Annotated in this window: 32 protein-coding genes (2 of these 32 cut by a window edge); 9 read left to right on the top strand and 23 right to left on the bottom strand. The window is 60.6% G+C overall.

Annotated elements, in window-relative coordinates:
- On the bottom strand, positions 1-3,515 hold the 5' portion of the coding sequence (locus ACN9M3_RS19975) for a hemagglutinin repeat-containing protein (protein WP_426323809.1). It extends 889 nt beyond the left edge of the window; only the first 3,515 of its 4,404 coding nucleotides appear in the window; its start codon is at positions 3,513-3,515; the stop codon falls past the left edge of the window.
- Between the two features lie 50 nt (positions 3,516-3,565).
- Between ACN9M3_RS19975 and ACN9M3_RS19980 the strand changes: the two genes are divergently transcribed.
- The 4 genes from ACN9M3_RS19980 (at position 3,566) to ACN9M3_RS19995 (ending at position 6,971) form a co-directional block, all read left to right on the top strand.
- Complete coding sequence (locus tag ACN9M3_RS19980) at positions 3,566-4,813, top strand: AAA family ATPase (protein WP_426318418.1); 1,248 nt, start codon at positions 3,566-3,568, stop codon at positions 4,811-4,813.
- Positions 4,813-5,427, top strand: a complete 615-nt coding sequence (locus ACN9M3_RS19985; RefSeq protein ID WP_426318419.1) for a DUF4276 family protein — start codon at positions 4,813-4,815, stop codon at positions 5,425-5,427. The genes ACN9M3_RS19980 and ACN9M3_RS19985 overlap by 1 nt, the downstream gene beginning before the upstream one ends.
- 203 nt (positions 5,428-5,630) lie before the next feature.
- Positions 5,631-6,362 carry a transposase gene (locus ACN9M3_RS19990; protein ID WP_426318420.1) on the top strand — a complete coding sequence of 244 codons (732 nt, stop codon included), beginning with the start codon at positions 5,631-5,633 and terminating at the stop codon, positions 6,360-6,362.
- Positions 6,363-6,575: 213 nt separating this feature from the next.
- Positions 6,576-6,971, top strand: a complete 396-nt coding sequence (locus ACN9M3_RS19995; protein WP_426318421.1) for an integrase core domain-containing protein — start codon at positions 6,576-6,578, stop codon at positions 6,969-6,971.
- A gap of 148 nt (positions 6,972-7,119) precedes the next feature.
- On the opposite strand, the gene ACN9M3_RS20000 is transcribed toward ACN9M3_RS19995, so the two are convergent.
- From ACN9M3_RS20000 to ACN9M3_RS20010, 3 genes are all read right to left on the bottom strand, one after another.
- Positions 7,120-8,364, bottom strand: a complete 1,245-nt coding sequence (locus ACN9M3_RS20000) for an IS256 family transposase (protein WP_426323811.1) — start codon at positions 8,362-8,364, stop codon at positions 7,120-7,122.
- 306 nt (positions 8,365-8,670) lie between these two features.
- Positions 8,671-9,012, bottom strand: coding sequence for a hypothetical protein (locus ACN9M3_RS20005; RefSeq protein ID WP_426318422.1), 342 nt, complete (start codon positions 9,010-9,012; stop codon positions 8,671-8,673).
- 10 nt (positions 9,013-9,022) lie between these two features.
- Positions 9,023-14,005 carry a hemagglutinin repeat-containing protein gene (locus ACN9M3_RS20010; RefSeq protein WP_426318423.1) on the bottom strand — a complete coding sequence of 1,661 codons (4,983 nt, stop codon included), beginning with the start codon at positions 14,003-14,005 and terminating at the stop codon, positions 9,023-9,025.
- A gap of 47 nt (positions 14,006-14,052) precedes the next feature.
- On the opposite strand from ACN9M3_RS20010, the gene ACN9M3_RS20015 reads away from it, so the two are divergent.
- Positions 14,053-14,976: an integrase core domain-containing protein gene (locus ACN9M3_RS20015; RefSeq protein WP_426318424.1), complete on the top strand. Its 924-nt coding sequence runs from the start codon at positions 14,053-14,055 to the stop codon at positions 14,974-14,976.
- 473 nt (positions 14,977-15,449) lie between these two features.
- Here ACN9M3_RS20015 and ACN9M3_RS20020 read toward each other — a convergent pair whose 3' ends face one another.
- Both ACN9M3_RS20020 and ACN9M3_RS20025 read right to left on the bottom strand, forming a co-directional pair.
- Entirely contained in the window at positions 15,450-15,872 is a 423-nt protein-coding gene (locus ACN9M3_RS20020) for a hypothetical protein (protein WP_426318425.1), read from the bottom strand.
- Positions 15,873-15,874: 2 nt separating this feature from the next.
- A complete protein-coding gene (locus tag ACN9M3_RS20025; protein ID WP_426318426.1) occupies positions 15,875-20,227 on the bottom strand; it encodes a hemagglutinin repeat-containing protein in 4,353 nt (1,450 codons plus the stop codon).
- A gap of 105 nt (positions 20,228-20,332) precedes the next feature.
- Here ACN9M3_RS20025 and ACN9M3_RS20030 point away from each other — a divergent pair, with 105 nt between their 5' ends.
- Positions 20,333-21,088, top strand: coding sequence for an integrase core domain-containing protein (locus ACN9M3_RS20030; RefSeq protein WP_426318427.1), 756 nt, complete (start codon positions 20,333-20,335; stop codon positions 21,086-21,088).
- Between the two features lie 296 nt (positions 21,089-21,384).
- Here ACN9M3_RS20030 and ACN9M3_RS20035 read toward each other — a convergent pair whose 3' ends face one another.
- The 4 genes from ACN9M3_RS20035 to ACN9M3_RS20050 form a co-directional block, all read right to left on the bottom strand.
- Complete coding sequence (locus ACN9M3_RS20035) at positions 21,385-21,786, bottom strand: hypothetical protein (RefSeq protein WP_426318428.1); 402 nt, start codon at positions 21,784-21,786, stop codon at positions 21,385-21,387.
- Complete coding sequence (locus ACN9M3_RS20040; RefSeq protein WP_426318429.1) at positions 21,783-36,848, bottom strand: hemagglutinin repeat-containing protein; 15,066 nt, start codon at positions 36,846-36,848, stop codon at positions 21,783-21,785. The genes ACN9M3_RS20035 and ACN9M3_RS20040 overlap by 4 nt, the downstream gene beginning before the upstream one ends.
- A 5-nt stretch (positions 36,849-36,853) precedes the next feature.
- A complete protein-coding gene (locus ACN9M3_RS20045; RefSeq protein WP_426318430.1) occupies positions 36,854-38,500 on the bottom strand; it encodes a ShlB/FhaC/HecB family hemolysin secretion/activation protein in 1,647 nt (548 codons plus the stop codon).
- A gap of 233 nt (positions 38,501-38,733) precedes the next feature.
- Positions 38,734-39,798, bottom strand: a complete 1,065-nt coding sequence (locus ACN9M3_RS20050; RefSeq protein ID WP_426318431.1) for an alkene reductase — start codon at positions 39,796-39,798, stop codon at positions 38,734-38,736.
- Positions 39,799-39,903: 105 nt separating this feature from the next.
- Between ACN9M3_RS20050 and ACN9M3_RS20055 the strand changes: the two genes are divergently transcribed.
- Positions 39,904-40,782 carry a LysR substrate-binding domain-containing protein gene (locus tag ACN9M3_RS20055; protein ID WP_426318432.1) on the top strand — a complete coding sequence of 293 codons (879 nt, stop codon included), beginning with the start codon at positions 39,904-39,906 and terminating at the stop codon, positions 40,780-40,782.
- Here ACN9M3_RS20055 and ACN9M3_RS20060 read toward each other — a convergent pair.
- The 6 genes from ACN9M3_RS20060 to ACN9M3_RS20085 are packed head-to-tail and all read right to left on the bottom strand — an operon-like array spanning position 40,742 to position 47,943.
- Positions 40,742-43,909, bottom strand: coding sequence for an efflux RND transporter permease subunit (locus ACN9M3_RS20060; protein ID WP_426162283.1), 3,168 nt, complete (start codon positions 43,907-43,909; stop codon positions 40,742-40,744). The two genes, ACN9M3_RS20055 and ACN9M3_RS20060, sit on opposite strands and share 41 nt — an antisense overlap.
- Positions 43,910-43,918: 9 nt before the next feature.
- The gene (locus ACN9M3_RS20065) at positions 43,919-45,097 is read right to left on the bottom strand and encodes an efflux RND transporter periplasmic adaptor subunit (RefSeq protein WP_426318433.1); all 1,179 of its coding nucleotides are present in this window, start codon (positions 45,095-45,097) and stop codon (positions 43,919-43,921) included.
- Positions 45,094-46,323, bottom strand: coding sequence for a TolC family protein (locus ACN9M3_RS20070; protein WP_426162285.1), 1,230 nt, complete (start codon positions 46,321-46,323; stop codon positions 45,094-45,096). Before ACN9M3_RS20070 ends, ACN9M3_RS20065 begins: the two co-directional genes overlap by 4 nt.
- Positions 46,324-46,377: 54 nt before the next feature.
- Positions 46,378-46,698 carry a hypothetical protein gene (locus ACN9M3_RS20075; protein ID WP_426162286.1) on the bottom strand — a complete coding sequence of 107 codons (321 nt, stop codon included), beginning with the start codon at positions 46,696-46,698 and terminating at the stop codon, positions 46,378-46,380.
- A gap of 9 nt (positions 46,699-46,707) precedes the next feature.
- The gene (locus ACN9M3_RS20080) at positions 46,708-47,202 is read right to left on the bottom strand and encodes a DinB family protein (protein WP_426162287.1); all 495 of its coding nucleotides are present in this window, start codon (positions 47,200-47,202) and stop codon (positions 46,708-46,710) included.
- Between the two features lie 15 nt (positions 47,203-47,217).
- Positions 47,218-47,943, bottom strand: coding sequence for a substrate-binding periplasmic protein (locus ACN9M3_RS20085; protein WP_426318434.1), 726 nt, complete (start codon positions 47,941-47,943; stop codon positions 47,218-47,220).
- A gap of 93 nt (positions 47,944-48,036) precedes the next feature.
- Between ACN9M3_RS20085 and ACN9M3_RS20090 the strand changes: the two genes are divergently transcribed.
- Positions 48,037-48,873, top strand: a complete 837-nt coding sequence (locus ACN9M3_RS20090) for a universal stress protein (protein ID WP_426318435.1) — start codon at positions 48,037-48,039, stop codon at positions 48,871-48,873.
- On the opposite strand, the gene hppD is transcribed toward ACN9M3_RS20090, so the two are convergent.
- On the bottom strand, positions 48,874-49,941 hold the full coding sequence (gene hppD / locus ACN9M3_RS20095) for a 4-hydroxyphenylpyruvate dioxygenase (protein WP_426318436.1): 1,068 nt from the start codon (positions 49,939-49,941) through the stop codon (positions 48,874-48,876). It abuts the gene before it with no gap.
- A 122-nt stretch (positions 49,942-50,063) separates the two neighbouring features.
- On the opposite strand from hppD, the gene ACN9M3_RS20100 reads away from it, so the two are divergent.
- Complete coding sequence (locus ACN9M3_RS20100) at positions 50,064-50,582, top strand: Lrp/AsnC family transcriptional regulator (protein ID WP_426318437.1); 519 nt, start codon at positions 50,064-50,066, stop codon at positions 50,580-50,582.
- Between the two features lie 6 nt (positions 50,583-50,588).
- On the opposite strand, the gene ACN9M3_RS20105 is transcribed toward ACN9M3_RS20100, so the two are convergent.
- The 6 genes from ACN9M3_RS20105 to ACN9M3_RS20130 form a co-directional block, all read right to left on the bottom strand.
- Positions 50,589-52,301: an FAD-binding oxidoreductase gene (locus ACN9M3_RS20105; RefSeq protein WP_426318438.1), complete on the bottom strand. Its 1,713-nt coding sequence runs from the start codon at positions 52,299-52,301 to the stop codon at positions 50,589-50,591.
- Positions 52,298-52,990: a PepSY domain-containing protein gene (locus ACN9M3_RS20110; RefSeq protein ID WP_426318439.1), complete on the bottom strand. Its 693-nt coding sequence runs from the start codon at positions 52,988-52,990 to the stop codon at positions 52,298-52,300. The genes ACN9M3_RS20105 and ACN9M3_RS20110 overlap by 4 nt, the downstream gene beginning before the upstream one ends.
- Before the next feature lie 94 nt (positions 52,991-53,084).
- Positions 53,085-53,438 (bottom strand): hypothetical protein, encoded by a 354-nt coding sequence (locus tag ACN9M3_RS20115; protein ID WP_426162294.1) that lies wholly within the window; start codon positions 53,436-53,438, stop codon positions 53,085-53,087.
- Positions 53,439-53,444: 6 nt separating this feature from the next.
- Positions 53,445-53,792 (bottom strand): copper-binding protein, encoded by a 348-nt coding sequence (locus tag ACN9M3_RS20120; protein WP_426162295.1) that lies wholly within the window; start codon positions 53,790-53,792, stop codon positions 53,445-53,447.
- Between the two features lies 1 nt (position 53,793).
- On the bottom strand, positions 53,794-56,928 hold the full coding sequence (locus tag ACN9M3_RS20125; RefSeq protein WP_426318440.1) for an efflux RND transporter permease subunit: 3,135 nt from the start codon (positions 56,926-56,928) through the stop codon (positions 53,794-53,796).
- Positions 56,925-57,671, bottom strand: partial view of an efflux RND transporter periplasmic adaptor subunit gene (locus tag ACN9M3_RS20130; protein ID WP_426318441.1) — the 3' portion only. It continues 735 nt past the right edge of the window; 747 of the gene's 1,482 nt are visible here — the last part of the coding sequence; its start codon lies off the right edge, out of view — the gene reads right to left on this strand; it ends in the stop codon at positions 56,925-56,927. The genes ACN9M3_RS20125 and ACN9M3_RS20130 overlap by 4 nt, the downstream gene beginning before the upstream one ends.

The following is a 57,671-nucleotide window of genomic DNA, read 5'->3' on the forward strand; positions in this document are numbered from 1 at the left end:
GGTACGCCATCTTTGCTGAGTTCAGGGGAGTTAACAAAAGTTTCCGCATGGTTTTCCGGAACGATGATATTGCCCTTGCTATCCTTCAGTCCGGCATAACGCAATGCATCCAGGATTTGCTGCTCCGTATACTTGCCGTCGCTTCTTTTCGCCAGAATTTTGGCAACTTCTCGATCGCCAGAGTGGAGTCGACGATTGAAATCATCCACCGTTCCCGCGGACTGGCCACCTTGCGCAGCAGCCAGCAACGCACTGACGTCGCTGGCGTTGCTCGATATGCTCGCGGCACCTGCGCCTGCGACCATTCCACCGATAACCGCGCCGGTGTTCTGATACGCGTTAATGAAGGCGTCGGCCTTTTCGCCGGTCAGGCCGAGCTTCTTCGCTTCGACACGCCCCAGCTGTTCGCCGAGTTGCTGTCCAAGATTGCCGCCCACGACACCGGCGGCGCTCTCCAGGGCCCCCGCTTGACCGTTGGCCAGCCCGCCCAGCAGCCCTTGCGTTGCAGAGTGCAGACCGACCCGGTAAATGCCGTTGTCGCTCCAGTTTGCTGCAGTCGCATCCGCTTCGGCAGCCTTGGCCGCCAATTCGGCTGCCGCTTTCGGATTTCCGTCGATCATCGCTTGCTTCGACTGCTTCTCTAACTCGCGAGCCTCGAGGAAAGCTTCTGCCTGAAGTGAGCCAGCGATGTCGCCAATCGTTTTGGCAACTGTTGGCGCAATGGCATTAGCTGTGATTTGGCCGCCGCCCTGCCCAGCCATTACCCCGGTCAAGACGCCAACACCGGCATTCAGTGCGCGACTGTAAATACCGCCCGAGCCCCAATCTTTCAGAGTTTTTTGCGCCTCTTCGCTTGCTTTCGTGGCAGCCAACTTCTGTTCGTCCGTGCTTTTCGGATCTTTCAGCGTCTCTTGCGCTGCTTTTTCAGCCTTCGCCGCACTGAGTGCGATGTCGCCGGCAATCTGCTTGCCGGTCGCAATCACGGTACCTGTTGCGGCCGACATAGCTTGCTGATCCTTCAGCAGCTTCTGCAAATCAGGCAGCTTGTCGAGTGCAGTGTTGGCCTTGCTCGCATCGGTGTTGATGCCCAGGTCCTTGACGGAACTGGTCGTCACGCCACCAATGGTGATCTTGCCGTCGGTGACGGTGGCATAGGTGGTGGAGCTGTCGCTGCCCTTCTCTACCATCGGCAGGCCTGGCGCGACGTTGCCGTCCTTGGCCGTGCCGAAGGCCTGCGTCTGCTGGCTTACCGGCAGGATCTTGCCATCTTCACCCCTGAGCAACTTGCTGCCGCCGCCAGTGCCGCCAGCCACGCTGACGTTGCTGGCCGAGTAGGTCATCTTGTTTTCGATGTTCGACGTGGTCAGCTTGTTGGTCGTCAGCTCGGAGGCCGCAGCATTGGTGCTGGCGATTGCGCCGCCTTTCAGGTCGATCGTGTCGGCCTTGACGTGGTAGCCGCCGTCACCTGCGAAAAGGCCCGATTGCTGGCCAACGCCGGCGTAGGTGCCTTTGCCGTTTTGCTGAGACACGTTGCCCGAAGCACTCCACGCGTTGCCGATCGCGACCTGCACGCGTACACCAACGTTGGACTGCTTGCTGTCGAACGCACTGGTGTCCTGCAGGCTTTCCACGGCCAGCTTGCCGCCAACGTCGGTGTTGATCGTGTTGGCCGTTGCCGTTGCGCCTTTCAGCGTGGTGTCGCCCTTGCTGCGAATGTTGATCGTCTCGGCTTTGAGCTCGGTGTTGTTGTTGATCGTGCTGTCGTTCTTGTTGTGGCCCTTGCCCATGTTGGCTGCGGCGTAGATGTACACGCCGGTCTGTGCGCCAACCTGGAAGCCAACACCCGCTTCAACGCCGGAGCTCTTGTTCTTGCCGTCGCTGTGCAGCGTGCTTTGGCTGGCGTCGAGCACGATGTTCTGTGCTGCGTCCAGGCTCAGGGTCTTGCCGGCATTGAGCGTGGCCCCGGTGGCGTGGATGTCGGCGCCGGTGGCCGTCAGGTTGACGTTGCGGCCGCCATTGATGGTGCTGCCCTGCGCTGTGCTGTCGTTGCCGTTGCTGGAATTGCTGCTGCTGGCGAAGCCGATCCCGGCCTCGCCCTTGACCAGGATGCCGCTGCCGGCGCCTCCCCTCAGGCTCTCGATCGCGCTGTAGGCCTGGTAGCCGTTGGCGGCGGCGGCCATGCGCTGCATCTCTTTCAGGCGGCCGTCGGATTTGCGCGCTGCTTCGACGTTGTTGGCCAGGTCAATCAACGGGGAGCTGATGCGGGCGAAGGTGCCGATCTTCAGGTCGCTGTTCGATTCCTGGTGGCTGCCGGTGTTTTGCAGCGCCGTGATGTCGATCGACTTGGCGGTGATGTTGACGTCATTGCCGGCCAGGACGTTGCTCGACGCCTGGGTGTACTTCTGCCCTGCGGTCAGGTTCACGTCGCCGTTCAGGCTGGAGACGTTGGAGGCTACCTGGGTCACCTGGTCGCTGTTGTCCTTGTGCTTTTCGTTGTGGTAGCCGGAGAAGCGCTCGGTGTCGGAAATGGCCACCTTGCCGATGGCCTTGTTGTTGCTCTGGTTAGCGTTGTGCAGCGTGTCCTGCGCGCTGGTGATGGTCAGGTCGCGTGCGGCGTTGATCGACAGCTTGCCGTCCGAGACCACGCTGGCGCCGGTCAGTGCGATGTCGCCGGTCTGCGTGGCCATGGTGGTACTGCCGCCGACCGACAGCTTGGTGCCGGTCACGGTGTCGGTGGCGCCGTTGCCTTTGCCATTGTTGTTGAGCGAGCCAATCACCTGCGTCGAGCGCGTGTCAATACTGAAGCCCGACTTCTTGGTGTCCTGCGACCTGCTTTCCGTGTTGTGGGCCACGTCGAACTTGATGCTGTCCTTGGCCAGGATCAGGGCATTGCCTTCGGCGCTGATCTGGGCGCCCTGGCTGGTAATCGAGCCGTCGGTGGCGAGGATGGTCAGGTCTTTTCCGGCAAGGAGCGTGCTGGTGCGCGCTTCGCTGGTGGCGTGGTTTTGCGTGCTGTTCGTCTTCTTCGTGCCGAACTGGGTGTTGACGACCGCCAGCGCTGCCGCGGCGCCTTCTGCCGCGCCTTCCGCCTTGGCGAATTCCTTGCCGACGAAACTGCCGGACTTGGAGTTTTCGGTGCTGGTCTTGTAGGCGTCCTTGAAGGCAGCCAGTGGGTTGACCGTGAAGCCTACGCCAAAGCCCGAGGATTTGCCCTGGGTATTGGCCTGGCTTTGCATGGTGTTCTGCGCTGCGGCCAGGTCGACGTTCTTGCCGATCAGGGTCAGGTTTTCCTTGGCGGCGATGTCGGAGGCGACCACTTGCAGAGTTTCGCCGGACTTGAGCTTGACGCTGCCGTCCAGCGCGCCGATGCTGGAGGCGTGCTGCGTGACCGTCTCCTGCGCGCTTTGCGAGGAAGTGTTCGACTTGCCATAGCCAGTACTGAGGTTGCCCGACGAGTAGCTGACTGTCTGGCCGATGGCGTCGGTATCTAGAATGCAAGGCCTATCTGTTAAAATCCTCGTCTAAACTGAGCCCGCCTTAGCGGATCATAATTTGAGGGAAAGTGATGAGCGTGCAAGCAAAGCCAGGTCAGAAGCGAGGCATCCCGCGCATTGAATCTTTGCGTGTTGAAAACTACCGCGCGCTGCGTAAAGTCGAATTAGACAATCTGACGCCGATGACAGTTCTGCTTGGGCCTAACGGAAGCGGTAAGTCCACCATTTTCGATGTATTTAATTTCCTCTCCGAATGCTTTCAGTTTGGCTTGCGTCACGCGTGGGACCGACGCGGCCGTGGAAAAGAACTTAAAAGCCGCGGCTCCACGGGCCCTATCGTTTTTGAGCTGAGGTATCGCGAGCAACCGAAGGATCCCGTTATTACGTATCACTTGGCGATTGATGAGGGATCGAAGGGACCGGAAGTTGTCGAAGAATGGTTGCAGTGGCGTCGCGGACAGCATGGCCAGCCGTTTCGCTTTTTGGACTTCCGCCGCGGAGCGGGGCGTGCGGTAAGCGGCGAACTGCCTGACGCTGAAGACCAGCGCAAGGACACCACACTCCGCTCACCGGATTTGATTGCAGTAAACACCTTGGGGCAATTGGCCGAGCACCCACGGGTCGCAGCGTTACGAGAGTTCATCACAGACTGGTATGTCTCGTACCTTTCGATCGACCAGACCCGCAATCAACCCGAAGCTGGTCCGCAAGAGCGGTTGAGTAAGGGCGGCGAGAATCTACCGAATGTAATCCAGTATCTCAAAGAGCAACACGGCGAACGCCTTGAGCACATTTTTTCCGTTTTGCGCCGCCGCATCCCACGTCTGGAACGTGTAGAGGCCGAACCAATGCCGGACGGGCGACTGCTATTGCAAATTAAGGACGCGCCGTTTGAGCAGCCGGTGCTCTCTAAGTTTGCCTCTGACGGAACCATGAAGATGCTGGCCTACCTGACCATTTTGTATGACCCGGAGCCACCGCGTTTTATTGGCATCGAAGAACCGGAAAACTTCCTGCATCCTCGCCTGCTGCCGGAGCTAGCCGAAGAATGCCGCGCCGCAGCCGAACGCTCGCAGTTGCTTATCACCAGCCACTCGCCTTTCCTGCTAAACGCTATGCGCGCCGAGGAGGTTCGAGTTCTGTACAGGGATGAGCAGGGATTTACCCAGGCAGTCAGAGCAAGTGACATCCAGGGTATTTCAGAGTTCGTGAACGCTGGCGCGTCCTTAGGGCACCTGTGGATGGAGGGGCATTTCGGCTTAGGCGATCCTTTGATCAACCAAGGCGCTCCGCGGCCGGCGAAAAAGGGGCGCATCTGATGATGGAAAAGCTGATTGTTTTCGTCGAAGAATTTTCGATGGAAGCAGCACTGGAAAGGCTTTTGCCCAACCTAATTGGCGACTTGGAATATCAGATCATTCGCTTCCAATGCAAAGATGATTTGCTCAAGCAAGCGCCCATTCGCCTGAGAGCATATGCGTCCTGGCTACCGGAAGGCTGGCGTATTCTTGTGTTGGTGGATCGTGACGACGACAACTGTGTGGCGTTGAAAGCGATCCTGGAACAGATGGCGGCAGCGGCAGGCTTACGGACCAAAACCGCGGCAGGCATTGGCCGGCGTTTTCAAGTAGTAAATCGCATCGCCATTGAGGAACTGGAAAGCTGGTTCTTCGGCGATTGGCAAGCAGTGCAAGCCGCCTATCCGAGAGTCCCAGCAACCATCCCCCAAAAAGCCAGCTTCCGTGACCCTGACGCAATTGCCGGGGGTACGTGGGAAGCATTGGAGCGAGTTCTCAAGAAAGCGGGCTATTTCAGCACTGGCATACGCAAGCTGGAGCTGGCTCGCGCCATTGCCAGCGAGATGGTCCCTAACAGGAATAACTCGCGAAGTTTTCAGGCATTTGCCAATGCCATTGCGGCGGCCATGGTGTGACGCCGGCTGGTCATTTGGTTCGCCTCTAGGCCTTTGCCGTCCACGTGTATTACCTCTATTGGCTGTTGCACTTCTTCGACCAATTCTTGGCGTGGCTATTGTTGGCAAGGCTTAGGTCGTATCGTTTCCGACGCGTTTCCCGTGCCAGTCCACAGCGCCACCACCGCCGCAAGCCAACTTGGGTAGTGGCTGAAGTCATCCGCTTGAAAGCCCTGACTGATTTGAGCTGCCAGAAGCTGGCCGACACTTTTAACCGCCTGTATGGCAGCCAACGCGGCGTCACAGTCAGTAAGAGCTGGGTAGCCTTGGCCATCAAAAGGCACCATTACAGCATCGCCGATCTGCGCGAGCAATGGAAGCGACAGCAACCTGCCCATTTGCCCCGCAACAGAATCTGGGGACTGGACTTGACAGGCAAAGCCGATGAAGCGGGCAATATCCACCCGATACTTGGCGTAATCGACCATGGCAGCCGACTTGCGCTCTGCATGCAGGCATTGCCTGACAAACGTTCGGTCACGATCCTACGCTGTCTGTTGCAAGCCATCGGCAGCTATGGACTGCCACGCGTGATCAAAACGGATAACGAAGTGATTTTTCGTTCGTGGATATTCAGGACAACATTGTCCCTACTTGGCATTCGCCAGCAATTTAGTCAGCCGGGCATGCCTTGGCAGAACGGCCGTATTGAACGGCTGTTTGGCACATTGAAGGAAAAGCTGCATCAACTGAGAGTGGAAGATTCCGCGGCACTGCGACTGGCCATCAACGACTTCTGCTTCTGGTACAACGTGGTCAGGCCGCACCATCATTTAGATGGACGCACACCTATGGAAGCTTGGCACGGCATCGATCCGTATCGGCAAAGGCCAAAGCGCGCCTACCTTTTTGAAGCCTGGGACGGCTTATTGAAAGGCGTGTGGTTGCGACATTAGCCGGATGGTAATCTTTGGAAGGAGACGGGAGTGATCGTCCAGGACTTTCCTCGCCCTGGACTTTTTCTTTGCTCATTGATTGAGCAATGATGGTAGATCTGTCGGGTCATAGGGAGAAGATGCCGGGTTTGCACCGTGGAGGTGCCATCAAGCAGCGACTTTCGTTGAAAAATCGCTGCTTTAATTGTTGCCCAATCCTTTGTGGACGTGTGGATGGGGCAACGCTATGGCAAGCCTCTTGCGATTCGCAGCGACAACGAGCGTGTTTTCACTTCGCGCGTGTTTCAGTGGGCGCTGCGCGTTGCCGGCATTCGTCATCAGCGCATTAAGGCTGGCTGTCCTTGGCAGAACGGCCGCATCGAGCGCTTCTTCGGCACACTGAAGCAATCACTCGATTGTTGGCAGGTGGAGAACCAGCGCCAATTGCAAAACGCGCTTGATGTCTTCCGCGATTGGTATTGTTGCATTCGTCCGCATGCACATTTGGACGGTGCGACGCCAGACGAGGTTTGGCAAGGGGTAGATCCGCATCGACGCATGCCAATGCGCGTGGAATGGTTCGCGGCGTGGGATGGCTTGCTGACTGGGTTTCGAATACGCCGACGGTGATGTAGTTCGCAGTTTCTAAGAGTGACGGCGCTGTCCACAGCCGCCAGGGAGGCGATCGTCAATTCATCGCGAACTATGGTGATCTGCTTAAAAAGTGGACAAAAAAATGGGACCTGTCAGGAATTTTGTGTGCCGGGGTCGCGGTTAATTAATTGATCGCGTTGGTAAAGCGTTCCCCAAACAGGATGGCAAATTGATTGGCGGCCATCTTCCAGGTCCGCTGCGGCATCTTCCAATCTTTTTCGATATTGCGCAAGGCCAGGTACAGCAATTTCGTCGCTGCCTCGTCGTTCGGGAAGTGCCCGCGATTCTTGACGATCTTCCGCAAGCGCATGTGCAGGCTCTCAATGGCGTTCGTTGTGTAAATGATTGAGCGTACTTCGGGCGGGTAGGCAAAGAAAGGGATCACCTGCTCCCACTGGCGGCGCCACATGGCCACCACTGTCGGGAAACGCTGGCCCCAAGGGCCTGCTGCAAAGGCGTCTAGCGCCGCCGCAGCCGCGTCAGCGTTGGCAGCCTGGTAGATTGGCTTAAGCGCCGCTGCAAGCTCTTTACGGTCCTTCCACGACGCCAGCGTCATCGAGTTGCGAATCAGGTGCACGATGCAGGTCTGGATATGCGCCTGCGGGAACACTGCCTCAATCGCTTCGGGGAAGCCGCGCAGGCCGTCAACGACGGCAATCAGAATGTCTTCCAGACCACGATTACGCAGCTCGTTAAAGACTTTCAGCCAGAACTTGGCGCCTTCTGTTTGTTCGATCCAAAGGCCCAGCACTTCCTTGCGGCCATCGGCCCGAATGCCCAGCGCCAAGTACACGGCCTTGTTCTTGACGGTGCCCTCATCGCGGATCTTCAGGCGCAGTGCGTCAAAGTAGACGATTGGGTACATCGCTTCCAGTGGGCGTTGCTGCCACTGCGCCACTTCGTCCATGACCTCGTCGGTGATAGTGGAGATCAGGTCAGGCGACACCTCGGTACCATACAGCTCCAGCAGGTGCGCCTGGATTTCGCGAACCGTCATGCCACGGGCATACATGCCGATTACATGGTCGTCAAAACCCGGCATACGGCGTTGGTGCTTGGCGACCAACTTGGGCTCGAAACTGGAAAGACGGTCACGCGGGATCTCTAGTTCCAGCTCGCCGCCTGGTGCCAGCACGGTCTTGCGGCTCTTTCCATTTCGGTGGTTCTTGGCGTCGCCTTCGGTGGCGAGATGGTGGGTCATTTCAGCCGTCAGCATGCGCTCGGCCAGCATTTTCTTCAGCTGGCCGGCAAGGCCCGATTCACCCAGAATGGACTCGGCGTCCTTGTTCTCGACCTGGGCCAGCAACTGGTCGATCAGTTCAACGGGGAGTGGATACTGCTTCTTTGTCTTTGGCTTCTTAGTGGTCATTACGTCGGTCATGGACAATCCCTTTCGGTATTATTTCATGACCCCGGATTCACACTAAAATTCTGACAGGCTCAAAAAATGGCGCGATCCTCGTGGGCGACCGGCTCGTGCCAGCCGGCGTCCACGAGAATCGCGCCTTATTTCTGAGAAAACGGACTATTCCATTGGCCCGCTTCCCTTATTGATCATTTGGACAGGACAGCAAATTGCTGCTTGAATCGGGCGACAACTACCTTGACACGCGCCGCCTTATTGATCGTTTGGACAGGACATGAGAAAACGGGCTAGCCCGTAGGCCCGCCTCCCTTATTGATCATTTGGACAGGACAATAACGGATGGTCGTGTAAGTACCTGTTAAGTTCACTGATGGCAATTCCTGGCGCCCCAACATTAAGCCATTGAGCAAACTCGTCGGGAAATGCGCTCACCCATTTACCATCTTTCATGATCGTATCTACGCGATTACCAAACTCTGAGACAAATCTCAAATGGTATTGGGCAATTGTCCACAGCTTTGCAAGCTCTCGATCCGCTGGCGCACCTTCGAAATCTTCGCTGGTATACGCGGACTCCCCTTCCAAGAGCAAGAGAATGTCCACGGCACGGCCGGCGTTGACAGCTCTCGCAATTAAATCTGATTTGTTCATATCATCAATTCTAAGGCGTAAATTTAACATATTCGGAGCTTGTGAAGATTACATTTTTATATCCCATTGCGTGCATCGATTTCCCAAGAGGAGTCTGCCACACAGCATCCGCAGGGGTAGCCCCCGCATCTCTGGCCGCCCGAAAAGCTTTAAGATTCGTCAACCCGAGTTGTGCCGATACTGAGTTTACGTCATTTATACCGGCAGCTTCAATCGCGTTTGAAATCATCTCGCTCCCCACGCCACGACCAACTATAGAAGTCTCGTACCAATGGATGAATAAATCGCCGTTAGTTGAATTGAAGGTCCCGAGCAAATTGCTTCGTGCCGCAACACTATTCACAACTGCGCCTGTAGTCTTATCAAACTTTTGCCGTGAAGTCAGTTCGATCTCTACGGTAGTGCTCAACGGCTTCACTGAGGTTTCATAATTCAACCCCGTGCGATTCGCTGGAATGAAGCCACTTCCCTCATTTCCTCCAGATTCCGCTGCACCCAGTTTTCGAGTACCAGCGTCTTGCGAGCCTCCTGACGAAAGGCCACCCTCCCCAACGTTATCGTTACTCTGCAAGCCAGAAAGCGATTGCCCTGGCTCTCGCAACGCGACGGAGGGATTGACCGCGTTCTCCGCTGAATCAATAGCCGACGAATTACCTGAATTTGTTGAGGTCGGAACCGGCTCAGCATTTGCCTTAGGTAGTTGCAAGCTCGCTTTGGTAACAAGGTTTCCGCCCTTCGAGTCAGAAACGCCGTTAGCCACTGACCGCGCGTCAAGCTCACCCAGCGGAATAACGCTACGGCCGAAATCATTGAACGTCAGCTCAACAGGGACAACCCTGCTTGCGTTCGAAGCGTCGGCAATGGCTCCAATCGCTGCAGGATTTGCTGTTTGAGCTCGAATCGCGGACGAAGAACTCGTCGGACTCGAAGTCTGCTGCTTTGCTATTGCCGAAGAAGCAGCGGCCCGACCATCGAGAGTCGTTGCTACCTTGGTTACTGCTCCCGTTTGGGACCAACCCCATTTCCCATCCGCCATTTCACCAAGTAGCGATCCGTCTCTCCCCATCAATTGGGTCACACTTCTTGGTAACGCGGCACCATCTTCGGCCATACCTGCTACCAGCCTGGTTCCTGTTCCCAGCCCTCTCGTAAAGACGCCTGCTTCGGCAGCGACCGGAATGAGTGACCATGCGGATGCACCAAGTTGTTCAGGATCTTTTCGGTAAATAGCAAAGATAGTTGAAACGCCAGGCGCCGAGTCAATCATGCCGCCTGCATAGTGACCAGCAGTCGCAAGTGCGCCCTTCGTCACGACAGATCGCAGGAAATCGGACTTCGGAATATAGGGTGTTTCGATACCCATCGCATCGACGTTCGAGCCAAAAATCAGCTCTTTGGAGATGCCCACCACGTCCATGGCTAATTTCCCAGGCCCAGCTAAACTCCCCACCGTCATCTCATAGCCAGCTAATCCGAGGCCCTTTGCTGCCTTCCCAACCGGGTTGAACGTAAAGAAGCCTTCCTCCTCTCCAATGCTCTGCGCTTTTCCAGGAGTCCTGTTCGCCGCTCTTATGAGTTCGGCCACCTTCTCATCGTTTTCCTTCGACAGCGCGAGATATTTCCGATTGATGGCGGTCGCTTCCGTAAACGAACATTTGCCATGATTCCGCTGGGCGCAGAGCGCAAGCTCTTTGTCCTTTTCGTCCATTTGCTTCCGGCTCAAATTGTTGTTCTCGACAGCATTCGTCGCAATCTGACTACCGACTGCGGCATCAAGGAGACTACCGCCTGCGGTACCAGACATCAAAGCGCCAATAGCGCTCGATAAAGTGCTAATGTTATTTGCTTGTTCCGGCGTGAGCTTGTCACGTTGCAGCACTCCGTCGGCATCGAATGCTTGCGGATACAGTTCCTTTGTCAGCACCTGGGCCGCGAGTTCGCCTCCGCCGCCTGCCAGAGCACCACCTCCAACGCTGCCGCCGTTCGCATAGGCCAAGGCGGCGCCCAGCACCGCATGGCTCAAGTCCTGCAGCGTCTGGTTTTCGTTGCCCTCTTTCTTGAAGTAGTCGCCAATTTCAGCGGCAAGATATGGCGCGGCGGCGTTCGCCACGATTTGTGTGCTGCTTTGTCCGGCTACCGAGCCGACCAAAATGCCGGTGACAACGTTCAGCGCACGGCTCTTGTCGCCGCCGATACCCCACTCTGCCTGGACCTGTTTGGCGGCATCAATTGTTTTTTCTGCTTCCGCTCTTTGCTCGGCCGTGATATTCGGTTTTTTCAGCGTATCTTCCGCGTCTTTTTGCGCTTTCGCCGCACCGAGTGCGATGTCACCGGCGATCTGCTTACCGGTCGCAATCACGGTGCCCGTGGCTGCAGACATCGCCTGCTGATCCTTCAGAAGCTTCTGCAAATCAGGCAGTTTGTCGAGCGCAGTGTTGGCTTTGCTCGCATCGGTATTGATGCCCAGGTCCTTGACCGAATTGGTCGTCACGCCACCGATGGTGATCTTGCCATCTGTGACGGTCGCATAGGTGGTGGAGCTGTCGCTGCCCTTCTCCACCATCGGCAGGCCTGGCGCGACGTTGCCGTCCTTGGGCGTACCGAAGGCCTGCGTCTGCTGGCTTACCGGCAGGATGTTGCCATCTTCACCCCTGAGCAACTTGCTGCCGCCGCCAGTGCCGCCAGCCACGCTGACGTTGCTGGCCGAGTAGGTCATCTTGTTTTCGATGTTGGACGTGGTCAGCTTGTTGGTCGTCAGCTCGGAAGCGGCTGCATTGGTGCTGGCGATGGCGCCGCCTTTCAGGTCGATCGTATCGGCCTTGACGTGGTAGCCGCCGTCACCTGCGAAAAGGCCCGATTGCTGGCCAACGCCGGCGTAGGTGCCTTTGCCGTTTTGTTGAGACACGTTGCCCGAAGCACTCCACGCGTTGCCGATCGCGACCTGCACGCGTACACCAACGTTGGTCTGCTTGCTGTCGAACGCACTGGTGTCCTGCAGGCTTTCCACGGCCAGCTTGCCGCCAACGTCGGTGTTGATCGTGCTGGCCGTTGCCGTTGCGCCTTTCAGCGTCGTGTCGCCCTTGCTGCGGATGTTGATCGTGTCGGCTTTAAGCTCGGTGTTGTTGTTGATCGTGCTGTCGTTCTTGTTGTGGCCCTTGCCCATGTTGGCTGCGGCGTAGACGTACACGCCGGTCTGTGCACCGACCTGGAAGCCAACACCCGCCTCAACGCCAGAGCTCTTGTTCTTGCCGTCGCTGTGCAGCGTGCTCTGGCTGGCGTCCAGCACAATGTTCTGTGCTGCGTCCAGGCTCAGGGTCTTGCCGGCATTGAGCGTGGCCCCGGTGGCGTGGATGTCGCCGCCCGTGGCCGTCAGGCTGACGTTGCGGCCGCCATTGATGGTGCTGCCCTGCGCGGTGCTGTCGCTGCCGTTGCTGGAGTTGCTGCTGCTGGCGAAGCCGATCCCGGCCTCGCCCTTGACCAGGATGCCGCTGCCGGCGCCACCGGTCATGCTGTTGATCGCGCTGGCGGCCTGGTAGGCGTTGGCGGTTGCCGCCATGCGCTGCATCTCTTTCAGTCGTCCGTCGGATTTGCGCGCTGCTTCCACGTTGTTGGCCAGGTCAATCAGCGGTGAGCTGATGCGGGCGAAGGTGCCGATCTTCAGGTCGCTGTTCGATTCCTGGTGGCTGCCGGTGTTTTGCAGCGCCGTGATGTCGATCGACTTGGCGGTGATGTTGACGTCATTGCCGGCCAGGACGTTGCTCGACGCCTGGGTGTACTTCTGCCCTGCGGTCAGGTTCACGTCGCCGTTCAGGCTGGAGACGTTGGACGCCACCTGGGTCACCTGGTCGCTGTTGTCCTTGTGCTTTTCGTTGTGGTAGCCGGAGAAGCGCTCGGTGTCGGAAATGGCGACCTTGCCGATGGCCTTGTTGTTGCTCTGGTTGGCGTTGTGCAGCGTGTCCTGCGCGCTGGTGATGGTCAGGTCGCGCGCGGCGTTGATCGACAGGTTGCCTTCCGAGACCACGCTGGCGCCGGTCAGCGCGATGTCGCCGGTCTGCGTGGCCATGGTGGTGCTGCCGCCGACCGACAGCTTGGTGCCGGTCACGGTGTCGGTGGCGCCGTTGCCTTTGCCATTGTTGTTGAGCGAGCCAATCACCTGCGTCGAGCGCGTGTCAATACTGAAGCCCGACTTCTTGGTGTCCTGCGACCTGCTTTCCGTGTTGTGGGCCACGTCGAACTTGATGCTGTCCTTGGCCACCATCAGGGCATTGCCTTCGGCGCTGATCTGGGCGCCCTGGCTGGTGATCGAGCCGTCGGTGGCGAGGATGGTCAGGTCCTTGCCGGCAAGGAGGGTGCTGGTGCGCGCTTCGCTGGTGGCGTGGTTTTGCGTGCTGTTGGTCTTCTTCGTGCCGAACTGGGTGTTGACCACCGCCAGCGCAGCCGCGGCGCCTTCTGCCGCGCCTTCCGCTTTGGCGAACTCATTGCCGACGAAACTGCCGGACTTGGAGTTTTCGGTGCTGGTCTTGTAGGCGTCCTTGAAGGCAGCCAGAGGGTTGACTGTGAAGCCTACGCCAAAGCCGGAGGACTTGCCTTGGGTATTCACCTGGCTTTGCATGGTGTTCTGCGCTGCAGCCAGGTCGACGTTCTTGCCGATCAGGGTCAGGTTTTCATTGGCGGCGATGTCGGAGGCGACCACTTGCAGCGTTTCGCCGGATTTGAGCTTGACGCTGCCGTCCAGGGAGCCGATGCTGGAGGCGTGCTGCGTGACCGTCTCCTGTGCGCTTTGCGAGGAAGTGTTCGACTTGCCATAGCCAGTACTGAGGTTGCCCGACGAGTAGCTGACGCTGAAGCCGGATTTCTTCTCTTCCCTGGTGCTGGCTGACTTGCTGGTTTCTTCGGCACTGACGATGCTCAGGCCACCTTTGGCGTCGATGCTGAGGTCTTTGTCGGCCAGCACGGTGCTGGCCTTGATCAGGGTGTCGCCGCGCCCGGCCAAGCTTTAGCTGTGGCAAGATCGCGCCTTTCCAATCTCGAAGTTCTGCAATGGATTTGCTTCTTGCGATTGCGCTGTCGCTGAACCTGGCACAAATGATTACAGGCCGGCATTTCCTTTGGACTCTGATGCTCGCTGTTCGCCGTCCAAAGAGTGGTGGTCGCCGCCATCGTCGCATCAAACCTGCGCAGACCAATCGACGCAAACCGCAGTGGGTGGTGGATGCCATCATTCGCTTGAAAGCCTTGCAGCCAAAGGCCAGCAACCGCGTGATGGCAGCCCAGTTCAACAGGTTCTATGCGGCATCGCGCCGCATGACCGTTTCCAGCTCCTATGTCCACTACACCGTGCGGGATAACCAGTTGGCCATTCTGCGAAAGCGCCGCGAAATCAAAGCGCAGATCCCATCTAACCAGCCCTGCAATGCGATCTGGGGTATCGACATGAGCGGCAAAGTCGACGCAGCGGGCACGCTTCACATGATGTTCGGCATTCTCGATCACGGCAGCAGAAAAGCACTGTCATTGGTCACCCTCCCTAACAAAACATCGTGGACGCTGCTTGGGTATCTTTGCCTGGCAATTGGACGCTATGGCAAGCCTCTTGCGATTCGCAGCGACAACGAGCGTGTTTTCACTTCGCGCGTGTTTCAGTGGGCGCTGCGCGTTGCCGGCATTCGTCATCAGCGCATCAAGGCTGGCTGTCCTTGGCAGAACGGCCGCATCGAGCGCTTCTTCGGCACACTGAAGCAATCACTCGATTGTTGGCAGGTGGAGAACCAGCGCCAATTGCAAAACGCGCTTGATGTCTTCCGCGATTGGTATTGTTGCATTCGTCCGCATGCACATTTGGACGGTGCGACGCCAGACGAGGTTTGGCAAGGGGTAGATCCGCATCGACGCATGCCAATGCGCGTGGAATGGTTCGCGGCGTGGGATGGCTTGCTGACTGGGTTTCAAATACGCCGACGGTGATGTAGTTCGCAGTTTCTAAGAGTGACGGCGCTGTCCACAGCCGCCAGGGAGGCGATCGTCAATTCATCGCGAACTATGGTGATCTGCTTAAAAAGTGGACAAAAAAATGGCGCGATCCTCGTGGGCGACCGGCTCGTGCCAGCCGGCGTCCACGAGAATCGCGCCTTATTTCTGAGAAAACGGACTATTCCATTGGCCCGCTTCCCTTATTGATCATTTGGACAGGACACGCAGCGGACTTGGAAGATGGCCGCCAACCAGTTTGCCATCCTGTTTGGGGAACGTTTTACCAACGCGATCAATTAACTAAACCGCGACCCCGGCACACAAAATTCCTGACAGGTCCCGTGGGCGACCGGCTCGTGCCAGCCGGCGTCCACGAGAATCGCGCCTTATTTCTGAGAAAACGGACTATTCCATTGGCCCGCTTCCCTTATTGATCATTTGGACAGGACAGGACAGCAAGCATTGAGCTAGCTCACTCCTTTTTCCTTCAAATGCAATTGATACAGAACGTCGGAAAGAAGAATTATGTCTCTTGCAGCGTCACGTTCCAGCGACGGAAGTTCGTTACGAATAATCTCCGTCGCCATTTGAAAATCATCGACCTCTCGCGCTTTCATCTCGAGCTGTGTCGGGTAAATGATAAATCTATTCTGCTGAAGTCGGTCAATTACCCATTTCGTCTCACCTCCATAGCAACGAATGCCTTCTTGCATCAGTAAGAAGATCCGGTCAGCATCCTCGGGGTGCATATGAAATGAGGCATACAACAATGCCATTCCATCATCTGCACTCGGCCCTGCTCCAAACCATCCTCTTCGTCCAACCTCACTAAGAAGATCCATAAAGATCCAAGCCGCCGACGTTCTCGCACTATATGGACGATCTCCCATTGTTAAAATCCTTTCTTTTGCAATTGCGGTACCTTGGGGTTTTCAAGATCTGGATGATAAGTCCTCCACGACACACCTTTCTCATTGAGTGATTTCAGCATTTGCAGGTACTCTGCTTGCGGAACCGGCGAATTAGAGAGCAGTGGATCGTAAAAGTAGCGACCATCAGTGTAGACCGTATGATATGAGAAGTTCAGAGTTCCATTCGCACCAGGTACATTGATTCCGTTACCCATTTGCCAATCGTACTCCTTTGGCCATTTGGCATCGCGGCCTGAGAACACAACGAGTTTTCCTTCTCCTCTGGCGGCCTTGCTTAACTCAAGTGCACAATCTGTGCAGTAATAATCCTTCTTCATAATCAGGCTGTTTGACGCCAATAGCTCGCTTGCACCCGCATTTGGCATTTTTGTAGGGCCGGATAGTTCAGCTAGCAACGAACTTGAGTCAAATGAGTAAGTAATCTCGACAGGAGCTACCCTCTTAGAGTTAGCTGCCGAAGCAATTGCTTCAATTGTTTTCGGAGCCGAGTAGTTAGGGACGGCAGTTGACTTTTGTGTTGCCTTAGCAACAACAGGCTCGCCAGTCGATACTTTCGGACCACTTCCCACCCATACCCCTGCTTTCGCTTCAGAAGTCGCGGCGCCAGTTGGAATTTCCCAGAACTGCGGTGCGGTGCCCAGTTCACGATCTAAGGCCATCCTTGCCATGCGCTGCTCGCCAAGGAATGCTTCTCCGAGGGTACCCAAGTATTTACTCCCACTCGCAGCAAACCTTGCAGGAATTAACACCGATACTTCACTCCCCAATCCGAGCAACAGCCCTTCCGAGGTGCTCTTGGACACCGTGTCGTGGAATGATTCAGGCCGCTGAACGGGCCCGATCACTGACATGTTCAAATCTCGAATCGGCCCTTTATCTGTGCTGATGGCATAGACCACGCCTCCATACGAACCGCTCACCAGATTACCCATTGCACTGGCTTGCCCGGCATAGAAGTTGCACTGCACCTGATTACCCGAAAGGCAAGCCTTCAGCAAGTTGTCATCACGCTGTCGCGAGCGCGAAGTCAGTTCATCGCGCGTCTTGCACGCATTGCTGTCACCCGAATTACAAGCTACAACTGCACGTTCGTAGCGTTCTTTCTCCGACAGAGTTACAAGGTTCGGTTTTTTGTGATCGAGGTAGTTGTTTTCGACAGCGTTTGTCGCAACTCTTCCGCCGACGGCTGCGTCATACATGCTGCCACCGGCGACTCCGGACAGCAACGCGCCGATCGCGCTGGACAGCGCCGTAACGTTGTTTGCTTGCTCCGGCGTGAGCTTGTCACGTTGCAGGACTCCGTTGGCATCGAATGCTTGCGGATACAGTTCCTTTGTCAGCACCTGGGCCGCGAGTTCGCCTCCGCCGCCGGCCAGCGCACCACCTCCAACGCTGCCGCCGTTCGCGTAGGCCAAGGCGGCGCCCAGCACCGCATGGCTCAAGTCCTGCAGCGTCTGGTTTTCGTTGCCCTCTTTCTTGAAATACTCGCCAATTTCAGCGGCAAGATATGGCGCGGCGGCATTCGCAGCGATCTGCGTAACGCTTTGCCCAGCAACCGATCCGACCAGGATGCCGGTGACGACATTCAGTGCGCGGCTCTTGTCGCCCCCGACGCCCCACTCCGCCTGGACCTGTTTAGCGGTATCAATTGTTTTTTCTGCTTCCGCTCTCTGCTCTGCCGTGATATTCGGTTTTTTCAGCGTTTCTTCCGCGTCCTTTTGCGCTTTCGCCGCACCGATTGCGATGTCACCGGCGATCTGCTTGCCGGTCGCAATCACGGTTCCCGTTGCGGCCGACATGGCCTGCTGATCTTTCAGGAGCTTCTGCAAGTCGGGCAGCTTGTCGAGCGCGGTGTTGGCCTTGCTCGCATCGGTGTTGATGCCCAGGTCCTTGACCGAATTGGTCGTCACGCCCCCGATGGTGATCTTGCCGTCGGTGACGGTGGCATACGTGGTGGAGCTGTCGCTGCCCTTCTCCACCATCGGCAATCCTGGCGCGACGTTGCCGTCCTTGGCCGTGCCGAAGGCCTGCGTCTGCTGGCTTACCGGCAGGATGTTGCCATCTTCACCCCTGAGCAACTTGCTGCCGCCGCCAGTGCCGCCAGCCACGCTGACGTTGCTGGCCGAGTAGGTCATCTTGTTTTCGATGTTGGACGTGGTCAGCTTGTTGGTCGTCAGCTCGGAAGCGGCTGCATTGGTGCTGGCGATGGCGCCGCCTTTCAGGTCGATCGTATCGGCCTTGACGTGGTAGCCGCCGTCACCTGCGAAAAGGCCCGATTGCTGGCCAACGCCGGCGTAGGTGCCTTTGCCGTTTTGTTGAGACACGTTGCCCGAAGCACTCCACGCGTTGCCGATCGCGACCTGCACGCGTACACCAACGTTGGTCTGCTTGCTGTCGAACGCACTGGTGTCCTGCAGGCTTTCCACGGCCAGCTTGCCGCCAACGTCGGTGTTGATCGTGCTGGCCGTTGCCGTTGCGCCTTTCAGCGTCGTGTCGCCCTTGCTGCGGATGTTGATCGTGTCGGCTTTGAGCTCGGTATTGTTGTTGATCGTGCTGTCGTTCTTGTTGTGGCCCTTGCCCATGTTGGCCGCGGCGTAGACGTACACGCCGGTCTGTGCGCCAACCTGGAAGCCAACACCCGCCTCAACACCGGAGCTCTTGTTCTTGCCGTCGCTGTGCAGCGTGCTTTGGCTGGCGTCGAGCACGATGTTCTGTGCTGCGTCAAGGCTCAGGGTCTTGCCGGCATTGAGCGTGGCGCCGGTGGCGTGGATGTCGCCGCCGGTGGCCGTCAGGTTGACGTTGCGGCCGCCATTGATGGTGCTGCCCTGCGCAGTGCTGTCGTTGCCGTTGCTGGAATTGCTGCTGCTGGCGAAGCCGATGCCGGCCTCGCCCTTGACCAGGATGCCGCTGCCGGCGCCACCCCTCAGGCTTTCGATCGCGCTGTAGGCCTGGTAGCCGTTGGCGGCGGCCGCCATGCGCTGCATCTCTTTCAGGCGGCCGTCGGATTTGCGCGCTGCTTCCACGTTGTTGGCCAGGTCAATCAACGGGGAGCTGATGCGGGCGAAGGTGCCGATCTTCAGGTCGCTGTTCGATTCCTGGTGGCTGCCGGTGTTTTGCAGCGCCGTGATGTCGATCGACTTGGCGGTGATGTTGACGTCATTGCCGGCCAGGACGTTGCTCGAGGCCTGGGTGTACTTCTTCCCTGCGCTCAGGTTCACGTCGCCGTTCAGGCTGGAGACGTTGGACGCCACCTGGGTCACCTGGTCGCTGTTGTCCTTGTGCTTTTCGTTGTGGTAGCCGGAGAAGCGCTCGGTGTCGGAAATGGCGACCTTGCCGATGGCCTTGTTGTCGCTCTGGTTGGCGTTGTGCAGCGTGTCCTGCGCGCTGGTGATGGTCAGGTCGCGTGCGGCGTTGATCGACAGGTTGCCGTCCGAGACCACGCTGGCGCCGGTCAGCGCGATGTCGCCGGTCTGCGTGGCCATGGTGGTGCTGCCGCCCACCGACAGCTTGGTGCCGGTCACGGTGTCGGTGGCGCCGTTGCCTTTGCCGTTGTTGTTGAGCGAACCAATCACCTGCGTCGAGCGCGTGTCAATACTGAAGCCCGACTTCTTGGTGTCCTGCGACCTGCTTTCCGTGTTGTGGGCCACGTCGAACTTGATGCTGTCCTTGGCCAGGATCAGGGCGTTGCCTTCGGCGCTGATCTGGGCGCCCTGGCTGGTAATCGAGCCGTCGGTGGCGAGGATGGTCAGGTCTTTTCCGGCAAGGAGGGTGCTGGTGCGCGCTTCGCTGGTGGCGTGGTTTTGCGTGCTGTTGGTCTTCTTCGTGCCGAACTGGGTGTTGACTACCGAGAGCGCAGCCATGGCGCCTTCCTCCGCACCTTCCGCCTTGGCGAACTCCTTGCCGACGAAACTGCCGGACTTGGAGTTTTCGGTGCTGGTCTTGTAGGCATCCTTGAAGGCAGCCAGCGGGTTGACTGTGAAGCCTACGCCGAAGCCGGAGGATTTGCCTTGGGTATTAGCCTGGCTTTGCATGGTGTTCTGCGCTGCGGCCAGGTCGACGTTCTTGCCGATCAGGGTCAGGTTTTCCTTGGCGGCGATGTCGGAGGCGACCACTTGCAGCGTTTCGCCGGATTTGAGCTTGACGCTGCCGTCCAGCGCGCCGATGCTGGAGGCGTGCTGCCTTGCCGCCTCCGCGTCCAGCGAGGCTTTGGTCGTGGCAAGATCGCGCCTTTCCGATCTCGAAGTTCTGCAATGGATCTGCTTCTTGCGATTGCTCTGCCCTTGAACCTGGCACAATTGATTACAGGCTGGCATTTCCTTTGGATTCCAATGCTCGCTGTTCAGCGTCCAGAGAGTGTTGGCCGCTGCCACCGTCGAATCAAACCTGCACAGTCCAATCGACGCAAACCGCAATGGGTAGTGGACGCCATCATTCGCCTGAAAGCCTTGCAGCCAAAGGCCAGCAACCGCGTGATGGCAGCCCAGTTCAACAGGCTCTATGCGGCTTCGCGTCGCATGACCGTCTCCAGCTCCTACGTTCATTACACCGTGCGAGATAATCAGTTGGCCATTCTGCGAAAGCGCCGCGAGATCAAAGCGCAGATCCCTTCTGGCCAGCCCTGCAATGCGATCTGGGGCATCGATATGAGCGGCAAAGTCGACGTAGCAGGCACGCTGCACATGATGTTCGGCATTCTCGATCACGGCAGCAGGAAGGCACTGGCATTGGTCGCCCTCCCTAACAAAACATCGTGGACTTTGCTCGGCCATCTCTGCCTCGCAATTGGGCGCTATGGCAAGCCGCGCGCGATTCGCAGTGACAACGAGCGCGTCTTTACTTCGGGCGTATTTCAACTGGGACTACGCATCGCTGGCATCCGTCATCAGCGCATCAAGCCTGGCTGTCCTTGGCAGAACGGTCGCATCGAACGCTTCTTCGGCACGCTGAAGCAATCACTTGATTGTTGGCAGGTCGCGAACCAGCGCCAATTGCAAGCCGCGCTTGATGTTTTCCGCGATTGGTATTGCTGCATTCGGCCGCATGCACATTTGGACGGCGCGACGCCAGACGAGGTTTGGCAAGGGATAGATCCGCATCGACGAACGCCAATGCGCGTCGAGTGGTTCGAAGCGTGGGATGGCCTGCTGACTGGGTTTCGAATACGCCGGCGCTGATGTAGTTCGCAATTTCGAAGAGTGACGGCGCTGTCCACGGCCGCCGGGGCCGCGATCGTCAATTCATCGCGAACTATGGTGATCTGCTTAAAAAGTGGACAAAAAAATGGCGCGATCCTCTTGGGCGACCGGCTCGCATCAGCCGGCGTCCACGAAAATCGCGCCTCTTTTCTGAGAAAACGGGCTAGCCCGTACGCCCGCCTCCCTTATTGATCATTTGGACAGGACAGCGCGCCTTCCTACACAGCCTTTTTCACATTGCCCGAGTCAGAATTGCCGGTATTTCGAGGTGCCCATCATTTGGACAGGACAAATCGGAAGCAATCTTCTTCATCCTGCTCCAGTTGATTCACTCGCGTCACTTCACCTTGGCCATTCACGTAAATCCATTCATCCCATTGATCAACGGGTATAAAGCAACGAAATTTTTGCTCGATCGCTATTTCAATAATTCTATCCACGACATCTGAATTCGGAACGGTGTACCGATATAGTTGCAATAGTTGAGCAGCGTCACCTAATACGCGAGAATGTACACAAACACAATCCAGCATTGAACCATCTAACTCTTCCGTTAATCCGTTAAATTCGTCAATGCTAAATATTTTGATTCGTTCAATCGAACATTCGAACACTCTACTCAAATGGAGACTGAGCTGATCAGGAGTACATGCTTCGGCCAACAATAGATCAATCATTTATTTATTTCCTTATAAGCTTGAAGGGCGGCGGCTTTTGCCTCGGGGGTAATACCCATGTTTTTCATAATTTCACCTGCTCTTGGTGTGTCACCAAACTTATTCAAGACAGCATACGCTTTGTATCCACCGCGGTCCATTGGGTAAAGCCCAGGACCGGATTTCGGATAAAGAACACCGTCATGCGTACCATAGGTGCGGCCATTTACGATGTATGTATCGCCAACCTGTTGCGCACGATTTGCTCTAATTTCGGCAACGTCCGCTGCCACATCAACAACAGCTCGATCAATGAGCGTATTCTCATCTTTTGCAACGGAAGATTGCGTGACTTTATCAGCATAATGCCGGGCTACAGGAGATTTTAAATCGGCAGGTGATTTATTGGCAGACTTCTTTTCGGCCTTACCCGCGGCTGCAATGTTTTGCTCATCGATATCCGCTGTAACTGGCGACTTATCAGGCGCAACAGTTTTCACCTCATATAGTGGATCATTTGCCGCTATCTCACCTTTGCTGACTTGCTTAGTCTCCCCAGATACAAGCTTCTGCTTGTTAGTTTGCGATACAGCAACTCCTTTTGGCAGCGCAATGCCTTTCTGAATTCCCCTTGCAATTAAAGGTGCACCTTTTCCCACAATCAATGAAGTCAGCAGCATTCGCTCTTTACGAAGCCAAAGCGCGTCCCTAACAAGACTGTCGCAAGTGCTAGAGCTCACCCCTGCGCAATTCTGCTGCCGAAAATTCGCGATTTCCTCCGCCTTTTGAACGTCACTACCAAACAAAGAGGCGTCACCATAGACTGTCCCTAACCTGTTCACATTGTCTTGTCGGCCAAAGAAGATCTTGTATTCGTTGTAGTCCAATTCATTGCTGATTTCACGTGTCGATGCCGCTTGGCTTTCAAGGTCCCGCACGCACTGCACATCACCGGCAAGAGTACAGGACTCGATTTTCGCAATATTCGCGTTTGACTTGGCGATGTACTTGTTACGGATATCTCTATAGTCAGCATCCGGACAGCCTCCCTTTTGTTTGGTGCATTCCTCAAGCTCCTTATTCATCGCAGCCATTTCAGGGCGCTTCAAGAAGTTGTTCTCGACTGCGTTAGTCGCCACCTGACCACCTATTGCGGCATCGCGAACGTTTCCACCGGCCGCACCGGACATCAACGCGCCGATGGCGCTGGACAAGGCTGTGACGTTATTCACTTGCTCGGGCGTGAGCTTGTCACGTTGCAGCGCCCCATTTGCATCAAATGCCTGCGGATACAGCTCTTTCGTCAAGATTTGCGCGGCCAGTTCGCCGCCGCCGCCGGCCAGTGCACCACCAACTGCGCTCGAGTTGTTTGCAACCGCCAAAGCTGCGCCCAGCACTGCATGACTCAAGTCCTGCAGCGTCTGGTTTTCGTTGCCCTCTTTCTTGAAGTAGTCGCCAATTTCAGCGGCAAGGTATGGCGCGGCGGCATTCGCAGCGATCTGTGTGCTGCCCTGTCCCGCTACCGAGCCGACCAGAATGCCAGTGACGACATTCAGTGCGCGGCTCTTGTCGCCACCGACGCCCCACTCTGCCTGGACCTGTTTGGCGGCATCAATTGTTTTCTCTGCTTCCGCCCTCTGTTCAGCCGTGCTGTCCGCTTTGGCCAGGATTTTTTGCGCTTCTGCTTCCGCTTTGCGTGCTTCGTCCACGAACTCACTGGCGGCTTGCTTTGAGGTTGCGATCACCGTGCCGGCGGCGGCCGACATGGCTTGCTGATCCTTCAGGAGCTTCTGCAGGTCAGGCAGCTTATCCAACGCGGTGTTGGCCTTGCTCGCGTCGGTATTGATGCCCAGCTCCTTTACTGAACTGGTCGTCACGCCGCCAATGGTGATCTTGCCGTCGGTGACGGTGGCATAGGTGGTGGAGCTATCGCTGCCTTTCTCCATCATCGGCAAACCAGGGGTGGTATTCCCGCCCTTGCTACTGCCAAAGAGCTGCTTTTGCTCACTCCATGACTTGGTGCTGCCGTCTTCATTTTTCGCACCGAACTCGCTGCCGCCGCTAACGCCACCCGCCATGCTGACGTTGCTGGCCGAATAGGTCATCTTGTTTTCGATGTTGGACGTGGTCAGCTTGTTGGTCGTCATCTCGGAGGCTGCAGCATTGGTGCTGGCGATGGCGCCGCCTTTCAGGTCGATCGTATCGGCCTTGATATGGTAGCCGCCGTCACCGGCGAACAGGCCCGATTGCTGGCCGACGCCAGCGTAGGTGCCCTTGCCACTTTGCTGAGACACGTTGCCGTTGGCGCTCCAGACACCAAAGCCTACCTGCACGCGTACCCCTACGTTGGACTGCTTGCTGTCGAACGCACTGTTGTCCTGCAGGCTTTCCACGGCCAGCTTGCCGCCAACGTCGGTGTTGATCGTGTTGGCGGTTGCCGTTGCACCTTTCAGCGTGGTGTCGCCTTTGCTGTGGATGTTGATCGTGTCAGCTTTGAGCTCGGTGTTGTTGTTGATCGTGCTGTCGTTCTTGTTGTGGCCCTTGCCCATGTTGGCTGCGGCGTAGACGTACACGCCGGTCTGTGCGCCAACCTGGAAGCCAACGCCCGCTTCAACGCCAGAGCTCTTGTTCTTGCCGTCGCTGTGCAGCGTGCTCTGGCTGGCGTCCAGCACGATGTTCTGCGCTGCGTCCAGGCTCAGGGTCTTGCCGGCATTGAGCGTGGCGCCGGTGGCGTGGATGTCGCCGCCGGTGGCTGTCAGGTTGACGTTGCGGCCGCCATTGATGGTGCTGCCCTGCGCTGTGCTGTCGTTGCCGTTGCTGGAATTGCTGCTGCTGGTGAAGCCGATCCCGGCCTCGCCCTTGACCAGGATGCCGCTGCCGGCGCCACCGGTCATGCTGTTGATTGCGCTGGCGGCCTGGTAGGCGTTGGCGGTTGCCGCCATGCGCTGCATCTCTTTCAGTCGTCCGTCGGATTTGCGCGCTGCTTCCACGTTGTTGGCCAGGTCAATCAACGGTGAGCTGATGCGGGCGAAGGTGCCGATCTTCAGGTCGCTGTTCGATTCCTGGTGGCTGCCGGTGTTTTGCAGCGCCGTGATGTCGATCGACTTGGCGGTGATGTTGACGTCATTGCCGGCCAGGACGTTGCTCGAGGCCTGGGTGTACTTCTTCCCTGCGCTCAGGTTCACGTCGCCGTTCAGGCTGGAGACGTTGGACGCCACCTGGGTCACCTGGTCGCTGTTGCCCTTGTGCTTTTCGTTGTGGTAGCCGGAGAAGCGCTCGGTGTCTGAAATGGCGACCTTGCCGATGGCCTTGTTGTCGCTCTGGTTGGCGTTGTGCAGCGTGTCCTGCGCGCTGGTGATGGTCAGGTCGCGTGCGGCATTGATCGACAGGTTGCCGTCCGAGACCACGTTGGCGCCGGTCAGCGCGATGTCGCCGGTCTGCGTGGCCATGGTGGTGCTGCCGCCCACCGACAGCTTGGTGCCGGTCACGGTGTCGGTGGCGCCGTTGCCTTTGCCGTTGTTGTTGAGCGAACCAATCACCTGCGTTGAGCGGGTGTCGATGCTGAAGCCCGACTTCTTGGTGTCCTGCGACCTGCTTTCCGTGTTGTGGGCCACGTCGAACTTGATGCTGTCCTTGGCCAGGATCAGGGCGTTGCCTTCGGCGCTGATCTGGGCGCCCTGACTGGTGATCGAACCGTCGGTGGCGAGGATGGTCAGGTCCTTGCCGGCAAGGAGGCTGCTGGTGCGCGCTTCGCTGGTGGCGTGGTTTTGCGTGCTGTTGGTCTTCTTCGTGCCGAACTGGGTGTTGACAACCGCCAGCGCAGCCGCGGCGCCTTCCGCCGCACCTTCCGCCTTGGCGAATTCCTTGCCGACGAAACTGCCGGACTTGGAGTTTTCGGTGCTGGTCTTGTAGGCATCCTTGAAGGCAGCCAGCGGGTTGACTGTGAAGCCTACGCCGAAGCCGGAGGATTTGCCTTGGGTATTAGCCTGGCTTTGCATGGTGTTCTGCGCTGCGGCCAGGTCGACGTTCTTGCCGATCAGGGTCAGGTTTTCCTTGGCGGCGATGTCGGAGGCGACCACTTGCAGCGTTTCGCCGGATTTGAGCTTGACGCTGCCGTCCAGGGAGCCGATGCTGGAGGCGTGCTGCGTGACCGACTCCTGCGCGCTTTGCGAGGAAGTGTTCGACTTGCCATAGCCAGTACTGAGATTGCCCGACTTGAAGCTGACGCTGAAGCCGGATTTCTTCTCTTCCCTGGTGCTGGCGGACTTGCTGGCTTCCTCGGCGCTGACGATGCTCAGGCCACCTTTGGCGTCAATGCTGAGGTCTTTGTCGGCCAGCACGGCGCTGGCCTTGATCAGGGTGTCGCCGCCGCTGGTGACGACCACGTTGCCGCCTTTGATGGTGCTGCCGACTACCAGCGTGCTGGCGTTGTAGTCGGTGGCGGTGCTGCTGCGCTTCTTGGTGAGGCTACGCGATTCGCTGTGCATCGCAATATCGGACAAATGCGTCTCGCTCACGCTGGCAATATTCAAGTCGTTGCTGGCCTTGAGCGTCAGCGTGCCGCCTGCCGCAACGGTGCTGCCCATGACATTCAAGTCGCTGCTTTGACTAATACCTGCGCTAACCAGCAGGTCGCTGGAGGAAGAGATCTTTGCACCAACCACTGCTTGATTCTCGTGGATATCCCTGGACCAGTTCTTCCCTCGCTGCCCTTGTTCATTGGTCTTCACTTCGTCAGTAACGGCGCGAATGTTCACACTGCCGCCTGCCAGCAGCTTGCCTGCATCCATTGAAACCTGGGTACCGGTGAGGTTCAGGTTACCCGTCGCTGCCATCAGCAAGTCTCCGCCGACATTGACGCGGCTAAGCTGATTGTATGTGGCACTGTTGTTGATCGTGGTTCCGTCAATCTTCCCGTATTCGGTACTGCCGGTCTTGACGGTATCGAAGCTGATATTGTTGCCGGCGAAAATGGAAGCACTCGCGCCAGCGTTGATCGTGCCTGCCAGGTCGGTTAAGTTGCGGCCCGCGTCCATTATCAATCCACCGGTCGCACTAATCACGGCCTGGTTTGAGAGCGAAGTGTAGCTGCCGCCGTTCACTTTGGACGACCACTTGCTGTCCACAGTCAGGGTCTCGTTCTTGATGTCACGCCCAGCTTGCAGCGCCACATCGCCGCCTTTGATGGTTCCGCCGCGATTGATAATGTCTTCGCCAGCCAGCAGCAAGGTGCGGCCATTGCCGCCGTCAATCACGCCGCCCTGGTTCATGATGGTTTCGCTGACGTTGATCGTCACGCTAGCACCAGTAACGAGTGCGCCACTATGCTTGATTGCGTTAGCGTCGACGTGTGCGAGATAAACCTTCGGCACCAGCACAGTTTCGATGGAGCCGTCCGGCAGTTGCACGGCCTGGCTTTCCAGCCAAACGATATCGCTGGTCAGATGGCTGACTTGCTCAGGGCTCAGGGAAATGCCTGGACGCAAACCGAATTGCTGTGCGAAGCTAGCTGCGTTGTTCAGCATCTGCTTGTACAGGCTGTCATCGGCAGGGCCGGCACTTGGGGCCCGCCCGGTCAGCTCGGAGAGCTGCTCACGAACCAGTCGTTGTTCATAGAAGCCATCGCCCAATCGTTTCTGGGTAGTTGCATGATCAAGAGCCAGCTTATCGAGCAGGTAGTCGCTGCTGGTCCATTGGTCTTCTTTGGCGAATTGCGGGCGCGTTTCGAACAGGTATTGGCCGCTCGGGTTGGGGTTGCGCAGGAACAGTCCACCGGGCGAGATCTTTTTCACGCTGGTGATATTTTCGCCCTGCACTGCGCCGGCGGATTGGCCAATTGCAGTTCCCGCTGATGTATTGGTGTCGCCCAGCTTGCTGTGTTGGGCTTGGTTGGACATACGGCCGAAGAACGAACCCTGGCGCGCCGGCGCGACCGAGTGCGTGGATCCTTCAACGTTTAATCCACTGCCATCTCCACTACCGAAAACCGAGCCTCCGGCCAGGAGTTGATTGGACACGCCGCTATTGCCCGCGAGGCCCGCCCCGGAAAGATTGCCCCCCGTACCAGATGCACCGGCATTGCCAGCCACGTTGGCATGCGCACCCAATGCACTGCCGGAAAAGTGACCGCCGACTCCGCCGCCGAAACCTCCGCTAGCGCTGGCGTCGGTGCCTGCGCCATTGGCGCCATTGGCTCCGCTGCCGATCACATTCACGGAATCACGGATATTGCCAACCGTACCTGCGCTCACATCCACATTGCGGAAGCTGCGAGCGTTGATGAATACGCCCTGGCCACCTTGTATCGTCCCGGCGCCTGAACCGATTTCCGTCGGGATTACGGTATTGGTCCATGCTACGGTGCTGGAGCCTGTGTAGGTAGTAAAGGTACCGTCGAAAGTGTGCTTGCGTAGCAGTTTGGCCCCGCTGCTGACAATGGCAGGCAGGCCGTCAACTTTCAAGGTACCGACGGCTCTTATTTCGCTAAAGCTGTTGTCCAGTGTAGCGGTGACCGTCAAATGCATATTTCCGCCAGACAGGATCTGGCCAGCTTTACCGGTATCAGCTGAAATCTGGTCCTCCACGACAGTGTGGTGCGCCACACGCTTCTCTTCCAATTGATCATACGTCTGCGTCCCCGTATGCTTTTGTGTATCTCGCTTGATAGTGTGCTGTGGATCGTCATATCCTGGAATGGTCACCATCCGGATGCAGTTGGTACTGCAGCTGCCATATGCTGTCGAGAAGTCATATTCCTTCGTATTCCCCCAGTCAAGGTTGCCATCTGGTGGTCGCACATATGCATCGGTAGAAACCCCGCCCTGGTCAGGGTTAGTGATAGTCCGTCCGTCCCAGTAGTAGATAACCTTTGTGCCATCGCTCATTGGGATTCGGCTGCGCGAAGCCCACTTGCCAGCCAAACCACTAGTGGCGTTAAAGAAAGCCGAATCATTCGCGTGCGTTCGGATCTCGGCACGAGTAATCTCATATCCGTCGGGCGTGACGTACTTTTCCGATTTCAGAACATCATTCGGGTTGACGAAATAGACTTCGAACGGAAGATAGTTGGATGACCGCGGATCATACTGGTTGTGGTTTCCGCCGGGGTTGTACCAGCTCGGCATCGTCATATTCACCGTTTCGTCCATCGTCTTGACTTGGACGATCGATACGTTGTCCCGCACGTTCCTCAACGAGACGGTATTCAACGCCAAGTCGCCGTTCGCCTCGATGGTGGACGAGGAGTTATTCACCAGCGCGGTGCCGCCGCCATTGGTAGCACCAACAGCCATATTGGCGGCGCTATACAGCGTGCCGCCCTGGACGTTGTTCAGCGTTCCATCCACGCCCAGCGCCATGTTGCCGGTGGAGCCGATCAGCGCATTGGCGCCGGTGTTATTGAGGCTGCCGGTGCGGACGGTCACATTGCCGCCGACAATGCCGCTGGTGTTGCTAATGTTGGCGGCAACCAGGTCTACCGCGCTTTCGCCATTGATTTCGCCGGAGTTGGCCAGATCGCCGGCCGCACGGATCGCGACGGCACCGCCCTCGATCACAGCACCGGCCTGGTTGGTCACCTGGTTGCCACTCAGCGCGAGCGTTCCCGCTGCGCCGAGGGTGCCGTTGTTGATGATGTTGCCGGTGACTGTCAGGCTCAGGTCGCGGTTCGAGTGAACTTGCTGTGTGCCCGCATTCTGGACGTAGTCGCCGTTCATGCTGATCGCGAGGTCGCGGCCGCCGAAGATTTCTCCCAGCGCGCCGACCGTGCCGGCCGAAACGAACAGATCGCGGTCGGTGGCGATGCGGCCACCGGAGTTGCTCAGTTGTGGCGTGTTCAGCGTCAGGTCGGCACCGGAACCGCCTGCGGTGCCCAGCGTGCCGCCGTCATTATTGACGTACAGCGCAGAGATGAAGGCATTACCGCCGGATAGCACCTGGCCGCTATTCACGAAACCTGCGCCGGCCTGGTTGAAGGTCAGCGTGCCGCCGCTATTGACCTTGCCTTGGTTGTTGAGCTGTTGGGTGATCGCCAGGTCCATGCCCTGGCCCGATGCGATGGTGCCGGAAACGCCATTCCACAGCGTGGTACCGGACAGCAGCAGGTTGCCCATGCCGGCAATCGTGCCGTTACTCGTGATCGCGCCGCGGCTCAGGAGCCTGGTGTCGCCCCTGCCTTTATTGGCGATACGGCCAGTGCCGTTGTCGATGGAATCGCTGTTGATGGTCAACGTGCTTCCCGCGCCGACTGCTTCGATCACGCCGCCATTGTTTTGCAGCGCGCTGCCCGAAGTCAGTTGCAGGTCGGTTCCTGCCTGCACAATGCCGCCAGCATTGTTCGCTACGCCCGCAATGGACAGAGTTGCTGTGCCGTCGGCCACGAGCTGGCCGCTGTTGGTGAAGGAGTTCGTTGTGATGGCCAGTTCGGCACCGTGGCCGGCAACCGTGGACACCTGGCCGCTATTGGTAAAGCCGGACGCCTTGACCAGCGCCCTGCCCTTTGCCGCAACCTGGCCGCTGTTGCTGAAGGTGGCCGCCGCTTCGTCGAAGGTCAATGTGCTGCCGCTGCCGATGGTGCCTTGGTTGTCCAGTTGCTGGTTCACGTCCAGCAGCATGGCCGTACCGGAGCCGAACTGGCCGCCGGCCTGGTTGAGCAACGTGTTGGCGTGCAGGTCCAGCGCGCCGTTGCCGGCGATGGTGCCGCTGTTGGCAATGCCGCCAGCACTGGAGATCGTGGTATTCCCGCTTCCCGAATTGACGATACGGCCGCCGCTGGCCACCGATTGGGCATTGACCGTCAGCTTTGATGCCGTGCCGGCGGCTTCAATCGTGCCGCTGCCGTTATTCAATGCACTGGCCGCATTCAGGGCCAGGTCGCCACCGGCGTGCAAAGTACCGCCATTGTTGGCAACGGTGCCGTTGATCGTTGCAAGCAGCATTCCGTCGGCGGAAACTGCGCCGCCGAGGTTGGACAGGCTGTTGGCTTGCAGCGTAACGCCTCGGCCAGTGCCGCTGACGGTGTACAGCTGGCCGCCATCGTTGGCGATGCTGGACGCGATGATGCTCATCTCGCCGCCGGAGCCCATGCGGCCACTGTTGGCGAACGTTGCGCCAGCCTGATTGAAGGTCAGCGCGCCGCCACTGCTGATCGTGCCGCCCTGGTTGTCCAGTTGCTGGCGGACGAGCAGGTCCAGCGTGGTGGCGGCGGAAACTACACCGCCAGCCTGGTTCTGCAAGGTCTGCGCATTGAGGACCAGTGCGCCGTTGCCGGCCATGGTGCCGCTGTTGATGATACTGCTCGCGCTCGTGATGCTGGTACGCGCGTTGCCAGCGTTGACAATTCGGCCTGCCAGGTTGTTGATCGAGCTTGCCTGCACGTCCAGCTTGGAGCCGGCTCCAAGTGCTTCCAGCGCTCCGCTGTTGTTCGTCAGCGCGCCGCTTGCGTTGACCGTCAGGTTAGCAGCCGCTTGCACCTGGCCTTGGGTATTGTCGAAACCTGCGCCAGATATCACGCTTGTGTTACCTGCAGCTGCAATCGCGCCGCTTCGGTTGCTCATGGCGCCAACGCTGTCCAGCGTAATGTTCGCGCCGCCTGCGGTGGCGGTTGCGATCTGGCCGCCGTTGTTATTGATGTTGGCGGCATGGATGTTGATGGCGCCTGCCGCAGCGATTTGGCCGCTGTTGCTGAATTGCGCTGCCGCCTGGTCGAAGGTCAGCGTGCCGCTGCTGCTGATCTTTCCTGCGTTGCTCAGGGACTGGCGCACTCCGAAGTTCAGGTTGGCGCCCGAGGAAATGCTGCCGGTGGTCGCGTTATCCAGCGTGGCTGCAGCAATATTGAGCGCGCCGTTGCCGGCAATTTGACCGCTGCTGGTCACTGCGCCGCCAGCGGTGAGCGTCGTTGCGCCGGTGCCAACGTTGACGATGCGCCCCGTTCCGTTGTCGATGGCGCCAGAGTTGATGTCCAGCGTGCCGGACGATGCGGACGTTTCGATCACGCCGCCCTGGTTGCCCAAGGTTCCGCGCGAAGTGATATTTGCGCTGCCATCGGCAACGATGGCGCCGCCGGTGTTGCTGACGCTATCTGCGTCCAGGTGCAAGTCGCCGCCGCCATCCTTGACGGTCACCAGTTGGCCGCCATCGTTGGTGAAGGCGCCAGTTGCAAGGCTTGCGTCCGTGCCGCTGACAAGCTGGCCGCTGTTGCGGACCGCTTTGCCCGCTGCGTTAAGCGTGAAGGTGGTACGGCTGCTGATGGCGCCCGCATTGTCCATGCCGTGGCCGACAGTCAGGTCCAGCTTGCCGCCAGATGCGGCGATGCTGCCGTCCGTGCGGTTGGCCAGGTCGGCAGCTGTCATGGCCAGGTTGCCATTACCGGCAATCAGGCCGGCATTGTCCAGCGTTGCGTCGACGTTCACCGTTGTGGCGTTGGAGCCCACATTGACGATGCGGCCGGTGCCATTTGCCAGCGAACCGGCGTGCAGGCCGAGGGTAGCGTTGTTGGCCAGGGCCTCCACCACGCCGCCGTTGTTGCTGATTGCGCCCGCGGCATCGATATCCAGCGAGCTGCCCGATTGGAGGGTTCCTTGCGTGTTATCGAGCTTGCCGTTGCTGTCGATGGTGGCTGCAGCATCGGACATGATCACGCCGCTGCGATTACTGATCGAGGCGGCATCAATAGTGATTGCTGCACCGGAGTTTTTGGCGGTGGCGAGCTGGCCACCGTCGTTGACCAGGTCTCCCGCATGCAGCGTAAGCTGGCCCTGCGACACAACCAGCTTGCTGTTGGTGACTGTCGCGCCATTGGCGTTGACTTGCAGCGTGCCGCCGCTGTTGATGGTGCCGGCGTTCGCCAGGGAGCCGGTCACGGTCGTGGTCATGCCTTGCGCCGACGCGATGGTACCGTTGGCCTTGTTCTCGAGCGTGGCGGCGGAGAGATCCACTACACCGTTGCCTGCGATCGTGCCATTGCTCGTGATGCCGTGTACCGCGTCCACCGTAGTGCTGCCGGTACCGACGTTGACGATGCGGCCGGTGCCGTTGGCCAGGTCGCCGGCCTTCAGGTGCAAGCTGCTGGTGGAGGAAACCGTTTCGATATTGCCGCCGTCGTTTTTCACGGTGCCGCCGGCTTCCATTCCCATGTCCGAACGGGCCTGCAGCAGGCCATTGTTGTTGACGATGTCGCCAGCAACGTGCAGGTCCGCTTTATTGTCGGACATGATGGTGCCGCCCTGGTTGCTGATGCCCTGGGCGTTGAGGTTCACGCTGGCGTTGGAGCCTTGGGCCGTGGCGAGCTTGCCGCCGTCGTTGTTCAGGGTGGCGGTCGTGAGGTCCACGGCGCCCCCAGCAACGATGGTGCCGCTATTGCGCAGGTTCAGGCCGGCCTGGTTGGCCTGCAGCGTTCCGGCACTGCTGATGGTGCCGGCGTTATCCAGCGAGGCATGTACAGCGATCGCCATGTTGCCAGCGGCGCTGACGGCACCTTGCGCCTGGTTGCGCAAGCTGTCTGCGGAAAGCTCCAGATTGCCGTTGCCGGCGATCTGGCCGCTGTTTTCAATATGTCCGTTTGCGGCCAGGCTGGTTGTGCCGGTGCCGACGTTGACGATGCGGCCCGCCGTGTTGTCGATCGAAGCGGCGTTCAAGTGTACGGTGCTGCCAGCGCCGGATGCCTGAACCAGGCCGCCGGTGTTGGTGATCGCGCCGCCGGCGCCCAGCTGCAGGTCGTGCGCGGCCTGGATTTCGCCGGCGCCGTTGTCGATGGCTCCGGCAGAATTGATCGCAGTGTCTGCGCCGGAACTGATGATGCCACTGCGGTTATCCAGCTTGCCAACATTGGACGCGATGCCCGAGCCGCGGGCAGTGATGATCTGGCCGTCGCGGTTATCGAGCTCACGCGCGTTCAGGGTTGCCGCGCCTTTTGAAGTGATGGAGCCGCTGTTGCGCAGCAATGCGCTCAGCTGGTCGAAATTCAGCTTGCCCTGGGTGCTGATCTGGCCATCCAGGTTGACCAGCTCAGAACGCACTTTCAGGTCCAGGTCCGACATGGCGGTGATGGTGCTGGCGGCGCCATTGGTCAAGCTCTCCGTGCCAAGGGCCAGGCTGCCATTGCTGCCGATCAGGCCATTGTTGACGATGTAACGGCTGGCCGTGAGCGAGGATTGTCCCGTGCCGGTGGATACAATGCTGCCTGCCCGGTTGGCCAGGTAATCGCCGGACGCGGTCAATTCGTCGCGGCTTTCAATGCGGCCGCTATCGTTGTTGATGCCGCCGCCGGCGCGCAGGTCCAGTGCGCCGCCGGAACCGAGATAGCCGCCGACGTTGTTCACGTCACCTGCAATGCGCGCCGAAGCGTTGCCGTCTGCGCGGATGGTACCGGCGTCGTTCAGCAGCGAGCCCGAAGTGATGTCGATGCGGCTGGTGCTGCCTTCGGCGGTGGCAATAGTGCCGGCGCGGTTATCGATCGAGCCGTTCTCGATCTTCAGCGGCCCTTTTGCAAGGATCTCGCCGGAATTCACCAGCGCTGATTGGCTTTGCGACATGGTGAAACTGCCGCCGTTGCTGATGCTGCCCTCATTCTTCAGCAAGGAGGCGACGTTCATATTGACGTCGCCCGTAGCAGTCATGCGGCCTTGCCGGGTGTTGGTCAGCGTCGCGGCATCGACGTTCATCGCGCCGTTGCCGCCGATAATGCCGCTGTTGCGGATCGTCGCTGCATTCAGCGCCAGCGGGCCGGTGCCTGCATTGACGATGCGGCCGGTACTGTTGTCGATCGCAGCAGCTTTGACGGCGAGGCTGCTCTGACTGCCCAGCGTTTCGATGGAGCCGTCCTGATTGAGCACCGTGCCGCTGGCTTCCAGCGTCAGGCCTTTGCTGGCCTGGAGCTGGCCGGCAGTGTTATCCACGCCGCCTGCCACCTGCAAGCTTGCCTGGCCGCCGGTTGAAATCTGGCCATGCTGGTTGGCGAGCGCCGAGGATTTCAACGACAAGTCGCCGGCAGCGGCAATGGCGCCGGAAGTGTTGGTCAGCGCGCCGGTTTCCAGTTGCGCGCTGCCGCCAATGCGCCAGTCGCCCTGGTCGGTGGTGGTGGAGCTGCTGCTCAGGATAAGGTTGCCGCCGACATTCAATTTGCTGCCAGTGCCGGAGATCTCTCCGGCGCGCAGGGCCAAGTTTCCTGAGGTTTCCAGTTTGCCGCCGGCTTGCCGGAGCTTTCCGCCGACATTGATCGCCGCATCGCTTGCGCCCAGGTGGAGCATGTTGCCGCTATCGTTATTCAGGTAGCGGGCGACGTCGATGGACAGCCTGTTCGCTTGCAGCAGGCCGTTGCTATTGTCGAATTCGCCGAGCGAGGCATTAAAACCGCCGCCGGCCAGCAAGCGGCCGCCCTGGTTGTTCAGGGCGGAGAGTCGCAGAGTCGCATCCTGCTGCACGCCGACCTGGCCCTGGCTGTTGTCGAGGACCCCGCCGTCGACTTTCAGGGTGCGCAGGTTGACTTGGCCGCGCTGGTTGGTCAGGGTTGCGGCGTCCAGGTTGATGCCGCCGGTGGCGGTGACCAGGCCGTGCTGGTTGTCCATTGCGGCGAATTTGAGTTCGCCCGCTTGCAACTCGGGAACGGCGGTGCCGCCAGTGCCGGAGCCAGTGCCCGTGCCGCCCGTGCTGCCGGCATCGGTCGTACCACCTGTACCGCCGCCGGTTCCGGCGCCAGTGCCGCTGTCAGCACTGCCACCGCTGGTCGAGCCGCCCGTTGCGCTCGACGCTGCTTGTCCCAACACGCCGTCGGAGTTATTGGCGCTGCCCGTGGTCACGTTCAGCGCGGACGAACCGCCTTGCACAATCTTGCCGTCCGCATTCAACAGGGTGCCGTTGGCGCTACCCAGTTCCACCCGGCGCGCCTCGATGCTGCCGCCGCGGTTATCGAAGTCCCCAGTCACCGCCGCAATCAATTGCCCGCCGGCGTTGATGCTGCCGCCGTTGGTTACGGATGCCGATTTGAGCGCCAGGTCTTCACCCGCCTGGATCTTGCCCTTGTTCTCGATCGCGTCACGCATCGTCACCTGCATGCCTTTCGATGCCGCCAGCGTGCCTGTATTCTCAAGACGCCCCTCGGACGTGACGACCAGTTGTCCCGCCGCCGCACCGATCTCGCCCGCGTTACGCACGCCAACGCCTGCTTCGGTACCGACCAGGAAAATCTGGTTGGCGTACATGCCGCCCAGGCGCGAAGCGTCAATCGCGAACTGCGGCGCAGCATCGGCCGCCTTGCCGACCTCCGTCACCGTTGGCGATTCCCCCTCCGCCACCTTGTTCACGCCGGTGACCACGTTCAGGCGTTGCGCCCACAGGGATGCATTCAGCACCAGGGAACGGCTGATCAGCGCTGTATAGTCGGTCTTGCTCGCATCCAGTCCCGCGCCGTCGATGGCGATCTGGCCGCGCTGCACGTCATAGCCGGTCAGGCGGCCGTCCATCATCAAGGGAGAACCCGTGGTAAGCGTCGCGCGGCTGACGTTGATAAAGCCGCCGCCGTCCACCGAAATACCGGACGGGTTGGCGATCACCACTTCCGCCTTCTGGCCCGCCACTTCGATATAGCCTCGCAGCGCGCTGGGGTTGCTGGAATTGACCTCGTTCAGGATCACCCGCGCGGTACCCGCTTTCAGCCATGGGTTGCCTTCGACCCAGCCGCCCAGTTCAGTCTGCACGTTGACGCGCGAGTTGTTCAGGATGGCGCCGCCCTTGGCCACGTCAAACTGCGAGTAGACGTTGCGCGACACGCCGGCCGCACTCGGCTCCCGTACGTTCACCTGCGGCACGCCGTTGGCGGCCTTCAGCACGATGGCCTGGTTCTGGCTTGGGGCCTTGGGATCGGCGATGATCTGTGCCTGCACGTGGCTGGCCCAGAGGAATCCGCCGAAGGCTGCGCCGAACAACAGGGTCAGCCGGCGCAGCGCTGGATGTCCGAACGCGGCCGGAACCGAACTATCGAGCGCGCCGGACTGGCTGGCGCCCTTGACGCAACTGCGGGCGCACTCGCCCACAGCCATCAGCATGCCACGAGCTTTATTGAAAACGATACGGTAGCGAAGTTTATTCATGATGCTCAGAATTCGACATTCAGGTTGAAGCCAGAGGCAACGCTGGCGGTGCGGAAGGCGCCCGGCTTGCTGACCGGTTTGCCCGCGAAGAAGTCGGCGCTCAGGCCGCCGAACTGGCCGCGCCAGCCAAGGGCGGCGCCGGTCAGGTGAGTGCCGCGCAGCAGCGCCGCGGATGGACCGGATACAACGCCGTGGTCCAGTGCGAAGTAAAGCTGGTGGCGGGTGGCGGGGATATTCCAGCTCAGGTCATTGCGCAGCAGCCAGCCGCGTTCAGCGGACAGGCTGGCCTCGCCGTCGAAACCGCGCACGGTGTAGCGGCCGCCGATGGAAAAGCGGTCTTGCGGAATCAGCTTGGTGCGGTTCCACTGGCGGCGCCAGGCGGCCTGGTAGGACAGCGATTTGGTCAGGGGCCAGTTCAGCGTCACGTCGGCATTGAAGATGCGCGGGCGCGCAGTGCCTTCGTCGAAGGCTTCTTCCTGCGCCGGCAGGCTGCCGTATGAACTCGTGCCCAGCTTCCAGGTCAGGTTGCTGTCGAGCGTGGCAGCGCCGATGAATTCCTTGTGGGCGATGCCCGCGACGAAGCCGGCCATGCGGCGCCGCTGCACCTCGACTTCCATGTCGTCGATGTAATTGCGGCTGCCGCGCTGGTAGGTTTTCAGCGACAGGGTGGTCTTGCGCGTCGCATCGCGATACACCAGGCGCGAGAGCTTCAATTCGGCGGTATTGCTGGTGCCGCGATAGAGGTAGTCATGGAAGGCGCCGGCCACGGTCTGGCGATAGCGGTAATCATTCAGTTGCAGCGAGAGCAGCCAGTAATCGAAGGGTACCGAGTAATGCAGGGCATAACCGCTGGTGCCATAGTCGCCTTCCGGGCTGTCGCCATGCAGGTTGCGATTGAGGGTCAGGTAGAACAGGTCCTGCAGGCCAAAGGGATTGTCGACCGAGAGCGTGATGCCGCCCTGGTAGGTACCGGTCGAGCGGCTGCCGCTATCGTCCACCGATGCGCTGAAGCGATAGGCGCGGCCGCCCTTCCACTTCACCTGCAGGTCGCTCTCGCCGGGCTGCTCACCGGGCACGATCTCGATATCGGCTTGCGCACCCGGCACGCGCTTGAGGTTTTCCAGGCCCTGCTCGATATCGCGCAGGTTCAGCAGTTCGCCCGGCACCATCGGCAGCGCGTTGTCGAACGAGGGCCTCTGCTCCGGATAGCGCAGCGCGCGGATGCGGCCTGGGACCAGTTTCAGGTGCAGTTCACCGCCCAGCAAGTCCTGCGGCGCGGCCAGCACCCGGGCTGTGACATAGCCCTGCGCAACCAGCGCGTTCTGCACTTCGCCCACCAGGACGTTGATGCCGGCACTGCCCAGGCAGCGGCCCAGCGCGCCGTCTGCGGCTTTCAGCGCCCACTGGAACTGCTCGGCCATCTCGCCTTCCAGGAACACGCGGCGGATCGGGAAGCATGGCGACTCGTTTTCCGGCCAAGCGGCTTGCGTCGGCGTCACTTCGCGCTGCAGGCGCACGTCGGGCTTGGCCTCGTCCTGGCGCGCGCGTTCGCGCTCACGCTGTTCCTGCCGCTGCAGTTCCTGGTTTGCCAATGCAGGATCGACCTGCGCGAACGCAGGCAAAGCTGCGCCAAGGCCGAGCGCAAATTGCACGGCCAAACTTATTCTTTTGCACAACATCTATTGATCTTATGGAATTTTTTCAGCCGGCAGTATACCTGCCAATTCCACAGAACTAGATGATTTACTTATATAAATTTATTATTTAGTGAAGGTTTAATCGCAATATGATGGACATGAGTGACAATTGGAGAGAATTAATCCATTTAAAATCTCTCCAAAGGCGCAAAGATAATCACACTTCCATCAAAATCAATGACTTGTGGTTATTGAGGCGCAAGGTTGGGATAGTCGGTGTAGCCAGCCGCGCTGCCGCCAAAGAAGGTATTGCGGTCGGCAAGGTTGATCGGTGCGTTGGTCTTCAGGCGCGTAACGAAGTCCGGATTGGCGAGCACCATCTGGCCGTACGCCTCCACGTCCGCCAAGCCGGATTCGATGTCGGCACCAATCTGCTCGCGCGGCCGGCCGGGGCGGTTCAGTACCAGGGCGCCTTTCCACAGTTTGCGGATGTCCGCCAGCAGCGCTTCGTCGCCCTGGTGCATGATGTGCAGGTAGGCCAGGCCAAGCTTGCCCAGCTCAGCCACCAGGTGGCGATAAAGCGCGGGACCCTCCGTGCCTTCGTCGATGCCCCACAGCGTAGTGCCGGGCGACAGGCGGATGGCAGTGCGGTCGGGGCCGATCTCGCCGGCAATGGCCTTCGCAACTTCAATTGCAAAGCGCGCACGGTTGGCGATGGAGCCGCCGAATTCGTCGTCGCGCACGTTCGCACTCGGTGCGAAGAACTGCTGCACGAGGTAGGCATTGGCGCCGTGGATCTCGACGCCGTCGGCGCCGGCTTCGATTGCCCGGCGCGCTGCCATGCGAAAGTCGTCAACCGTCTTGCGCACTTCAGTGGTGCTGAGCGCACGCGGCACCGGGATGTCCTGCATGCCAGCGGGCGTGAACATCGGCGTATTCGGCGCAATGGCCGAAGGCGCCACGCCCTGCCGGTGGTGCGGCGTATTGTCCGGATGGGACATGCGGCCCGCATGCATCAACTGTATGAACAGGCGACTGCCTTTTGCATGCACCGCATCTGCGACCTTCTTCCAGCCCGCCACGTGGGCATCGGTATGGATGCCCGGCGTCGCCATATAACCCTGGCCGTCTTCCGAAGGCTGGGTGCCTTCAGTCACGATCAGGCCGACGTCGGCGCGCTGCGCATAATATTCGGCCGCCAGTTCGCCTGGCGTGCCGTCGTACTGCGCGCGGCTGCGCGTCATCGGCCCCATGGCGAGGCGGTTGGCCAGCGTATAGCGACCCACTTTGACGGTTTCAAACAGTTTGCTCACGACAGTATTCCTTGCAAGTGATTGGAGATACGCCATCATCCACCACCTTCCAAATGAGATAAATATGGTAAATTGCAGAACATTGATCCATAGATGGAGCAATCAGTGGAGTATCTGAACGACATGGCCTTGTTCGTGGAGGTGGTGAAGGCCAAGGGTTTTCGCGGCGCCGGGGACGTGCTGGGGATTCCGAATTCAACAATTTCACGCCGGATCGCCGCGCTGGAAAAAGCCATCGGCCTGCGGCTTCTGCATCGCACGACCCGCAAGATCGAGCTGACGGAGGCGGGCCAGGTCTATTTCGAGCGCTGCAAGCGCATCATCGATGAAGCGCGGCTGGCGCATGAACAACTGGGCGGCATGCTGGCGCAGCCGACAGGCGTGCTGCGGGCTTCGCTGCCGGTCGATTTCGCACAGACCTACCTTGCGCCCTTGATCGCGGAATTCGCGCAACGCTATCCCGGCATCACCTTTGAGCTGGACCTGACGCCCCGCCTGGTGGACCTGGTCAGCGAACCATTTGATGTGGCGATACGCATGGGTGAGCTAGTGGATTCGCAGCTGATTGCGCGCCAGTTGGCGCTGCTCACGCCCAAGCTGTATGCCTCGCCGGGCTACCTTGCTCAGCACGGCGAGCCGCACGAACCTGCGGACCTGGAACGGCATGCCTGTCTCGGCTTGGCGAAATCCACCACCTGGACCCTGCTACGCGATGGGCACAGCGAGCCAGTTACGGTGAGCGGCCGCTTTGCAGTCAACAACGTGGGCATGTTCCGGCGCCTTGCTGCGCTCGACATGGGCGTCATCCTGTTGCCGGAAGAAGTCGTAGCAGACGATCTTGCGGCAGGACGCTTGCAACGCATCCTGCCGCAATGGCATGGCAAGCCAACACCGGTGTATGCCTTGACCGAAACACGCCTGGTTCCGGCCAAGACGGCGCGCTTTATTGAGTTCCTGCGAGAGCGCCTGGGGCAAGCGGGCTGACCTCTTCCTTGCGGCTGTAAGCCAGGCGGTACAGCAAGGGCAACAGCAGCAGCGTCAGCGCGGTGGAGGACAGCACGCCGCCGATCACCACGGTAGCCAAGGGGCGCTGGACTTCCGCACCGGTGCCGGTCGCAATCGCCATCGGCACAAAGCCAAGCGATGCCACCAGAGCCGTCATCAGCACTGGCCGCAAACGCACCAGCGCGCCGTTGCGCACGGCGTCGGCCAGCGGCTGCCCCTGCTCACGCAGGCTGCGGATGAAGGAGATCATCACCAGGCCGTTCAGCACAGCGACGCCGGACAGCGCGATGAAGCCGACTGCTGCCGATATCGACATCGGAATTCCCCGCATCCAGAGCGCGAAAATGCCGCCGGTCAGCGCAAATGGAATGCCGGTAAACACCAGCGCGCCATCGCGGGCGTTGTTAAACATCAGGAACAGCAGCGCGAACACCAGCGCAAGCGATGCCGGCACCACCACCTTCAGGCGTTGCGCAGCATTCTGCAGGTTTTCGAACTGCCCGCCCCAAGCCAGCCAGTAGCCGGCCGGCAGCTGCACGCCTTTCAGGATCGCTTGCTGCGCTTCTTCGACGAAGGAGCCGATGTCGCGGTCCTGCATATTGACGGTCACCACCACGCGGCGCTTGCCCTGTTCGCGGCTTAGCTGGTTCGGGCCGGGCGCCGTGTCGAAGGTCGCAATCTCGGCCAGGGTGACGTAGGCCGGACGTGCGCCCTCCTTCTTCGGCAGCGGCACCGGCAGGCGCTTCAGCAGTTCGATGTCCGAGCGCAGCGCTTCCGGCAAACGCACCACGATGTCGAAGCGGCGGTCTCCCTCGAACATGGCGCCCGCCTCGCGGCCTGCGGTCGCAGTGGCGATCAGCTCCTGCACTTCGGCGATATTCAGGCCAAGGCGCGCGGCCCGTTCCCGGTCGACCTGTATCTGCAGCATGGGCAGGCCGGTGGTTTGTTCGACCTTGACTCCGGAGGCGCCCGGAATCCTGCCAAGGATGGCGCCGATTTCGGCAGCCTTCGCATTCAGCACATCGAGGTCGTCGCCAAACACCTTCACCGCAACATCGCTGCGAACGCCGGAAATCAGCTCATTCACGCGGAGCTGGATCGGCTGGCTGAATTCGTAGCTATTGCCGGGCAATTGCTCCAGCGTTTCCCGGATGGCGGCCAGCAGTTCCTCGCGGCTGCGCTTCGGCTTTGGCCATTCCTTTTCCGGCTTGAGCATGATGTATCCGTCCGAAATACTTGGCGGCATCGGGTCCGACGCGATTTCCGCCGTGCCGGTGCGGGCGAAGACGTTGGCAATTTCGGGGAATTTTGCCACCAGCGTCTTCTCGATCTGTTGCTGCATCTGGACCGATTGACCCAATCCGGTACCGGGAATGCGCACGGTCAGCACAGCGAAGTCGCCTTCGTTCAGGTTCGGCACAAACTCGGTGCCAAGGCGCGTCGCCAGCAACGTGGACAGGGCCAGCACCAGCCCCGCCGCGGTAAACACTACCGGGCGGTTGGCCATGACATAGTCCAGCAGCTCGCCGTAACGGCGTTTGGCTGCCAGCATCAGGCGACCTTCTTCCTCGCGCACCGATTTGTTCATGAACAGCGCCACGGCGGCCGGCACGAAGGTAATCGACAGCAGCATGGCGCCAAGCAAGGCCGTCACGACGGTGAAGGCCATCGGGTGGAACATCTTGCCTTCAATCCCGGACAGCACGAAGATCGGCAGGTACACGATCATGATGATCAACTGCCCGAACAGCAGCGGCCTGCGCGCCTCGTGTGCGGCGGCGAAGACTTCCGCAAAGCGTTCTTCGCGCGTCAGCGGCCGTCCGGCATGCTGTTGCGCGTGCGCCAGGCGTCGCACGCAGTTCTCCACGATCACCACGGCGCCATCGACGATGATGCCGAAGTCGAGCGCGCCGAGGCTTAGCAGGTTGGCGCTAACGTTATTGGCCACCATGCCGGTGAAGGTAAACAGCATTGACAGCGGAATCACCATCGCCGTAATCAGCGCCGCTCGCATATTGCCGAGGAAGAGGAACAGCACGCCGATCACCAGCACCGCGCCTTCCAACAGGTTTCGCTTGACGGTATCGATCGCCTTTTCCACCAGCACCGTGCGGTTATATACCGGCGTCGCCGATACTCCGGCCGGCAGGCTGCGGTTGATCTCGACCATCTTCTTGTCGACCGCCAGCGCCACCGCACGGCTGTTCTCGCCGATCAGCATGAACACGGTGCCCAGCACCACCTCGCGCCCGTTGCGGGTGGCGGCCCCGGTGCGCAGTTCAGCGCCGACGCCCACGGTTGCGACGTCGGCGATGCGCACGGCCACGCCGTCGATGGTGGAGACCACGATATTGCCGATGTCGGCCACGGACTTGAGCTGGCCTGGTGCGCGCAGCAGGTATTGCTCGCCTTCCTTCTCGATATAGCCTGCACCGACATTGCCGTTGTTGCGCTCCAGCGCCGTCACCACGTCCGACAGGTTCAGGCCATACGACGCCAGCTTGGCCGGCGTTGGCGCGACCAGGTATTCCTTGTCGTAGCCGCCGATCGAATTGATCTCGGTGACACCGGGCACGTTGCGCAGTTGGGGCTTGATGATCCAGTCCTGGATTTCGCGCAGGTCGGTCGGCGTGTAGGGCGTGCCGTCCGGCTTGCGTGCATTCGGCGCCGCATCCACCGTCCACAGGTAGATTTCAGACAGGCCGGTGGCGATGGGGCTCATGGTCGGCGTCAGTCCGGCCGGAAGCTGGGAACGCGCATCCTGGATGCGCTGGCTGATCAACTGGCGGGCAAAGTGGATGTCCGTGCCATCCTTGAATACCACCGTGATCTGCGACAGGCCATAACGCGACAAGGACCTGGTCTGCTCAAGGCGCGGCAGGCCGGCCATCAGCGATTCGATCGGGAAGGTGATGCGCTGTTCCACTTCCAGCGGCGAGTAGCCGGCGGCCGCGGTGTTGATCTGCACCTGGACGTTGGTGATGTCCGGCACGGCGTCGATCGGCAGCTTCTTGTAATTGACCGCGCCCAGCACGGCCATCGCCAGTACGGCGAACATGACCATCCATCGGTGGCCGATGCAGGCCTGGATAATTCGGCTTAACATGGCGGCTCCTTAGTCTTCATGCTCTGCAGCGCCCTTGCCCTGCTCCGCCTTGATGGTGAAACTGTGGGCGGCGGCATACTGCGCAGCCTTGCGCAGGCCGGCAGTGATCTCCACCAGCTTGCCGTCGGAACGGCCGACCGTGACCGGCACCGGCGTGAACGCCTGGCCATCGCGCTGGAAGACGACCTGCGTGCCGTTCAGCACTTGCAGTGCTTCCTTTTCCACCGCGACCGGCACTTCGGCTGAACCGGTGATCACGTCGACATCCACGAACAGGCCGGGACGCCATGCCAACTCCGGATTGTCCAGCACAACGCGGGCGCGGGCGGCGCGGGTCTGTTCGCCGATCAGGGCGCTGACGAAACTCACCCTGCCTTTGACCGCGGCATTCGAGGCGGCCGAGTGCAACACGGCTTCCGTGCCGACCTTGACGATTTCGAGGTCCTTCGCAGGCACCACGACTTCCGCCCATACCTGGCGCAGGTCGGAAACCGTGAATACCTTGGTTTCCGCGCCGACCGCCTCGCCAACTGCAATGTGCTTGTCGACGATCAGGCCATCGAAAGGCGCCCGGATTTCGAGGCGGTTGTATGGCCCCTTGCCGGAACCGCCAGCGCCGATGGCCACCAGCTTTTGGCGCGCATTCTGCACGGCGATGCTGGCTTCATGCCACTCCTGCTCCGCCTTCAGGTAGTCCTGGCGCGCCGAGACCTTGTCTTCCCAAAGCTTCTTTTCGGCCTCGTAGACCGAGTGGGCCAGCGCTGCACGCTTTTCGGCGGCGGCCAGGCTGCTGCGCTGCTCGGATACGTCGGCGCTGGCCAGCACCGCCAGTAGCTCGCCCCTGCGTACCTGCTGGCCAAGATTGGCCTGCACTTCCTGCACAATGCCGTCCACGCGCGGCGTGACGTGCGCAGTGCGATCCTCATTCAGTTTGACTTCGCCCGGCAGGCGAACGAAGGTTTCCAGGCGCGCCGCGCCGGCCGTACGCACTTGGATATCGGCCGCCGCAACCTGCGCGTCGGTGAACGGGATTGACTGCGTGCCGGCAGGATGTTCCTCGTGGTGTTCGCTCGCCTCGGCACCGGCTTTCGCGGCCGGCGCGATGCGCTCCCAGCCCAGAACTGCGCCCGCAAACAGGGCGGCAACGGCCACCATGGCCGCAATGGTGATTTTTTGACGCTTGTTCATTTTGAATCCTTGATGTCCAGGTTGCCAACCAGCTTGGCCAGGTCGGCCCGGGCGCGATAGAAGTCCGAAATGGCCCGCAGGTGCTGGCCCTGCGCCTGCACCCAGGTGCGCTGGGCATCGAGCACTTCGACGTAATTGAATTTGCCGGCTTCGAAGCCTTTCATCGCCGCATCGGCAGCATATTGGGCGCCGGGCAGCACGTCTTCGCGCACCAGGCGTTCCTGCTGCACGGCCGCCTGCATGCGAGCATGGGCCTGCATGGCCTCTGTGCGAATACGCTGGCGAGTCGCTTCCAGCTCCGCGCCGGCCTTGTCGGCACGGCGTTGCGCTGCCAGGATCGCGCCCTGGTTGCGATTAAACAGCGGCAGTGGGACGGACAGTCCGATGATGTTCTGGCGGACGCGGTCGCGCTCCGGACCTTCGCTGCGCTTGCTGCCGACGATCAGCGAAACGTCCGGCATGCGTGCGGCGCGCTCCATACGCAGGGACGCCTTGCCCGCCTCGACTTCGGCAATGGCCCGCTCGATGGCTGGCGCGGAATCAATCAGGTCTTCCAGCTGTCCGGCGGGGAGGCCGGCTTCGGCTGGCGAGGCAGGCGCCGCCAGCACCCCGATTTCGCTACCGGTGTTGCCGAGCAGGCTGGCCAGCCTGATACGCGCCTCGTCCAGTTCGCGCTGCGCTGTCACGCCCTCGATGCGCCAGTTGGCTTCCGCCACGCGGGCTCGAGCCTCTTCCACCGGCGACACCTTGCCCGCCAATACGCGGCGCGCGGCGGCTTCGCTGGAGCGGCGCCCGCTTTCGCTGACCTGCATAGCCAACGCAACATGCTGCTGCGCGAGCCATGTTTGCTGGTAGGCGGCGACCACTTCCGCCTCGATTCGCGCCCGGCCGACGGCCAGATCCAGTGCCGCCGTACGGCTGCCAGCCTGCGCCGCCTCCATGCGCGCGGCGCGCTTGCCGCCCAGTTCAAGCGGGATTGATAGCTGGACGGTCGAAGAACCGCTCTCGCTGGTTTTCCCTTCGCGCAGGTAGTCCAGCGAAGGATTGGGCAGCAAAGCTGCCTGCCGTCCGGCCGCGTCGACGGCTGCGACTTCCAGCGTCAGCGCCCGCAGCTCGGGATTGCCTTGCCGCGCACGTTCCAGCGCTTCGGCAAGCGTCAATGATGGTTGCGCCCACGCGGGGGCCAGGCAAATGGCCGCCAGCAAGGGCACGTAAATGGCTTTCACGATGTTGCTCCTTGATGATTGATGGGGAACGGCTGCATGCGGCAGCCGGATCAATCAGCGGAGCCTGTCGGGACGCGGAGGAATATCCGGGATGAAGGAATGGAAAGGCGGCTCCGGCGAAGGCACCGGAGCGATCGAATCGACTTGCTGGCGCCCGTCAACCAGGTTGGCGACAAACGGCGCATGCGAGTGATGGCAGAAGTCGCACTGCGTGCAGCAGGCACTATCCGAGCCTGCCGAATCAGCCGCCGCAGCCACATGCTCGTCGAACTGCGACACATTGATTTTCAGACAGCAGCTATCCGTCGCCGCCAGGGTCGCCTGGAGCGGCAGCACTAGTAACAGCAGGATAACGAGGAAGCGCCGGATATTCATTTGGCCAGATTATAGCAAGCGGCGCCCCGGTTCGCTGACGTGCAGGAATTTCGTCAGGATATCGCGCGGCGGCGTCACCGAGATATTCTTGAGCACCTGGCCCACGTTGCCGCGGTGATAACCACCATGGGTAATCACATGCATCAGCATTTCCTCGCGCGACATCTGGCCGGTGTCGCCGTCGGTGAACCTGAACTGCAGCCTTGCGGACAGCGCAGCTTCATCCAGGCTGGCGACATACTGCTGGTACCAGCCGTCCGTTTCGATGACTGCAGCGCGCAGCTCCGCCAAAGCCGGCGTGGCCATGGTGTTGGTGGCCTCGTAGCCATGCGCCTCGCCGAGCAGGTGCGCGCGGAAGATCCGGTCGACGACGTAGATATGATTCAGGGTACGGATGGCGGTGTGCAGGTCTGCTTCCGAAGTAACGGACGCCAGCACGTCGAACAGTTCGACATTGGCCCAGGCCTTGTAGTCGAACAGTGTTTTGAGAATGGGCAGTGACATGGTTTTCAAGTGTAGTTAGCGATAGCGGCGCAGCAGCCGGTCGATGCTGCCATCGGAGACCAGGCCGCCGATGGCGCGCTGGACATCGTCGAACGGGATTGCAGATTTTTTCGAGAACGCACATTGCGCCTTGAAGGGATCAAACTCGAAGTCGATCCGCAGCTTGTGCTGGGGCTCTGCGCGCATCAGGTATTCCGCCGTCATGCGGCCCATGATGGCGTATTGCATGCGGCCATGCTGGATCTTCGAGATATTCAGCTCCATCGAAGGCGCATCCTCGCGCACGAACGCACGTCCCAGCGCGGCATCGATCATCGAATAGGAATACCCCAGCACCGTGCCGACCGGCTTGTTGGCCAGGTCGGATAGTGCCCGTACCGCAGGCGCTTCCGGCCGTGACACCAGCACGCCTGCATCGGGCATCAGCGGCTGGCTCCAGTTGAAAGTGCCGGGCAGCCAGCGCGGCAGTACGTAGCAGACGCCATCGGCCCGTCCGCTGGCCAAGTATTCGGCCACCCGCTTGGCGGGAACGCTGACGTAACGCGCCTGCCGCCCCATGCGATGCGCAATGCCGTCGCCAAGGTCCTTCAGCAGGCCATCGACCATCTCCCCGTCCTGGAAACGGGACAAGGGCATATTGTGGTTGGTCGCGGCGACAAACACCACTTCCCCCTGGCCGGCAACTGCTGCAGGGCTCAAGGCAAGCAACAGGCAGGAAGGCGCGAGACAAGAACGTAACATAAAGACATGATATCAGACGAGCTTGACCCAAGTCATGGATCATGCGTGGCAATCGGGCGCACACTTGTACCAACATCAACACAGGAGGACATCATGTCTTACCGCACCATCGTAGTCCATGCCGACCGGGCGGCCAACGCCGAAGCCCGCATCGCGCTGGCGGCAGCCATCGCCGCGCGTGAAGAAGCCCACCTGGTCGGCGCCGCGATGACCGGCATGCCACGCTCGATGCTGGCAGGCCGCAGTTACGAAGGCAGCGGCGTATTCCTGGCCGACTACCTGCGCCGTGCCGAGGAGCGCGTGCAACTGGCGCTGGAGCAATTCAAGTCCCAGGCCGACCGCCTTGGCGTCCAGTCTTTCGAAGCGCGCAGCAGCAACGACGACGAATATGCCGGCCTGTGCATGCAGGCGCGCTACGCCGACCTCGTGGTACTGGGACAGGCTGCAGCCGCCGACGACAATCAGGATAGCCTGCTGCCGGACCTGCCGGATTACGTGCTATTGAATTGCGGCCGCCCGGTACTGCTGGTGCCGCGTACGGGACGCTTCCCGACCATCGGCAAGCGCGTGATGGTGGCCTGGAACGGCAGCGTGGAGGCGGCAAAGGCCGTCACAGCCGCCCTGCCCCTGTTGCGCGGCGCGGAACAGGTCACGCTGGCAGTGCTGGGCAATAGCGCCGATACCCTGGGCGAATCGCCGGGAGCCGATATCGCCCTCTACCTGGCGCGGCACGGCGTGAATGTGGAAGTCCTGCGCAGGCCAGAGCCGGCCGATCCCGGCAAGGCCATCCTGTCGCTGGCAGCCGACTTCAATGTCGACCTGCTGGTGATGGGCGCCTACGGCCATAGCCGCTTCCGTGAAATGATGCTGGGCGGCGCCACGCGCACCATACTGGCAACGGCGACGCTGCCAGTATTGATGGCGCATTGATTACGCGGTCAGCACGCCGCGGCGCATCTGGTCCAGCTCAATCGACTCGAACAGGGCTTTGAAGTTGCCTTCGCCGAAGCCCTGGTTGCCCTTGCGCTGGATGAACTCGAAGAACACCGGGCCAAGCTGGTTTTCGGAGAAGATCTGCAGCAGCAGGTCGCCTGGCTTGCCGTCAATCAGGATCTTGCGCTCGCGCAGGGCCTGCAGCTGCTCGCCATGGCCGGGGATGCGCCGGTCGACCAGTTCGTAGTAAGTGTCGATGGTGTCGAGCAGCTTCACACCGGCGCCGCGCAGGCTGTCCACGGTCGCGTACAGGTTGTCGCTGCCCATGGCAATGTGCTGGATGCCTTCGCCGCGATACGCATCGAGGTATTCCTGGATCTGGCCGGGGCGGTCTGTGCCTTCCTCGTTGATCGGGATGCGCAGCTTGCCGCAAGGGCTAGTCATGGCCTTCGACTTCACGCCGGTGACCTGGCCTTCGATATCGAAATAGCGCACTTCGCGGAAGTTGAACAGGCGCTCGTAGAACTCGGCCCATTCGCCCATGCGGCCTCGGTGCACGTTGTGGGTCAGGTGGTCGATGTAGGTCAGGCCATGGCCTTTCGGGTTCTGGTCGACACCCGGAATCGGCTCGAAATCGACGTCGTAAATGCTGATATTGCCGTTGCCCGGCCAGCGGTCCACCAGGTAGATCAGCGAATCGCCGATGCCTTTGATGGCCGGCAGGTTCAGTTCCATCGGGCCGGCCTTGCTCTCAAAGCCCCAGGCGCCAAGTCGCAGCGCGCGCTTGTAGGCATAGGCGGCATCTTTCACGCGGAAGCCGATGGCGCAGACCGATGGGCCGTGCAGTTCGGCGAAGCGCTGTGCGAAGGAATCCTTTTCAGCGTTCAGCAGGAAGTTGACTTCGCCCTGGCGGTACAGGGTCACATCCTTGCTGCGATGGCGCGCCACCGCGGTAAAGCCCATGGCTTCGAAAGTCTTGCCCATTGCGACTGGGTCCGGCGCCGCGTATTCGATGAATTCGAAGCCGTCGGTGCCCATCGGGTTGTCCCACAGTGAGTCGGTCATTTGCTGTCTCCGGAAAGGTGTGTAGATAACGGATATACTACGCACTGCTTCTGGATTTTTTGCGCATTATGAGCACTTGACGACGCTATATATGCGCATTTTGCGCACCAACAAAGGAACTGATGATGATTACCGTCGACCGCCACGACCTGTCCCTGCTGAACGAGCTTCAGCGCAATGGGGAGGCGACCAACGCCGCCCTGGCTGAAGTGCTGCATTTATCGGTGTCGCAGGTTGGGCGGCGCGTGCAGCGCCTGCGCGAGGCAGGGATCATCGACCATTATGCAGCCGTGCTGGAACCGACCACGGTGGGATTGGACGTAATGGCCTTCGTCCATATCACACTGGACCGCCACGGCGAGAAGCGCGGCGACGCCTTCGAAAAGGCGATCCGCGATGTGCCTGAAGTGATGGAGTGCTTCTCCGTGACCGGTGAAGCAGACTACGTGGCGCGCGTCGTATCGCACGACCTGGCATCCTTCGCCGACCTGATGATGAAGGAAATCCTGCTGCTGCCCGGCGTGGTCAACGTCAAATCCAACATCGCGCTGAAGAAGATCAAGCAGTCCACCGTGCTGCCGCTGGAGCACATCGTGCGGCCGAACCCGCGCAAGCAGCGCATCGAGTTCGCCCGCACTTGACGACAGCTAGATCTTGAAGTCGTCGAACGACACCCGCTGCGCGCCCTGCTCCTTCAGCATTTCGCGCGTGGCATGCAGCATCGCGGGCGGCCCGCAAACATAGAAGTCGCAATCGCGGGCCTGCGGCTGCTGCGCAAGAAACTCGTCGCGCACCACTTCATGCACCTTGCGGCCATTGTCGGACAGCACCACGTGCCAGCTGAAATGCGGGTAGCGCAGCGCCAGTTCGTCAAATTCTTCACGATACGGCACTTCGTCCGCAGCACGCGCCCCATACCAGAAGCGCACGGCCTCCTTCGCGCCGGATTCCAGCTGCGCGCGAATCATTGAGCGTAACGGCGCCATGCCGGCCCCGCCGCCGATGAAGACTTTTTCGTTCCGGCCCCGGCGCAAGGCGAATTCGCCAAACGGTCCATTGAACGCGACTTGCTCCCCCTCTTTCAGCGCGTGCACGTACGACGAGCCGATACCACCGGCGACGTGCCGCACCAGCAGCGTCACGCAGCCGCCGGCCTGTGCGACCGGCAGCGACAGCGAATAAGACCGGCGCAAGGACTTGCGGGGCCCGAACAGCCCGCGCGCACGGGGAATGTGAAGCTGCACATAGCTGCCGGGGCGGAAATCGGCGCCCGCTTTCTGGTCCGGGCGCAGCACCACTTCACGCAGGGTCGGCGTGATCTCGCGCACGCGCTCCACCGTTGCCGTGCGGCTGACCATCAGTGCCGCACCATGGCTGACCGCGATTTCCATATCGGAGGTCACCGCCATGCCGCAGGCCAGCCGGTGGCCTCGGCGCAGGCGCTGGTCCGGAATGTGATCGCCATCGGACGACGATGCCGGCGGCGCGTTATGGCAGGCGCGCACCTCGCACAGCCCGCAGCTTTGGCCGCCGCCGCAGTTGGACGGCAGCCGTATCCCCGCGCGCGCCAGCGCATCGAACACCGAATCGCCGTGGCGGGATTTGACGATGCCGATGCGCTTTCCGCCCTCATCGAGCACGGTCACCTGCCGCGCCGGCAGCAGGCGTGCCGGGACGAAATCGTGCAGGCGCAGGCTGGTGCACAGCAGCCATATGCCACTCAGCGCCATCCACAAGCCGCCCAATGCAGCCATCAGCAGCAGCGAATTGTTGAAATCTTCACGGCCACCATAGTCCATGATGTGCAGCATCCATGCGATGTCGAACAGGCGCCACGTGGCGTTGCGCCGCTCCAGGATGCGGCCATCGACGGCGGACACGTAAATCGTCGTGGCGTCCGCGTCATCGAAATCAACACGCCAGCTTGCCCCGCGATGCTTGCGAATCTCCAGCGTCGGTTTCGCCACCCATTGCGGCTGCCCGGCCTTTCCTTCGCCAACATAATCGGCACGCGCCACTTCCAGCGCCTGGTCAGCGCCGACCGCAAGCGGCGCGCCGTTGCGCGCATCCAGCAGCCAGCTACCCTCGCCGTTCTTCAGCAGGTAAGCCGGCACTTGCAGCAGCCAGCGGCTGTCGATCGATTCCACCGGCTTGCGCGAAGCCGCCAGCACGTCGGCCGGCGCCACCAGGCCGGTTCTCGGCCACTCCGCAGCCGCCTTCAGCGGCGCCCGATGGGCCATGCCTTCGACCACGTCCTGGTCCAGCAGGCTCATGACCATGCCGCTCACCAGCCAGAGCAGGAACTGCAGTCCGACGACCAGCCCGACCCATTTATGCATTTTCCGCAGTAACGGCGTCATTTCGCGGCCCTCCTGCGCACGGTGAACCACAGCAGCCAGATCCCGCTCAACGCGAACAGGGTGCCGGCAATGGAAACGCTGCGCAACAGCGTGTTGTTGACGTTGCTGCGCTTGTCGTAATCCATGATGTGCAGCATCCACAGGAAATCATAGGCCCGCCACAGGGAATGACGCTGCGCCACCACTTCCCCTGTGGATGGAGACACGTAAAGGCTGCTGCCATTGGAGTCGTCAAAGTCGACGCGCCATAACGGCGCGCGGCGCGTAGCGACCTCTTTCGGCAATTCCCGGAGTAATTGAATGCCGCTCACGCTGCCATCGCCCATGTACGCTTGTTGCGCCAGTTTCAGTGCCTGCGCCTGGTCCAGCGGATCCAGTTGCTTGCCGCTGGCCGCGTCCACCAGGCCGATGCCGCCGGCGAACTTCACCTCATACACTTCCCGCTCCAGCAAATGCTTCAGGCGAAAGCCTGTCATGCCGGGGAATTGCGCCGCCAGCTGCGACGGCTGCAGCGCGACGGCTTTCGCCTCCACTGCAGGCCGCTCCACGTGCGACAGGTGGTCGCCGTGGATAATGTCGATCGAAATTGCGGCCATATACACGCCGCTCGCCATCCAGAACAAAGCCTGGATGCCGACCAGCAGGCCAAGCCACTTGTGTAGCCGGCGTGACCAGAATGCCTGTTTCATAAAGTCCTCTTTCTTTGCCCGCCGCACGCAACCATGGCGTGCAGCCTATCCTCCGCCGCGCAAGGCGGCGCCTCTTGTGGAAAATCCTGGAAACTCAGGAAGCGTGGTGGCGCGGGGGGCGTTCCGGGCCATCGGGGATATGGCTGGCATGGCAAGCCGGCAGCAAGCCAAAGTGCGGGTCGGTGCCGTCCCAGGACGCCGACGCGACGTTCGGGTCCGGCAATGCGGCCGAAGCGCAGCAGCAAGTGACGCAGGCGCCGCAAGCCGTATGGCCCACGTCCTGCAGCACGCTGGCGCCCTTCTTTACCGCTTTGACGTCATGGCGCAGCGACTGCCTGGGCTGGTGCTCGCCGATTTCGCAAGACAGTTGCACGACGCTGGCCAGCGCTTGCAGGGGCAAGGCCAGCATCAGCAGCCACAGCATCCATGTCCTGACGAATCGGTTCATGCTTTTTTACTTCGCAACTTCGATGGCGGTGACCGTCATGGCGCCATTGGCATTTTCAACGGTGAAGCGCACCTTGTCGCCGGCTTTCACCTTGTCCAGCATGGCGGCGTCCTTGACGCGGAATACCATCGTCATCGCACCCATGCCGAGGTTTTTCAGTTCGCCGTGCTTGATGGTCAGCTTGCCGGATGGCTTGTCGACTTTCTTGATTTCGCCATCGGTGGTATCGGCCACGGCGCTTGTCGCCTGCTGGTCATGGTCGGCGTGTCCGCCATGGTCGGCCATCGCTGGCACGCCGGCCATGACGGCTGCCGCCAGGATTGCTGCTTGCAGGGTGGTGTGGATTGCTTTCATATTAATTCTCCATAGATTGTTTGCGCCGCCGAAGCAGCAAGTATGCCGCAGGTACGACAAATAACGATAGCAGGGGCGCGGACAACATTCCCCCCACCATCGGTGCAGCAATGCGCTGCATGATTTCAGACCCCGTACCGGCTCCCACCATGATCGGCACCAGGCCAGCCACGATGACCGTCACCGTCATGGCTTTCGGCCGCACCCGCAACACCGCGCCTTCACGAATGGCGTCCAGCAGCTCCGCCTCGCCGTGGCGCCCTGCCGCTTCGCGCGCTTCCCACGCATGTTTGAGATAAAGCAGCATGATCACGCCGAATTCGGCCGCCACGCCGGCCAGGGCGATAAAACCAACGCCGGTAGCCACCGACAGGTTATGGCCGAGCCCCCACAGGAGCCATACCCCACCAGCCAATGCAAACGGCAGCGTGGCCATGATCAGCGCTGCCTCGTCGGCGCGGCGGAACGTCAGGTACAGCAGCACGAAGATAATCAGCAGCGTAGCGGGCACCACCACCTGCAGGCGCGCCGTTGCGCGCTCCAGGTACTCGAACTGGCCCGACCACGACACCGAATAGCCAGGCGGCAGCTTGACGCCGGCTGCGACGGCTCGCTGCATTTCCTGCACGGCAGAGCGCAAGTCGCGGCCATGGATGTCCACGTACACCCAGCCCGAGAGCCGGGCATTTTCGCTGCGCAGCATCGGCGGGCCATCGCTGATGCGCACCGTGGCCACGTCGGCAAGACGCAGCTGTGCGCCACGCTCCGTCAGCAGCGGCAAGGCGCGCAGGCTCTCCAGCGAATCGCGCAGTTCGCGCGGGTAGCGTACGTTGATGGGAAAGCGCTGCAGGCCTTCAACGGTTTCGCCGACGTTGTCGCCGCCCACCGCGCTGGCGATAATGCTTTGCACTTCATCGATATTCAGGCCGTAGCGCCCCGCTGCCGCTCGGTCGATTGCCACATCAATGTAGCGCCCTCCGTTCAGGCGTTCCGCCAGCGCCGACGACACGCCCGCCACCGGCCGCACCACGCGCTCGATCTCGGCGGCGATGCGGTCGATCTCCTGCAGGCTGGCGCCCGACACCTTGATGCCGACCGGGCTCTTGATGCCGGTCGCGAGCATGTCGATCCGGTTGCGGATCGGCGGCACCCAGATGTTGGCCAGGCCCGGCACCTTGACGATGCGGTCCAGCTCCGCCACCAGCTTGTCCGGTGTCATGCCCGGCCGCCACTGGTCGCGCGGCTTGAACTGGATGGTGGTCTCGAACATTTCCAGCGGCGCCGGGTCGGTGGCCGACTCCGCGCGGCCTGCCTTGCCGAAGACGCTTTGTACTTCCGGCACTGTCTTGATCATCCGGTCGGTCTGCTGCAGCAGCTGCTGCACCTTGCCCGCGCCAATGCCCGGCAAGGCCGAAGGCATGTACAGCAAATCGCCTTCGTCCAGCGGCGGCATGAATTCGCCGCCCATGTGCGCCAGCGGCCAGAGCGACAGCACCGCCACCGCAGCCGCCACGGCCAGCGTGGCCTTCGGCCATTGCAGCACGCGCTCGAGCAAGGGCCGGTACACCGCAATCAGCCAGCGATTAAGGGGATTGGCATGTTCGTCGGGAATTCGGCCCCGAATCAGATAGCCCATGAGGACCGGAATCAGCGTCACTGCCAGCCCCGCTGCCGCCGCCATCGCATACGTCTTGGTGAAGGCGAGCGGGGCGAACAGGCGCCCTTCCTGCGCTTCCAGTGTGAACACCGGGATGAAGGACAGCACGATGATCAGCAGCGAGAAGAACAGCGCCGGCCCCACTTCCGCAGCCGCCGCGGCAATCACCTGCCAGTGTTCTTCGCCTTCCAGCGACCTGCCGGGATGGGCATGGCGCCATGCTTCGATATGCTTGTGGGCGTTCTCGATCATCACCACCGCCGCATCGACCATGGCGCCGATGGCAATCGCGATCCCGCCCAGGGACATGATGTTGGCATTGACGCCTTGGTAATGCATGATCAGGTAGGCAGCCAGCACGCCCAGCGGCAGCGAGACGATGGCCACCAGTGCGGAGCGCAGGTGGAACAGGAACACGGCGCAGACCAGGGCCACGACGACGAATTCCTCCGCCAGCTTGGTCTCGAGGTTGCTGACCGCACGCCGTATCAGGTTGGAGCGGTCGTACACCGGCACGATTTCCACACCCGGCGGCAGGCTGGCCTTGAGCGCCGCCAGGCGCGCCTTGACGGCATCAATCGTCTGCAAAGCGTTTTTACCGGAACGCATGACGATCACGCCGCCCGCCACTTCGCCCTCGCCATTCAAGTCGGCGATGCCGCGCCGCATTTCCGGGCCGAGCTGGATGGTTGCCACGTCGCCCAGGCGCACCGCCACGCCGCCCTCGCTGGCCGTCAGGGGAATCTGGCGGAAGTCTTCCAGCGAGCGCAGGTAGCCCGATGCGCGCACCATATACTCCGCTTCCGCCAGTTCCAGCACCGAGCCGCCGGTCTCCTGGTTGGCGCGGCGGATCGCGTCGATCGCCTTGCCGTGCGTGATATTGAAAGCGCGCAGCCGCGCCGGGTCAAGCAGCACCTGGTACTGCTTGACCATGCCGCCAAGGCTGGCCACCTCCGCCACGTTCGGTACCGCCTTCAGTTCGTACTTGAGGAACCAGTCCTGCAAGGCGCGCAGCTGCGCCAGGTCATGCTTGCCGCTGCGGTCGACCAGGGCATACTCGAACACCCAGCCCACGCCCGTCGCATCTGGCCCCAGCGAGGCGCGCGCCTGCGGCGGCAGTCGTGACTGCACCTGGTTCAGGTACTCCAGCACGCGCGAACGCGCCCAGTAGGGGTCGGTGCCGTCCTCGAACAGCACGTAGACAAAGGAATCGCCGAAAAAGGAATAGCCGCGCACCGTGCGCGCGCCCGGCACCGACAGCATCTGCGTGGTCAGGGGGTAAGTGACCTGGTTTTCGACGATCTGCGGCGCCTGCCCGGGGAAGCTGGTGCGAATGATGACCTGCACGTCCGACAGGTCCGGAATCGCATCGAGCGGCGTGCGCTGCAGCGCCCATGCGCCCCATCCTGCCAGCAGCACGGACGCCAGCAGCACGAGGAATCGGTTACAGATCGACCACAGGATCAGTTTCGCGATCATTTCTGCTCCCCGTGCTGATGCGTTGGAGCGGAAGCCGGCGCCATCGACGTAACCTGGAAGCTGCCGTCCGCCTGCTGCACGAACTCGAAGCTCACATGGTCGCCCGCCGCGACACGCAGCGGCAAGCCGCCTTGCGGCAGCTTGAAGGCCATCGTCATGGCGGGCCACTTGAGCGTGGCGATCGGGCCATGCGACAAGGTGATCTCGTCCTTATCCACAGCTTCCACAGTCGCCTCGCCGCGATGCGCCAGCGGCGCCGGGCCGGCCATGCGCTGGCCGCTGCCTTTCAGGCTCGCTTCCGAGTCGACCAGGAACTGCCCGGAGACCGCCACTTTCTGCCCAGCCTGCAAACCGGCGCGGATTTCCACTTGCCCGCTGCTCTCGGCGCCCAGCTCCACCTGCACCGGGGCGAACTTGCCAGCCCCCTCTTCCACCATCACGACGTTGCGCGTACCGGTGCGGATCACCGCTTCCGAAGGCACCAGCAAGGCTGTCTGCCGCCGGCCCGGCGCAAACGACATCGTCACGAACATGCCCGGCGCCAGCCGCCCGCCCGGATTGGACAACTCGATGCGTGCGCGAATGGTGCGCGTCGCCGCATCCACCTGCGGCAGGATCGCCGCCACCTTGCCGTGCAACTCCTTGTCCGGCAAGGCCGCGGCACGTGCCGTGACATCGGAGCCGACCGGTACCTGCGCCACCGCATTTTCCGGCAACTCCGCATTCACCCACACCGTCTCCAG

It is taken from the genome of Pseudoduganella sp. R-43, from assembly GCF_049913255.1.
In the GTDB taxonomy this organism is placed as follows: Bacteria; Pseudomonadota; Gammaproteobacteria; order Burkholderiales; family Burkholderiaceae_D; genus Rugamonas.

Bases quoted from the DNA above. Each gene is read 5' to 3' on its own strand.
- ACN9M3_RS20020 (WP_426318425.1), bottom strand. From the start codon at position 15,872: ATGGGAGATCGTCCATATAGTGCGAGAACGTCGGCGGCTTGGATCTTT.
- ACN9M3_RS20015 (WP_426318424.1), top strand. From the start codon at position 14,053: ATGGATTTGCTTCTTGCGATTGCGCTGTCGCTGAACCTGGCACAAATG.
- ACN9M3_RS20065 (WP_426318433.1), bottom strand. From the start codon at position 45,097: ATGAACAAGCGTCAAAAAATCACCATTGCGGCCATGGTGGCCGTTGCC.
- ACN9M3_RS20060 (WP_426162283.1), bottom strand. From the start codon at position 43,909: ATGTTAAGCCGAATTATCCAGGCCTGCATCGGCCACCGATGGATGGTC.
- ACN9M3_RS20105 (WP_426318438.1), bottom strand. From the start codon at position 52,301: ATGACGCCGTTACTGCGGAAAATGCATAAATGGGTCGGGCTGGTCGTC.
- ACN9M3_RS19980 (WP_426318418.1), top strand. From the start codon at position 3,566: ATGAGCGTGCAAGCAAAGCCAGGTCAGAAGCGAGGCATCCCGCGCATT.
- hppD (WP_426318436.1), bottom strand. From the start codon at position 49,941: ATGACCGACTCACTGTGGGACAACCCGATGGGCACCGACGGCTTCGAA.
- ACN9M3_RS20115 (WP_426162294.1), bottom strand. From the start codon at position 53,438: ATGAACCGATTCGTCAGGACATGGATGCTGTGGCTGCTGATGCTGGCC.
- ACN9M3_RS20040 (WP_426318429.1), bottom strand. From the start codon at position 36,848: ATGAATAAACTTCGCTACCGTATCGTTTTCAATAAAGCTCGTGGCATG.
- ACN9M3_RS20080 (WP_426162287.1), bottom strand. From the start codon at position 47,202: ATGTCACTGCCCATTCTCAAAACACTGTTCGACTACAAGGCCTGGGCC.
- ACN9M3_RS20075 (WP_426162286.1), bottom strand. From the start codon at position 46,698: ATGAATATCCGGCGCTTCCTCGTTATCCTGCTGTTACTAGTGCTGCCG.
- ACN9M3_RS20005 (WP_426318422.1), bottom strand. From the start codon at position 9,012: ATGAACAAATCAGATTTAATTGCGAGAGCTGTCAACGCCGGCCGTGCC.
- ACN9M3_RS20025 (WP_426318426.1), bottom strand. From the start codon at position 20,227: ATGCCAGCCTGTAATCAATTGTGCCAGGTTCAAGGGCAGAGCAATCGC.
- ACN9M3_RS19995 (WP_426318421.1), top strand. From the start codon at position 6,576: ATGGGGCAACGCTATGGCAAGCCTCTTGCGATTCGCAGCGACAACGAG.
- ACN9M3_RS20120 (WP_426162295.1), bottom strand. From the start codon at position 53,792: ATGAAAGCAATCCACACCACCCTGCAAGCAGCAATCCTGGCGGCAGCC.
- ACN9M3_RS20100 (WP_426318437.1), top strand. From the start codon at position 50,064: ATGATGATTACCGTCGACCGCCACGACCTGTCCCTGCTGAACGAGCTT.
- ACN9M3_RS20090 (WP_426318435.1), top strand. From the start codon at position 48,037: ATGTCTTACCGCACCATCGTAGTCCATGCCGACCGGGCGGCCAACGCC.
- ACN9M3_RS20125 (WP_426318440.1), bottom strand. From the start codon at position 56,928: ATGATCGCGAAACTGATCCTGTGGTCGATCTGTAACCGATTCCTCGTG.
- ACN9M3_RS19985 (WP_426318419.1), top strand. From the start codon at position 4,813: ATGATGGAAAAGCTGATTGTTTTCGTCGAAGAATTTTCGATGGAAGCA.
- ACN9M3_RS20000 (WP_426323811.1), bottom strand. From the start codon at position 8,364: ATGACCACTAAGAAGCCAAAGACAAAGAAGCAGTATCCACTCCCCGTT.
- ACN9M3_RS20035 (WP_426318428.1), bottom strand. From the start codon at position 21,786: ATGATTGATCTATTGTTGGCCGAAGCATGTACTCCTGATCAGCTCAGT.
- ACN9M3_RS20085 (WP_426318434.1), bottom strand. From the start codon at position 47,943: ATGTTACGTTCTTGTCTCGCGCCTTCCTGCCTGTTGCTTGCCTTGAGC.
- ACN9M3_RS20110 (WP_426318439.1), bottom strand. From the start codon at position 52,990: ATGAAACAGGCATTCTGGTCACGCCGGCTACACAAGTGGCTTGGCCTG.